The organism is Novispirillum itersonii (genome assembly GCF_014205675.1).
GTDB lineage: Bacteria > Pseudomonadota > Alphaproteobacteria > Rhodospirillales > Rhodospirillaceae > Novispirillum > Novispirillum itersonii_A.
Genome location: NZ_JACIIX010000009.1, coordinates 56,307 through 112,593 on the forward strand (window position 1 = coordinate 56,307; position 56,287 = coordinate 112,593).

The following is a 56,287-nucleotide window of genomic DNA, read 5'->3' on the forward strand; positions in this document are numbered from 1 at the left end:
CGACGTTGACGGCGCGCATATCGCCAGTCTGCTGATGACCTTCTTCTACCGCGAAATGCAGCCGCTGATCGAAGCCGGGCGGCTGTATCTGGCCCTGCCGCCGCTGTACCGGCTGGTGCAGGGCGGCAAAAGCCAGTACGCCCGCGACGATGCCCACAAGGACCAGCTGATGCGCACCGACTTCAGCGGGCGCGGCAAGGTCGATGTCAGCCGCTTCAAAGGGTTGGGCGAAATGCCCCCGGCCCAGCTGAAGGAAACCACCATGAGCCCGGCCACCCGCACCCTGCTGCGGGTGATGCTGCCCAACCGCCGCACCGAGGAGGAGGTGGAGGATTACCACGCCACCGCCAGTCTGGTGGAGCAGCTGATGGGCCGCAAGGCGGAGCTGCGCTTCCAGTACATTCAGGCCCATGCCCAGTTTGTGAAGGATCTGGACATCTGATGGCAGGGGGAACTGTGGACGGTCTTGTGGTCGCCGAAACGGCCCGCCTGCGCCTGCGCCGCCTGACCGAAGGCGACGCCGCCTTCATGCTGCGGCTGCTGAACGAGCCGGGTTTTATCGCCAATATCGGCGATAAGGGGGTGCGGACGCTGGATGACGCCGTGACCAATCTGCGCACCGGCCCGCTGGACTCTTACGCCGTGCATGGCTTTGGCATGTGGCGGATGGAGCGCCGGGCCGATGGCCTGCCGGTGGGCATCTGCGGTCTGCTGCGGCGCAATGGCATGGACGATGTGGAAATCGGCTATGCCCTGCTGGCGGAGTACGAAGGGCAGGGCTACACCAGCGAGGCGGCTCTGGCCTGCCGCGATCTGGCGCTGACGGTGTTCGGCCTGCCGCGCATCGTCGCCATCGTCACCCCCGGGAATATTGGGTCGGAACGGATCCTGCAAAAACTCGGCCTGACCGATCAGGGCCTGCGGGAGGTTTTCCCCGGCAAGCCGCCAGTGGCGTTTTACGCCTGAGGGGAAGACCGGGCGTTCTCCGCCTGAGGGGAAGACCGGGCGTTCTCCGCCTGATGCCAAACAAAAAAACGGAGCGCAGCGACTGGCCCATTGAGGGCCCGCCCGCCCATGCGAACGTGAGGCAAGGGCACGGATGCGGCCGCCCGCTGTCTGAGGGGCTAAACATACAAGCGGGCGGAGGCCCGCCGCCATGGTCTTTCTGTGTCAGGTCATGATGGAGACCTGACGCCCTGCCAGTTTCTGCCAGAGTGGAATGAAGACGGGCTGCCCCCGATGAAGGGGCGGCCCGTTTTGAGTCTCACCGGATTTTCCCGGTGGAAGGGGCTGGTATCAGCATTTATTGATATTGAGAATCATTATTGACTCTGGGGCTGCTCCGGGGCTAGATGGCTGGCGGAAAAAGAGGAGCCAGTTAAGTAAACAATATAATAATATTAATTGATCGTTATGTTAAATATTTGAAATAAAATTCAATAGATGGTGTTCTAATTTATTAATTAACAGGCATTTTATTGATGATGGATAATTAATTTATGAACTCTGTGCAAAATTAAGGATGAAGATCTGATGCCGCCACGCTTTTCTGCATACCGTGATCTGATTGCCCTGTCAGCACCGATTGCCGGAATTCAGTTTGCGCAGGTTGCCCTGACCAGTACGGATCTGCTGATGATGGGGTTGCTGGGGGTGCAGGCGGTGGCCGCCGGTGGGCTGGCCATGCTGCTGTATAACCAGCTGCGGACGATGGGTGTGGGGATGGTGACCGGCGTCGGCAATCTGGTTGCCGCTGCCGCCGGGCGCGGGGAAAAGCGGGCCGGAGCGGCGGCGGGGGATGATCTCGCCCGTGCCGATGTGCAGGCCCTGCTGCGGGCGGCGCTGCTGGTTGCGACGTTGACCGGCGCGGCGGCGGCGCTTCTGCTGGCCGGGCTCAGTCTGCTGCTGCCCCTGCTGGCGCAGACCCCGGAGGTCTCGGTGCAGGCCCGCGCGGTCATGCTGACCCTTGCCCCCGGCCTGCTGCCGATGCTGTGGCTGAATGTGCTGCGGCAGTTTGCGGTGGGGATGCGCCGGGCCGGATCGCTGCTGCGGGTGACGCTGCTGTCCATTGCGGTCAATGGCCTGCTGAATGCGGTTTTTATCTACGGCTGGCTGGGGCTGCCGCAGCTTGGCCTTGCCGGGATCGGGCTGTCGACAACGCTGGTGCAGGTCTGGACGTTTCTGGTGTATCTGCGCACGGTCCGGCGGGATCCGGTGCTGGGGCCATTGGTGGCGCTGGATCTGTGGCGGGCGGACCGGGGAAGGGTGCTTACCATTACCCGGATGGGAACCCCGATCGCCCTGACTTACGGCTCGGAGGCGGCCATCACGTCGATCGCCAGCCTGTTCATGGGCAGCTTCGGGGCGGTGGCGCTGGCGGCCTCCAACATCGTCAACCAGCTGGCCTATATCGTCTATCAGGTCAACATCGGTCTGTCGCAGGGGGCCTCGATTCTGGTCAGCCGCGCCCTTGGCAGGGGGGAGGCGCAGGCCGTGGCCCCGGTTGCCTGGCAGGCTCTCGGCCTCGGGATGGCGATCATGACGGCGGTGGCTCTGCTGTATGCACTGGTCCCGTCGGTGGTGTTGCGGCCCTTTCTGGGGGCGGAAGCCGATCCGGCGGTGACCGCGATGGCGGCAACCCTGCTGTGGTTTGCCGTTGCGCATCAGTATTTCAAGGGGTCGCAGAACATCTGCGTCGGCCTGCTGCGGGGATTGGGCAATACCAAAGCCGGGCTGAACAACACTCTGGTCGGGTACTGGTTGATCGGGGTTCCCGCCATGGCGCTGTGTGCCTATCCCCTCGGGCTGAACGGCTATGGCGTCTGGTCCGGGCTGTGCCTTGGCTTCGGTGCCACCAGCCTGCTGCTGTGGCGGCGCTTTCTTCTCGATCTTCATGGGCTGACCGGCCCGGCCCATGACCGGACCGCATAGAACCCCCCGTTTTTTTTTCTGAAAAGACCCTCCGGACAGGCCTCTCTCCAAAGGAAGCGTATCGACATGATCAGGACCGTAACCCTGCCGGTCATCGGCCTCGCACTCGGGATGCTGCCCGCCCTGATGGCCGGGCCTGCGCAGGCGCAAGACGCCACGGCCCGCACCGTGACCGATGACCGGGGTGTCAGCGTGCAGGTTCCCGCCCGGCCGCAGCGGATTGCCGCCATTTCCTACCTTGCCGCCGATGTGGCGCTGGCGGTCGGGGTGATGCCGGTGGCGACCACATACATGACCGCCGGGCGGGAGCCGGACTATCTGCTCGGCCTGACGGCCGGTATGAAGAAGATCGGCCAGCGGGCCAAACCCAATCTGGAACTTCTGGCCGAAACCGGGCCGGACCTGATCGTCGCCATGCGGCGTTACACGCAGGGCAACGCCGCCCAGCTGGACAAAATCGCCCCGTACCTTGCCTACAACATGGAACTGTACAGCGAGAGCTTCACGGAAGTGGAGCAGCTGGCCACCCTGTTCGGTCAGCCGCAGCGCGGGCAGGAGCTGAATGATGCCTTCCGCCGGCGGCTGGAGGATTACGCCGCCAGAGCCCCGAAGGACCGGCATCCGCGCTTCCAGATCATGTGGGCAGGCAACACGCCGTTCACCTTCCACACCGAGAACATGGCGGCGTGGATCGCCACCCGGCTGGGCGGGGAGAACATCGCCGGGCCGATGGTGCAGGGCGGGCGCTTCGGGATGGAGATGAGTCTGGAGGCGATGCTGGAAAAGGATCCGGAGGTGATCTTTGTCTATGATTCCGGCCCGGAACGCCCGCATCAGGCCAACCCGATCTGGAACCGGCTGTCCGCCGTCAAGGCTGGCCGGGTCCATTATGTCGGCGATGAATGGGTGGAACCGAACGGCCCGGTGGCCCGCGAGCTGATCCTGCGGCAGGCGGCCCACTTCCTGTATCCCGACCTGTTTCCGGCGGTTGATATCAAGGCTGAGGCCGCCACGCTGATCCCTGCCTCGGTCCGGAAGTAGCCGCCGGTGCGACGTTCCCTCACATCCGGCGGGCTGATTGCCGCGCTGCTGCTGGTGTCGGTCCTTCTCGGCGTCTGGGGGCTGCTGCTGGGCAGCCGTCCCCTGCGGCCGGAGGTGCTGCCCGCCGTTCTGCTGCATCCCGACGACAGCCTTGAGGCGGTGCTGGTGTGGACCCTGCGGCTTCCGCGCAGCGTATCAGCCTTTGTCGGCGGGGCCGGGCTGGCGGTCTCCGGCCTGCTGTTGCAGATCCTGACCCGGAATCCGCTGGCCGGGCCGGGGCTGACCGGGGTCACCTCCGGGGCGGTGACGGCGATCCTGCTGTGCTTCCTGCTGTTGCCGGGCGTCTCTTCGGCCTATTACCCGGGGATCGGGCTGGCCGGAGGGCTGGCCGCCGCACTGACCACCGCGTGGATTGCCGGCAGCGGGGCCCGCCCGATGCGGCTGGCCCTGGGCGGCATCAGCGTGGCGTTGTTTCTGGGGGCGGTGACAACCTATCTGATCCTGCTCAGCGGGCCGCAGGCGGCATCGCTGTTCTTCTGGCTGTCGGGGGGATTTCAGGGGGCTTCGTGGCCGAAGCTGCTGTCGATGCTGCCATGGGTGGTGATCGGAACCGGCGGGGCGCTGGCCTGCCTGCGGGCGATTTCCCTGTTTTCCCTCAGCGAGCAGGCAGCGGCCGGAATGGGGCTGTCTCTGGCGTTCTGGAAACCGCTGCTGCTGCTGCTGGCGGTGCTGCCGGTGGCCGGGGTGGCACCGGTGGCCGGGCATGTTGCCTTCGTCGGGCTGGCGTCGCCGCATATCGCCCGGCTGTTGCATCCCCCCGGCCCCGGCTGGCTGATCGGGCTGACCGCCGCGCTGGGCGGGACGCTGGTGGTGGCGGCTGATCTGGTGGCCCGCACCGTGGTGCTGCCGCGGGAGCTTCCGGTCAGCATCGTTGCGGCGCTGATCGGCGGCCCGGTGTTCCTGCATCTGGTCCGCAATCACCGTATCACGTCGAAAGAGGAGGGGTGAGGATGGCCGCGTCACTCTCTGCCCGGCCCCGTTCCGCCGGACTGCTGCTGGCCGGATGTCTGCTGGCGGTCGCCCTGTCGCTGCCGCTGGCGGTTCTGCTGGGGGTTGCCGATGTGCCGCTGGCGGACAGCCTCGCCACCCTGAGCGGGGGCGGCAGTGCCATGGCCCGGTCGATTCTGCTGGAATTCCGTTTGCCCCGGGTGGCCACCGGGGTGCTGGCCGGAATCAATCTGGCGGTGTCAGGCCTGCTCTTGCAGCGCATCACCCGCAATCCGCTGGCGGATCCGTCCATTCTGGGCATCTCGCAGGGGGCGACGCTGGCGGTTGCGGTGTTCCTGCTGGTCACGGTCTACAGCCATGCGCCGGGCGGCAACACCCTGCCGGACCTGCCGGTGGCGTGGCTGCCCGCGGTGGGGCTGGTCGGTGGCCTCTGCGCGGCGGGGCTGGTGCATCTGCTGGCGCTGCGGCATGAGCTGGGGCCGATCCGGGTCACCCTGTGCGGGGTGGCGGTCGGGGCGCTGCTGCATGCCCTGGCAATGGGCGTGATTGCCGGATGGGGATCCACCCGCGTTGAAATCCTGCTGGAATGGCTGGCGGGCAGCCTCTACGCCCGCAGCTGGGACCATGCCCTTTTCCTTGCCCCCTTCACCATGGCCGGTCTGGCGCTGTTGCCGGTGCTGCTGCGGCCGCTGGACCTTCTGGGGCTTGAGGCTGCGGCCGCCCGCTCTTTCGGGCTGTCCTACCGCCGGGCCTTCACCGCCGTGCTCTGTCTGGCCAGCGGTCTGGCCGCCAGCGCGGTGGGGGCGGTCGGCCCGATCGCCTTCGTCGGCCTGCTGGTTCCGCATCTGGCCCGGTTTGTGGTTGCCGGGCACCGTGCCCTGCTGGTGCCGGTGACGGTCATGCTGGGGGCGGTGGTGGTCACGGCGGGGGATCTCGCCGGACGGCTGATCGGCGGGGCCGATGAAATTCCCATCGGTGTCGTCACCGCCCTGCTGGGGGTGCCGGTCCTGATTCTCCTGCTTCGGAAAACTCCGTGAGGGCGCGATGCCGGTTACCTGTTCCAGTCTGTCCGTTGTCTATGGCCGCCGTCAGGCCCTGAGCGATTTCCGTCTGTCGATGGCCCCGGGAGAGATCCGGGGCCTGATCGGCCCGAATGGATCGGGCAAAAGTACCGCCCTGCAAACCGTTGCCGGGCTGATCCGGCCCGCCGCCGGGCAGGTTGAGATTGACGGCACCGCCGTGCACGGTCTGCCCCGCCGGGTGCTGGCACAGAAGCTGGCCTATCTGCCGCAGCATCCGGCCGCCCCCGAGGATATGACGGTTGAACATCTGGTCCGGCAGGGGCGGTTTGCCCATGTCGGCCTGTTCCGCCGCTATGGGCCGGAGGATGAGGAGGCCATCCGTTGGGCGCTGGATGGCACCGGCCTGACCGCGCTGGCCGGGCGCAGCCTGCGTGAACTGTCCGGGGGGGAACGCCAGCGGGCGTGGATCGCGGCGGCGTTGACCCAGCAGGCCAAGGTGCTGCTGCTGGATGAGCCGACCACCTTTCTCGACATCGGCCATCAGGTGGAGGTGTTGGAGCTGGTCCGCCGCCTGAGCCGGGAACAGGGTGTCTCGGTCATTATGGCGATCCACGACATCAATCAGGCGATGGCGGTGTGCGATGCCATTTCCCTGTTGCAGAACGGAGTCCTGAAGTTTGACGGCCCTCCGGCAGCTCTGGCGGAAAGCGGCCTGATCGAGACGGTGTTCCGGGTCAGGGGGCGGTTTGTGACCTTTGCCGAAGGCGGGCCGCCGCACTTTGATCTGTCGCTCGGGGTGATTCCGGCGTAAGGGGCGGCACGGAAACAGGGGGCCACGGCAGCCGCAGGAGGGGGGGCTATCCCACCCATACCCGCTTGCTCTTTGTCATCGGGGCCGGAACCGGTTACAGTTCCGGCCTTTTTGACTCCCCGGTCATTCCCCTTTTTCTGTCGGTGCGTCCCATGTCTGCCCCTGTTGTTGCCCCTGTCGCCGGATCGCGTCTGGCCCCGATGATTGCCCTGCTGTCGGCGATGGTGTCGATCACCGCCGGGGCGTCGTTCGCCAAGGCCCTGTTTCCGCTGGTCGGTCCGGCCGGGACCACCGTGCTGCGTCTGGGGCTGGCGGCGCTGATCCTTGGCGTGGTGCTGCGGGTGTGGCGTACGCCGCTGACCCGCCGCTCGGTCCGCTCCGGCGTGCTGTACGGCCTGTCGATGGGGTTCATGAACCTGCTGCTGTACATGGCGATTGAGCGGATTCCGCTGGGGATCGCGCTGGCGATTGAATTCACCGGGCCGCTGACGGTGGCGGTGCTGTCATCGCGCCGCCGGTCGCATTTTGTCTGGATCGGGCTGGCGCTGGTCGGGCTGGCCCTGCTGCTGCCCAGCGGCAGCAGCCATAACGGGGTGGAGGCCACCGGCCTTGACCCCATCGGCATGCTGATGGCGCTGGGCGCCGGGGTGTGCTGGGGGGCCTATATTCTGCTCGGTCAGCGGGCCGGGGCCGACCACGGTGCCCGCGCTCCGGCGGTGGGGATGATCTGTGCGGCGCTGGCGATTGCCCCGCTGGCGCTGGTGCTGCCGACCGGGGCCGGTCTCGGTGGGGATGGCAGCCTGTGGTCGGTGGCGGCGCTGGCTCTGGCCGTGGCGGTGCTGTCCTCTGCCGTGCCGTTCACGCTGGAAATGTTTGCCCTGCGGCGGCTTCCGGCCCGCAGTTTCAGCGTGCTGACCAGCTGCGAACCGGCGGTGGGGGCGGCCATGGGCTTCCTGCTGCTGGGCGAGGCGCTGTCGCTGGTCTCCTGCGCCGGGATCGGGCTGGTGGTTCTGGCCTCGCTCGGGACCACGTTCGGCGATCCGTCCCCGGTGCCGCCGCCGCCGGAGCGGGCTGACCGGCCCGATGAGGACGAGGATGACGGGGAGCCGCTGCGCGAGGCGGCCTGATTCTCTGACCGGAAAAAAGGGCAGAAAAAAAGGCGACCGTTGCCGGTCGCCTGAAGGTGAGGGTGTGTGCGGATGAAGAACCGGATACCCCCTGCCAGCAAAGCTGACGCAGGACATCCGGGATGGGAGGTGCGATCCGAGACCCCGACATCCTCCACAAAAGGTCGGGGGCGGGATCCGATACCAGCCCCGGCGCGGCGGATGCCGCAGATGCAGGGGGGGGGACCGGATCACTCGTTGCGTTCTGTCCCGTCCAGAAACGCCCGATCACATTGCCATGATTTGGCGGGCAGGGGAAGCCTGCTCTGGCGCGGGTCTCGCATTTCGCGAAGATTACAGTCTCGCTATGTGAAAACTGCAACAGCCTTTCCCGGTTGGGCAGGAAAGGCCGTTGCAGACATGGACCTCCCCCGCCCTGCCAGATGATGGGCATCCGGCAGGGCGGGGCCTGCCGCACGGTGGGCGCGCGGTCAGGGCTGGTCCACGTACCACAGGGACATGCCATACCAGTTGGCATTCCCGTATCCATCGGGCGGGGTACCGTGGTGCAGGGCCAGACCGCTGGCGGCGGCCCGGCTGCGGGCAGCGTCAACGCCGTCGCCGATGAAGGCGGCCCACAGGATATCGCCCTGATTGACGGTCTGAATCTCGTCCCAGCGGGCGATCACGGCATCGGGGTCGTGTTCGCCGTTGGTGCGGAAGTAATCGCGGATTTCGTCTTCCAGCGTGTCGAGGGTGCGGATGTAGCTTTCGATCTCGCCTTTCCAGGTCGCGATCTTTTCCGCGTCGCAGGCATCAAAAAACATGAGACTCCCCTTTGTGTTGCCGTCCTGTGGTGTTTCCCCAGGGTTTTACTGTTTCCCCAAGGTTTTGCGGTTTCCTCAGGGTTTTTGGCGCGGCTCTTGAAGGGTGGCCGCGTTGGCAGAATATGACACGCTTATTGCGTAAAGAAGAGTCAAAAATGTATCGGAAATAATATTGCGTCCGTATCGGGAAAGCCTGATTTAACGCTGTATACCCTAAGGATTTCGCGGTTTAGGCCGGGTTTGCGGTGGTGGAATGTGATGCGTGTTGATGGATTTTATAAAAAATTATGTGTCGTGTTAAACAGTTGGAACGGTTCCGGGTTCCCGGCATGATGGTCGCCCTGTTTTTTGAACGGGCGCCCCGTCCTCCGGATGGGGCCATTATCCTGACGGGAGACCCAGTTCGTGACTTTGCCTACGCTGGAGGATATCCGCGCCGCCGCTGCCCGCATTCATGATGCGGTGGAGCGGACGTGGACGACCGAGTCCCTGACACTTGGCCGTGTCACCGGGGCGCGCATCGTGCTGAAGTTTGAGAACCTGCAATTCACCGCCTCCTTCAAGGAGCGCGGGGCTCTCAACAAGCTGATGTCCCTGACGGCGGAAGAACGAATGCGCGGTGTGATTGCCGTGTCGGCGGGCAACCACGCGCAGGGGGTTGCCTATAACGCCAGCCGCCTCGGCATTCCGGCAACGATCGTGATGCCGAAATCCACCCCGTTCGTGAAGGTGGAGAACACAGCCGTGTTCGGGGCGGAAGTGGTGCTGGAAGGCGCCAATTTCTCCGAGGCCAGCGAGTACGCCGCGCAGTTGCAGAAGGAACGCAATCTGGTGTTCGTTCACCCCTACGACGACCCCTATGTGGTGGCCGGGCAGGGGACGATTGCGCTGGAAATGCTGGAAGATACCCCGCTGCCGCTGGATGTGGTGGTGGTGCCGATCGGCGGCGGCGGCATGATTTCCGGCATGGCGACGGCGATCAAGGCACTGGCCCCGCATATCCGCGTGGTCGGGGTGCAGGCGGCGCTGTATCCGGGCATGGACCGGGTGATCCGGGGCGAACCCCCGGCGGGGGGCGGTGACACCATCGCCGAAGGCATCGCGGTGAAGGAACCCGGGCATCTGACCCGGCAGATCGTTGCGAAAACCGTCGATGAAATCCTGACCGTGGACGAGGACGCGCTGGAAACCGCCATCACCCATCTGCTGTCGATTGAAAAGACGGTGGTGGAAGGGGCCGGGGCGGCAGCACTGGCGGCGGTTCTGGCGCATCCCGACAAGTTCCATGGCAAGACGGTCGGCGTGGTGCTGTCCGGCGGCAACATCGACCAGCGGCTGCTGGCCGGGGTGATCATGCGCCATCAGGTGCGCTCCGGCCGCATGGGCCGCCTGCGCATTGCCCTGATGGACATGCCGGGCCAGCTGGCCAAGGTTACGGCGCTGATCGGCCAGCTGGGCGGCAACATCATTGATGTGTCGCACCAGCGGATTTTCAGCTCGTTGCCCGCCAAGGACACCACGCTGGAGGTGGCGCTGGAAACCATCGACGCCCGCCGCATGGGCCTGCTGATCGATGGCCTGCGCGGGGCCGGGTATGTGGTGGAAGTGCTGGATGGTCCGCTGCGCGGCCAGCCGTAAGGCGGCCATTTAGCTAACCATCCGTACGGTTCTGTTAACAGACCGATGAACAGAACGGCCCCCGGAGGCATCCGGGGGCCGTCTGTCTGTGGTGGGCCGGGTCTTACCGGCTGTCTGTAATGGGCCGGGTCTTACCGGCTGTCTGTAATGGGCCGGGTTTTACCGGCTGGCCGGGGGCCAGACGGTGCTGTAACGGCTGCCGTCGCGGGTTTCCAGTGTCAGGGTCACCGCACCGCTGCCGGCGGCGGGGCGCAGGGTGCCGCGCAGGCGGTACGGTGGGCCGCGCAGGGCCACTGCCTTGCCGCCGTCGCGCTGCACGGTCACGGTCCGGGCGCTGCGGGCAGCGGCGGGGGACAGCACCGCCACCACGCCGGTGGTGCCGTCGGCCTCGGTCTCCAGCCACAGGGTGACGGTGTGCGGCCCCAGCGGCTGGCGGGGCAGGGCGATGCCGTGCGGTACCGCATCGGTCCGGCCACTGGCATAGCTGCCAAGACTCAGCACCGGCACCACCAGCAGCGGCAGCAGCAGCACTCCCGGCAGCCGTCCCCAGCCCCGGTCCCCGGCTTTGGGGCGGGCGGTGCGGTGCAGCCAGACGATGCCGCCACCAAGCAGGCTGGCTGACAGCAGCACGCCGCCAAGGGTCCAGACCGTTTTGGTCAGCGGGCCGCCGAAATTGCCGAAATGCAGCGATCCCATGGCGCGGGCGGTGGTTTGCAGGGCGGTCATGCCCTGCGGGGTGATGGCGGCGGTGATTTCCAGCGTCTGCGGATGCAGATAGAACCGGTGGCCGTATTTGCCGGTCAGGGCGGTGCCCCGGTCGCCGAACAGCACCAGCGCCTGCCCCGGCTGGGTCGGCAGGGTCAGGTAATGCAGCCGGAAGCCGGGAGCGGCGGCCCGCACCGCCGCCAGCGCCGCATCGGCATCGGGCAGCCGGTCCGGGGCATCGCGGGTGGCCACCGGTTTGGGCGGCGGAAAGATCCGCACCCCGTTGGCGGCAAGGACGGCGGCGGTGAAAAACCACAGCCCGGTGATGGCCATCAGCAGGGCAAACCACAGGCCCCACACTCCGCCGACCCGGTGCAGATCCCCCCAGAACACCCGCGCCCCGGCGGTCAGGCGCAGGCGTGGGCGGATCAGGGCGGTCCAGAAGCGGCGGTAGACGAACAGTCCGGTCAGGGTTGCCCCCAGCATCGGCAGGGCCAGTGCCGTCACCGCATACCAGCCGAGGGTGGTGAAATCACCGGGGAACAGCAGCCAGCCATGCAGGGCCAGCAGGGTGCCGGTAAAGCCGGGACCCAGACTGATGCCCTGCACGGCGGCGGTATAGGGGTTGATGAAGGCCCGGGCCTCGGGGGCATCGGGCAGGGAAACGGTGGCTTCATAGGCCAGATGCAGATCCCGCCGCCCGAGGGCGGTGACAATCCCGTCCGGGGTGGCGGCGGCTGCGGCGGCCAGAATGGCATTCAGCGGCTGTTCTGGCCTGTCCTCCGCTGGCCCGGCCAGCACCGCCGGATCCCACAGGCCCTGTACCTCGTAGGCGATGGTCAGCACGGTGCCGGTGACGCAGATCAGCGTCAGCAGAAACCACACCGGCACCGCCAGCCAGCCATGCAGGGTAAACCACGGAATACGGCGCTTGGGGGAGTGTGACATCGGACCTGTGAACGGGTTCGGGGGCGGTCAGGCAGCGGACGGACGCCCGCGCCTGCCGCCTGATGGGCTTAAACATACAAGGGACCAAAAAACCAAGCGGAGCGCAGCGACTGGCCCATTGAGGGCCCGTGCCCGCGTGGGCACGTGAGGCAAGCGGGCGGAGGCCCGCGCCCGCCGTTTGAGGGACCAAACAGACAAAGGCACGGCGCAGCCGGGCCGGACGCCCGCGCCCGCCGCCTGAGGGGCCCTTAAAAAGCCGCCGTTGCGGTCAGCAGGAACGAACGGCCCGGCTGATACAGCGGGGTGACGGTGCTGAATTCCTGCCCGTAGGTGGCGCGGTCGGCGTAAACGGCATCGAACAGGTTCATCACATCGGCGCGCAGGCTGATGTTGCTGTAATCGCCGGGCAGCTGATAGGCGGCATACAGGTTGACCACTTCATAGCCCTTCAGCGGCAGATTGCCGGGGGCGGCCTTGTCGTTATCCAGCACGATGTCAACATCGCCGCCGATGGTGATCCCGGCTTCGCGGAAGACATGTTCCGCCGCCAGCGAGATCACCTTACCCATCGGGGTGGCGATATAGGTGCCGGTGTCGGAATCCGCCGGTTTGCCGTCGATGGTGACGTCGATATCGGCGTAGGAAACCCGGGCGAAACCGGTGTCCCAGCCATAGCGGATCCCGGCCTCATACCCCTGCGACAGCACATCGCGGGTGACGGTGGCGCTGGTGGCGGCAAAGCGGGCGGAGCGCACGTCATCCATTTTCAGCTGGAACACCTGCCAGTCCACGGTGAAGCCGCCGTGGGTCAGCTCCAGCCCGGCGGTGACATTGTCGGACTGCACCGGCTGCGGGGCGCTGGCATAGCCCCATGCCGGGTTGAGGATGAAGTTTTCCGCCAGCGGCACGCCGGACCAGACATGGGCATATCCGGCCTTGGCCTTCAGCAGGCCGGGCACCACGTCCAGCTCGCCGGACAGGTTGGGGCTCAGGCCGGACTGGTCCCACTCCCGCCCGGTGGTGCCGGTAAAGCTCTGCCAGTCGTTGCGCAGGCCGAAGGACAGATGCAGCGGATCGACCGGGTTCAGGCGGGCCTGCGCATACAGGCCGGTGTTGTCGGCCTCCTCATGGGCGGCCATGGTGCGGTCCTTGTATTCGGCGCGGTCCCGGTAAAAGTCGCCGCCGACGGTCAGGGTGCCGAAGCTGAAGGTGAAGGTGTTCTCGACCTTGCCGTTCAGCGAGGTGGTCTCGCCGGTGCCGGGGTAGGAGGTGGCGGCGGTGACGATCGGCAGGGTCACTTCCGTGCCGCTGTGGGCGACCACCACCTTGGGGTTCCACAGGTCGGTCGGGGTGGCATCGGAATAGGTCAGGGTCAGGTTGTCGCGTTCCAGCGTGTACTGGCGTTCCTTCGGTTCCCACGCCGGGCGGCCGGTGATGTTGCCGATGTTGCCACGGTAGGGGCGGTTGCTGCTGTCGCGCACCCGCTCGGCGCTGATTTCCAGCCGGTCGCCGCTGTCGGCCTGAAGGCCGAGCTTGCCAAGGCCGCTCTGCATGTCGGTGGCGCTGCCGCGCACCTTATCGCCGTTGCCGTCACGGAATTTGCCGCCCTTGGCATAGGTGGCGCTGACCAGCACGTCGGCCCAGTCCTGCCGGGCATAGACCCCGGCGTTGTTGGTGGAGACCGCGCCGTTGGTGTTGAAGCTGGTCTTCACCATGCCGCCGACGCCGTTTTCATCGAGGAAGTCGCGGGCGTCCTTGGTTTCATAGGCGATGGCCCCGGCCAGCGCGCCCGGCCCGGCATCGGCGGGGGCGACACCGGAATCCACCCGCGCCACCTTCAGGTAAGACGGATCAATCAGGGTGGTGCCGTTGTGGTGGAACACCTTGTTGTTCTGGCGGCTGCCGTCGATGCTGACCGCCAGATTGGTTTCCTCCACCCCCAGCACATAGACCTTCTCGTTCATCGCGACCGATCCGCCGACCCGCACCCCGGTCTCCCCGGCGAAGACGCGGCGGATATCGCCGGGGTTCTTCCGCTCCAGATCCTCCGGGGTGATGGTGGTGCGGCTGGCTTCCGGCCAGCCGCTGTAACGGTCGTGCTGGCCCTGCACCGCCATCGGCGACAGGGTGGCGGCCCCCGGCACCGCCGTCGGGGCCTGCAACAGGGTGACGGTGTTGGGGCCGGTGTACTGGAAGGTCAGGCCGCTGCCTGCCAGCAGCGCCAGCAACGCCGCATCGGGCGACAGGGTGCCGGACACCGCCGGGGCGGTGCGGTCGCGGGTCAGGTCGGCGGCATACAGCACCTGCACGCCGCTTTGCAGGCCAAAGGTGGTCAGCCCGGCGGCCAGCGGCCCGGCGGGAATGGCAAAGGCGGCGGTTTTCGGCTGGACCTGTCCCGGTTCCTGTTTGGCCTGCGCGGTGGCGGTCTGGGCCTGCGCGGCGGCAGGCAGGCACAGCGCCAGACCGATGGCGGTGGCGGTGATCAGCAGCGGAACGGGGCGGCGGGCAGCGGGAACGGGCACGGCAGGCTTCCTTGCAACATCGTGATAACGGGACGCATTCGCATTGCGTTGATGGTATGACGATGGCAGGCCGGAGGATCCTCACCCCCTGCACCCAAAAAAATCTGAAAAAGTTTATCCCTGCCGCAGCAGCACGACGCCGCCGGGCAGGCGGGTCTGGCGCAGGCCAAGGGTGGCGGTCAGGGCCGCCAGAATGGCGTCGGGGCTGGCGGTGTCAAACACCCCGCTGACCCGCCGCGCCGCCAGATCCGGCCCCAGCAGCAGCACGGTGCCGGGCCGCCAGCGGTTGAGACCGGCAATCACGTCTGCCAGCGCCACGTCCTCGAACACCATATGGCCGTTTTGCCACGCGGTATCGGCGGCGGAGGCCCGGTCCACGGTCATCCCCGCAGCGGAGGCGGTCAGGCGCTGGCCTGCGGTCAGCCGTTGCGGTGGCTGGCCGTCGCGCCGAACCTCCACCGTGCTTTCCTGCACGGCGACAATGGTTGCGTCCTGACGCTGTTCGACGGTGTAGGCGGTGCCGAGGGCGCGGGCGGTCAGCCCGGCGGACGTCACCTCAAACGGGCGGGCGGGGTCGGTGGCCACCACCGCCTGCACCCGGCCCTCCCGCAGCTCCACATGGCGGCGGTCGGGGCTGTAGGTCACCACCGCCCGGCTGCCGGCCTCCAGCACCAGCCGCGATCCATCGGGCAGGGGAACGCTGCGGATCTGCCCGGTGGCGGCGGCATAGCCGACGCCGTCGCCCAGCGGCAGGGGGCCGAACGGCCCGGTCAGCGGCCCGGCGGCAATCCCCAGCGCCAGCGTACAGAGCGCGGCCCCGGCCAGCGCCCGGCGGTGCAGGCGGCGGCGGCGTTGTGCGGGCCGGGGGTCGGGCAGATGCTCCAGATCCTCCCACACCTGATCCAGCCGGGCGTATTCCTGCCGGTGTTCCGGCGCGGCGTCGGCCCAGAGGGCAAAGGCGGCATGGTCATCGCGGCTGGCGTCGCCGGAATGCAGGCGGACAAACCACGCCAGCGCCGCCTCGCGGGGGGATGATGCCAGCACCGCTTTGCGGGGGGATGATAACTGGGACCGGTCAGACACGCTGTCTGCCCCCTTTGTTACGGTATGGCCCGGGGGTGACGGCCTCGCCCCCGGATATCAGGAAACCGGGAGCAGCAGGCCACCCCCGTAAGAGAGAGACGATTGAGACAGCCAAAATCCTCACCCTGCCGTGCATTTTAATCCACCAGCCGGTCGCGGCAATGGGACAGGGCGCGGATAATGTGCTTTTCCACCGCGCTGCGGGAAATGCCCAGCCGGGCGGCGATCTCGGCATGGCTGAGACCGTCGATCCGGTGCAGCAGGAACACCTCGCGGCAGCGCTCCGGCAGGGCGTTAACGGCGTCATTCAGCCGCGCCAGCCGCTGGCGCTGCTCGGCCACTGCCTCGGCGGACGGATGATCGGACGGGTGATCCTCCAGCGTTTCAGCAGGCAGATGGCGGCGGGCGGCGCGGCCTTCCGCCCGCAGATGATCCAGCGCGATGTTTCCGGCGACGCGGTACAGATAGGCGCGGGGGTTGTCCAGATCCGGCACCGTGGTCAGGCCGCTGACCCGCACGAACGTATCCTGCACCACATCCTGCGCCGAGGCAGGGGAGCCCATCCGCCGGGTCAGGCGGCGGGTCAGGTCGTCGTAATGTCTGACCAGCAGGCGCAGCAGCGAGGCGCGGTCTGCCGGGGCCCGGTCGGAGGCGGCCATCAAACGGACCCTTCAGGATGGTGGGCACCGGGAGGGACGGCCCGGCGGAGATCCTTTGTGTACGGCAACTGATAATTATTTGCAATAAGGCGATCGGGGTAGCGATTTTCAACTTTTATTCACAGCCGCTGTGCCGGAAATTCGTTTCCGCTGTCATCGGCACCGGGGCTAGCATGGCTGCACTCCACACCGCACGGGGCCAGACCGGACCATGACCGCCACCTTTGATTTCGAGACCGTCGTTGACCGCCGCAACACCAATGCCATGAAGTGGACGGTCCCGGCCGGTCTGCTGCCGGCGGATGTGTCCGCCGATGACATCCTGCCGATGTGGGTGGCGGATATGGATTTCCGGGTGGCCCCGGCGATTATCAGTGCCTTGCAGGCACAGGTCGATCATGGGGTGTTCGGCTATGCCAACGGGGCCGATCCGGCCTATGTCGCCGCCGTCACCGGCTGGCAGGCCCGGCGCTTTGGCTGGCAGGTGCCCGCCGACTGGGTGATGCCGGTGGCCAGCGTCGTCGCTGCCCTGAAGATGGTGATCCAGACCGTCACCCGCCCCGGCGACAGCGTGCTGATCCAGACCCCGGTCTATCACCACTTCCATGCTGATCCGCTGAGCAACGGGCGGTCGCTGGCCTATGCGCCGCTGACGCTGGACGGCGACCGCTACCGCTTTGATCCGGTGGCGTTTGAACAGGCGATCCGCCCGGACACCCGGCTGTTCATCCTGTCGCATCCGCATAATCCGACGGGGAATGTGTGGTCGGAAAGTGACCTGCGGGCGATGGGGGAAATCTGCCTGCGCCATGGCGTGTTCGTGATCGCCGACGAAATCCACGCCGATTTCGTGCTGGCCGACGGGATGAAGCACATCCCCTTCGCGTCGCTGGATCCGCGCTTTGCCGCCAACAGCGTCACCTGCACCTCGGCCAGCAAGACCTTCAACCTCGCCGGATTGCAGTGTGGCACGGTGTTTGTCAGCGATCCGGTGCTGCGGCGGGAGCTGAAGCGCACGCTGGAACGCAACACCACCACCTCGCCCAATCAGATGGGGATGGTGGCCACCGCCGCCGCCTACACCGGTGGCGAAGGCTGGGCCGATGCCATGCTGGCCACTGTGCGGGACAATCAGGCCTTTTTCGCCGAAGCGGTCAACAGCCGCTGCGGCGGGCTGCGGGCGCTGCCGATGGACTCCCTCTATCTGGCATGGATGGACTGCCGGGGCACCGGCCTGTCGGTGACGGATCTGGATGCCGCCCTGTTCCGCGCCGGGCTGTGGCTGGACCGTGGACCGAAGTTCGGCAGTGATGCGCATGGCTTTGTCCGCGTCAACCTCGGCTGCCCGCGCAGCGTGGTGGAAGAGGCGGTGCGGCGGCTGGAAAAGGCCTTCCCGAAAGGGTAAGGGGCCACCCAGAGCCACTTGTGGGCGGTGATCGTTCTTGAGGATCATACCCGTTGCGGGTATGATCCTCCGATGTCCATGGCCCATATTCTTAAACGGAAGGACTTTTCCCGCTGGCAGGCGGGGGAGCAGCTTCCTGACGCGGTTCTCTGTCATGCCGTCATGGAGATGGAGAAAGGGCTGATTGATGCCGATCTGGGCGGCCATCTTTACAAAAAACGGGTTGCCCGGCCCGGGGCTGGAAAAAGCGGTGGCTACCGTACGCTCCTCTCGGCAAAAATCGGCAACCGTTACGTGTTTCTCTATGGCTTTGCCAAAAGTGACCGGGCGAATATTACGCAGGATGAGAAGAAGGCCCTTCAGATCGCCGGAAGGGTGTTTTTGGAGTTGTCTGCCGAAGCGCTGCTGAAGGCCGTGCAGGCCGGGGTGTTGCAGGAGGTGCGCTGTGAGTGATCTGATTGACTCCCTCCGGGATGATCTGGCGGCACTGCATGAAATCGGTGTCGTCAGCAAGGTGACCCTGCGGGAATTTGATGCGGCCTGTCCGCCACGGGTCCGGCCTTTCAGCGCGGCGAATATCCGGGATCTGCGCCAGAGGCTGAATGTCAGTCAGTCCGTGCTGGCGCTGCATCTGCATACGTCGGCCTCGACGGTGCGCAAGTGGGAGCAGGGGGAAACCCACCCGAGCGGCCCGGCACTCAAGCTGCTGAACATTATCGCCGACAAAGGGTTGCAGGTTCTCCTCTGAGTCTGCTTCTGTCCCGGAGCTCTGCCTTTTGGCAGGCACAGAGGAGACCGGACCATGCGCCATTCAACATCGCTGTCGCGGCTGGAGATTTTTGTGCGGGCGGCGGAGCTGGGCAGCCTGTCGAAGGCGGCGCGGGTGCTGGGGGTGACGCCGTCGGCGGTCAGCAAAGGGCTGGCCCAGCTGGAGGCGGAACTGGGCGCAACCCTGCTGAAGCGGACAACCAGGCGGCTGTCGCTGACCGAGGTCGGGGCGGTGATGCTGGACCGGGCCTCGGCGATTTTGCGGGATACCGATGCGGCGATTACGGCGGCCATGCAGTTCCGGCGGCCCGGCGGGGTGCTGCGGGTCACCTGCTCGGTGGCGTTCGGCTGTACGCAGGTGTCGCGGCTGCTGCGGGATTTTTCCGAGGCCTATCCCGATATTGACGTGGTGCTGACGCTGGAGGACCGCTGTGTCGATCTGTCGCAGGAAGATTTCGATGTCGCCCTGCGGATTACGGCGCGGCAGGACTGGACCGACCCGGCGCGGAAGCTGGTGCCGATCCGCTGGGTGTACTGTGCGTCGCCGGGGTATCTGGACCAGCATCCGGCGGTGACGGTGCCGCAGGACCTGACGCACCACGCCTGCCTGCTGTACCCGGAAATGACCGGCGGTGCCGACTGGGGCTTTGTGCGGGAGGGGCAGGGGGATGCGCCGCCGCTGACGGTGGCGGTGCGCGGGCGGGTGGTGTCCAATTCCAGTCTGGCACTGGCGGAAATGGCGCTGGACGGCTGCGGCATCGCCTGTCTGCCGGATTACGTCGCCGGGCCGCATCTGGCCGGCGGGCGGCTGCGGCGGGTGCTGCCGCAGTACCGGGCGCGGACCGAACACACCCTGTATGCCATGTATTACCGCAGCCGCTTCAGCAATCCGGCGGTGCGGGTGTTCATCGACTTCATGGCGGAGCGTCTGGGGCCGGGGGCCCCATGGTCGGCGGCGGGGTAAGGCTGGTCGGCGCCACCCCCAGCATCTGCCGGAAGGTGCGGCTGAGGTGGGCCTGATCGGCGAAATTGGCGGCCTGTGCCGCCTGCGCCCAGCTTTCGCCCCCCAGCGCCATGGACAGCGCTTTTTGCAGCCGCAGCCACAGCAGGTAGCGCCGGAACGGCATGCCCATTTCAGCGACAAACAGGTGGCGGAACCGGCCGGGGGACAGGTGGACGGTGGCCGCCGCCTCGCCAAGGGGAATGCTGCGGTCGGTGCGGTCTTTCAGCAGGGAGACCGCCCGCAGGATGCGCGGATCGGTCGGCGGCGTGTGGTGCAGCGGGTCCCCGGCCAGCGCCCACAGCGCCGCCTTGCCCCGGTCGGCCAGCACGTCGGCGGGGGTGCTGTCAAAGTCCGCCGGGCTGAACAGGGCCCGCACCGGATCGGCGCTGGCGGCAGGCACCGGGCTGATACATCCGGCCGGGAAGCGGGCGAGAAGCTGCCGCCCGAGGTTGGATTCCGGTTCGCAGAACAGCAGGATGGTGCCGCTGCCGACGGCTTCGAAGCAGTGGGGGATATGGGCAGGAATAAAGGCGGCCTGATAGTCGGTCCACGCCTCTTCTTCGTGGGACCGCAGGCGGATACCGCCGGACAGGCTGAGGCAGATCTGAATGGCGTGGTGGGCATGCCGGGCAGCGGGCACGCGGGAGACCCCGGCCCACAGGTTACCCCCCGGCCACATGACGATCTGGCCGATTCCGAAGATCTTCATGCCGGGATCTTCTGGCTCTCGGGCAGAAAGCCCCCGGATTGCGGGGTGAGGAAGGTCGGGGCAATCCCGAACATCTGCCGGAAGGTGCGGCTGAGGTGGGCCTGATCGGCAAAATTGGCGGCCTGTGCCGCCTGCGCCCAGCTTTCGCCATCCAGCGCGACAGACAGCGCCCTCTGAAGCCGCAGCCACAGCAGATAGCGGCGGAACGGCGTGCCGATTTCCTCGACGAACAGGTGACGAAACCGCCCGGGGGACAGGTGGACGGTGGCGGCGATCTCCTCAAGGGAGATGGACTGATCGGTCCGTTCCTTCAGGGTGGCGGTGGCCCGCAGGATCCGGGGATCAGCCAGCGGCAGCCCGCGCGGCCCGCTTTCCCCCGCCACCAGCCGCAGGGCGGCCAGGCTGCGGGCGGTCAGGTCATCGGTATCGGCGGTGATGAAATCGGTGGGGCAGAACAGATCCCGCAGGCGTTCCGTCAGCCCCGGCGGCAACGGGCAGATGCCGGTGGCGGGGAAGCAGGCGGCGATCCGGTGGCCGTACAGGGTTTCCGGTTCGCACAGCAGCAGCACCACATCACTGCCGACCGCGTCAAGGGCATGGGGCTGGCGGGATGGCACAACCGCCGCCTGACAGGATATCCACGCGGCATCGGTGGATGTGCGCATGCGCAGTGTGCCGCGCAGGCTAAAGCAGACCTCAACCGCGTGATGGGCGTGCAGGGTGGTGGCCTGATGGGGGCGGCCGATCCACAGATTGCCGCCCGGCCAGACGATGACCTGCCCCAGACCGGGGATTCTCATGGTGTGTGATCCTTTCCTCCCGCCCTCCGACCGGCGCTCCCACCCCTGACTGTTACACAGCGTTTTTTGCTCCGGCAAGGGGAAGTCCGGGCTTTTTGGTCGGATATCCGCAAGTCAGCCCTTTCGTTCAAGCCGCCGTGGCGGCAGGGCGGTAAGTCTGGTCGCAATCCGGTACAGGCCGGATGTGTCAGGAGGAGAATGCACCATGACATATGGTCCCAGCCGACAGCCGTTTCTATTTGCCGGGGTTCTGGCGGTGGCCCTGTCGATGCTGCCCGGAGCGCGGGCGGAGGAGCCGGGACCCGGCGCGGGTTTCCCCCGGACCCTGCTCAGTGATCGTGGTCTGTATGCGGTGACGGTACGGCCGGAGGTCAGCCCGCCGCCCCTTGATCGGCTGCACCGCTGGGACGTGGTTGTCACCGATCCGTCCGGTGCTCCGGCGGACGGGCTGGCCATCGCGGTCAGCGGCGGCATGCCCGCCCATCACCACGGTCTGCCGACCCACCCGATGATGACGGCAGAGACAGACGGGGGCCGATACCGGCTCGACGGCCTGAAGTTTACCATGTCGGGGCGGTGGATGATCCGGCTGACGCTGGATGGTGCCGGGGGCAGCGATACCGTCAGCATTCCCTTCGATCTGTGACGGGGGCGGTGATGCGGAAGCGTTCCCTGCGCCGCCAGCGCCCCCCAGGGGTGCTCTGGCTGATTGCCGGGGTGGCGGTGGCCCTGACGTTCCTAATTGTCGAGCTGCCCGGTGTGGCATCCTCTCCCCCTCCGGCGGACTGGACCGAGCAGGATCTTCTGGTGGTGCGGTCGCTGTCGCTGTCGGCGTTGCCGCCGCTGCCGGCGGACCGCTCCAACCGGGTGGCGGACAGTGCGGAGGCGGCCCGTCTGGGGCAGGCGCTGTTCAATGATCCGCGCCTGAGTGGGGATGGCAGCATTGCCTGTGCCACCTGCCACCGCCCGGAACGGCAGTTTCAGGATGACCGGGCCACAGCCCGGGGGATTGGGGAAACCAACCGTCGCACCATGCCGCTGGCCGGGGTTGCCTATGCGCCGTTCCTGTTCTGGGACGGGCGGGCGGACAGCCTGTGGGCGCAGGCGCTGGGGCCGCTGGAAAATGCGGCGGAACACGGCGGAGACCGCACTTCCTCCGCCCGGGTGATCGCAACGTGGTACCGGGCACCGTATGAACGCCTGTTCGGCCCGCTGCCGGATCTGTCACGCCTGCCGCAGCGGGCCGGGCCGATGGCTGATCCGGCGGCGGCGGCGGGCTGGGCGGCCATGTCGGCGCTGGAGCGGGATGCGGTCACCACGGTGTTCGTCAACATCGGCAAGGCAATTGCCGCCTACGAACGCACCCTGATGCCGGTGGAAACCCGGTTTGACCGCGCGGTCACCCGGCTGCTGGCCGGGCAGGACAGCGGCCTGACGGCGGACGAACGCGATGGCCTGCGGCTGTTCATCGGCAAGGCCGGGTGTATGGACTGCCATAACGGCCCGCTGCTGACCGACCGGCATTTTCACAACACCGGCGTTGCGCCGGGACCGGGGGAGAGTGGGAAGGGGGAGAGCGGGGAGCAGGATCGCCGGGCCGGGGCGCGTCTGGTGCGGTCCAGCCCGTTCAACTGCGTCAGCCCCTACAGTGATGCCGGGGCGGAAACCTGTGGCGAGCTGCGGTTTCTCGCCCTCGATCAGCCCGATCAGGTGGGGGCGTTCAAAACACCGTCCCTGCGCGGGGTGGCGGACCGGCCGCCGTACATGCGGGCCGGGCAGATCGCCACCCTGCACGATGTGCTTGCCCATTATCTGGCGGCCCCCCCGGCGGCCTATGGCCGCAGTGAACTGCGCCCCCTGCTGCTGACGGCGCGGGAGGTGGAGCAGATCACCGCCTTTCTCAAAACCCTTGGCACCGACTGAGGGATCATCCGCCACGGCGGACAACAGTACGGGAGGCATCATGACTATCGGACCAAACACCTCAGGCCGCAGCAGACCGGTGACAATCCTCGGTATGACCGAGAGCATTTCCCGGATGGAAGGAGACACGCTTTTGGCTTCAAACGACATCTGTAATTCCGCCTACAACACCCGCAAAGCGGTGACGGCCATCCGTCAGCGGCTTCAGGCGCTGTGTGGCGGCGGGACCGACAATATTGAGGCGCTGGAGCGCAGTATTGCTGGATTGCAGGACGAGCTGGGGCAGCTGCGCGGCGAGGTCTCCGGGCAGATTGACCGGCTGAGCACCCTGATTGTCCAGATTGACGAGGCGGAGCGCCTTCTGATTTCCGCCTGCCGGTCCGTGGCGACCATCGCCTGATGGGCTCCTCCTGCCCGGAGACGGCAGGCATAGACGGCAGGCATGGACGGCAGGCACGGGTGGCACCCCCAAAGGAAAACGGACATGACTGAAGTGAAAAAACGCGGTGGCGGGTCGATCCGGCGTCATATCCTGCTGCCCTTTCTGGCGGTGATGGCGGCGGGGCAGGGACTGGTGATCTGGTATGCCTCGGTCTCGCAGGAGGAGGCCGCCCGCAACCGGGCCGCCGAATACCTCAGCAGCCGGGCGGCGCAGGAAGCCGAAACCATGGATGACCTGATCGTCCGGGCGGCGGCCCTGTCCCGCGCCGGGGCGCAGACGGCGGCAGCCCTGTTGCAGGCCTCCGGCGGCTTTGACCGGGCCCTGAACGGCGAGATCCTGCGGCGGAATCTGACGGATAATCCGGCCTTTATCGGTGTCTACACCGGCTTTGAACCGGCCTTTGACGGGCAGGACGCCAGATATGCCGGAACGGAACTGGGCGATGCCGATGGCCGCTATCTGCTGTATGCCACCCGCGATGCGGTGCGGGAACCGACTCTGACCATTCTGCCGATGACCGGCGATCCGTCGGAGGAAAGCTGGTACGGCCAGCCGATGCAGGAACGCCGCACCGTGCTGACCCCGCCGTATCTGTACGAGGTGCTGGGGATTCCCACCCTGATGGTGACGGTGGCCACCCCGGTGATCAACCGCATCATGGTGGCGGTGGGGGTGTCCACCGTGGATATCCCCCTGACCTCGATCCAGAAGCAGGCGGCGGCGGTCCGGCTGTATGACAGCGGCTATGTGGCGGTGGTCTCGCATGATGGCCAGTGGGTGGCCTTCCCCGATGAAAAGCTGATCGGGAAAGTGGTGGAGCCGCAGGCGCTGCGCGATCTGGTCCTGCATCCCCCGGGTTCAAGGGGGGCGCTGCACCGTATGCCCGATCCGGTGACCGGGGTCCCCAGCCTGATCAGCACCGCCACCTTCGGCATTGAGGGTGTCGAGGAACGCTGGACCCTGCTGGCCTTTGTGCCGGAGGCCGAGGTGATGGCAGCGGTGACGGAGGCCAGCCGCACCATGCTGGGCGTTGGGCTGCTGGCATCGCTGGTGGCTGCCGGGCTGGCGGTGCTGGTGGCTCAGCGGATTTCCCGCCCGGTGTCGCGCCTGACCGGGGCGATGCGCGATCTGGCGGACGGGCGGCTTGCGGCACCGTTGCCGGAGATCACCTCACCGCAGGAGCTGGTGGTGATGGCCGAGGCGATGGCGGTGTTCCGCACCAATATGGAGCGCAACCGGGTTCTGGAAGCGGAACGCGAGACTGCGGTGCAGGAACAGGTGCAGCGGGCGCAGGCCATGCAGGGCCTGACCGACGGTTTCCGCGCCGGTGTTGCTGATCTTCTGGGATCGGTGGAGGAGACGGTGCAGCTGCTGGACCGGACGGCCCGGGGGATGACGGTGATTGCGGCTTCGGCCAGCGGGCAGGCCCGGCTGGTCTCCGGTGCGGCCGGGGTGTCGTGCAGCACGGTCAGTCAGGTGGCGGCGGCGGCGGAACAGCTGACGGCCTCCATTCAGGAGATCGGCGGTCACGTGGAGGAATCAGCCCGGATTTCGGCACAGGCGGTCTCGGCCTCCGGTGACAGCGTTATGCTGATCCGCAGTCTGGCCGGGTTTGCCAGCCAGATCGGGGATGTGGTCAGCCTGATTTCCGATATTGCCGCCCAGACCAACCTGCTGGCGCTGAATGCCACCATCGAGGCGGCCCGGGCCGGGGAAAGCGGCAAGGGGTTTGCCGTGGTTGCCAATGAGGTTAAGGCGCTGGCCGGGCAGACCAGCCGCGCCACCGGCGAAATTTCCGCCCGCATCAGCGAAATCCAGCAGGCGACGGAGCGGGCGGTACAGGCCAATGACAGCATCGCCGGGATTATCCGGCGGATGGATGAGATTGCCACCACCATCGCCGGGGCGGTGGAGGAGCAGGGGGCGGCCACGCAGGAAATCGCCCGCAATGTTCAGGAGGCCGCCGCCGCCAGTGGCGAGGTTGCCGAGAGCATTGCCGAGGTGCAGGGCGGGGCGGAGCGGACCGGAACGGTGGCGGATGAGGTTTTGCAGGCGGCGGCGGTGATGGCGGACCGCTCCGGTGCCCTGCGGCGGGAGGTTGAACAGTTCCTCAGCCGGATCTCTGCCCTGTAGGGGCGGGGGCGGTCTTTGAGGAAAAAAGGGTCCGTGTTGATTGTCTGAGGTGCTCCCCGGCCTGTGCCGGATACGGACGGAGCCAACTTGAACAGGGGGCAGCCGACAGGCTGTTCCCTGTCTTTTTCAGCGGCGCTTTTCCATACGGAGATCCCCCTCCGGGCTGACCGGACCGGCAGCGGCCCAGCCGAGATGACGGTAAAATCCGGCGGCGCGGCTGGTGGCGGCGGTTTCCAGCCACAGGTGGGAATGGGTGCGGAACAGGGCCTCTTCGGCGGTTTCCACCAGCAGGCGGCCCAGTCCCCGGCCTTCGGCCTGCGGGGCGACAAAGGCGGCAAACAGGCAGCCGTCTTCCGCATCAATCATGCTGAAACCGGCGACGGTGCCATCCACCTCGGCTACCCACAGGCAGGCCTGCGCCTCCAGCATCGACCGCAGACTGTCCGGGGTGATGCCCAGTTCCGTCAGCTGCGACAGGGACAGGTGGTTTTCCCGTACACTGGTGCGGATGGTGAAAATGGCGGGGATATCGTCTGGCCGGGCCAGTCTGATCCGGGGCATGGCCGGTTCTTTCAGAAAAGAGGATGGGATCTGAAGGCATAACGGGCGCGGACCGGTGTCCACGCCCGTCAGAGGCCGGAAAGAGGCGCGGGAACGGGAACAGGCCGGGGATCAGCCCTTCCGGACCTCCTCAAGAAACTGGTCAACTTCCTGATGCAGGCGCACCGACTGACGGCCCAGCTCGCTGGCGGCGGCCAGCATCTGGGTGGCGGCGGAGCCGGTTTCGGCAGCGGCCTGACTGACGCCGTCGATGGTTTCCGACACCGCATGGGTGGCCTGCGCCGCCTGCTCGACATTGCGGGCGATTTCGCGGGTGGCGGCGGCCTGTTCCTCCACCGCGGCGGCGATGCCGCTGGCGATGGCGTTGATCTTCTGCACCGTGGTGGTGATGCTGCCGATGGCGGCGGCGGCATCGCGGCTTTCTGCCTGCACCGAGGCAATCTGGCGGGCGATGTCCTCGGTCGCCCGGGCGGTCTGGGTGGCCAGCGCCTTCACCTGGTTGGCGACCACGGCGAAGCCCTTGCCCGCTTCCCCGGCCCGGGCTGCCTCGACGGTGGCATTCAGCGACAGCAGGTTGGTCTGGGCGGCGATGTCGGAGATCAGCCGCACCACCTGACCGATCCGCTCGGCGGCTTCGGTCAGTTTCTGCACCTTTTCGTTGGCGGTTTCCGCTTCGCTGACGGCAGCGGCGGTGGCGGTGGCGGACTCTTCCACCTGCCGCCCGATTTCGGTGATGGAGGCGCTGAGTTCCTCGGCGGCGGCGGCGACCGTCTCGACATTAACGGTGGCATGACGGGCGCTGTCGGAAACCTCGGTGGCGCGGTGGCTGGTCTGCTCGGCGGTGGTGTTCAGGGTTTCGGCGGAGGCCTGCATCTCGGTGGAGGCCGAGGACACCGCCTCGATCACGCTGCCGACATTGCTCTGGAACACCCGTGCCAGTTTTTCCATCTCGGCATGCTGCTGCTCGTGGCTGAGGGCACGGCTGGAGGCGCGTTCCTCCGACAGCATCCGGATGCGGATGGCATTGTCCTTGAAGTGCTGGACGGCGCGGGCCATGCGGCCGATTTCGTCACGGTGCAGCAGGGCCGGGATCTCGGTCTCCAGATGGCCTTCGGCCAGCCGGTCGGAGGCATGGGTCAGTGCCCGCACCGGACGGATGATGCTGCGGATCATCAGCAGGGTCAGGGCGACCACCGCCAGTGTCAGAACGGTGACGGCGGTGGCGATCAGCACCAGTTGCCGCTTGTTGGCGGCGGCGCGGGCGGCGGCATCGGCCAGCAGGTCCTGCGACAGGCGGTCTTCCACCGTCTTCTGAAGGTTGATTTTCTTGGTGATGGTGTCAAACCACACCGGACCGGCCACCCCCTGGGTGTTGCCGGTGAAGGGGCTGGCCAGCGCGATGCCGCGCAGGCGGTTCACCTCCTCGACATCGGGGCCTTTGACGGTTTCGGCCAGAAAGGCTTTTTCGGCCGGGGTGGCGTATTGGGCAAAGGTTTGCAGGAAGGTTTCCTGCCGGGCGATCAGGCCGACGAAGGTGCTGTACAGGGTCTGGTCAAAGGCCCCGGCCCCAAACCCGGCGGAGCCGATCGCCCGTTCCAGACCGGTGCGTTCCTTGGCCTGCAAAAACGCGGTATAGGCAAAGATCCGGCGGCTGATCCCGGCGTCACCGCTGATGGCGGCCATCTGTTCAATGGTGCCCAGAAACTGACCGATCAGTCCGGAATAGAAGGCGGCAACCTGCGGGGCGGGCAGGGCCAGCTTATCGACATCGCCCCGGCGGGCGACCAGTTGGTCCAGCGTGGCACGGGCGGCATCCAGCTTGCCGAGGAAGTCCGGGCCATAGGCGGCGGCGGGGAAGGCCGACAGGCTCTGGCGCAGGGTGGCGATTTTTCCGTCGCTGGCGGTGCGCTGGGCCTTCATGGCGTCGCCGAAAGCTGTGCCTTTGGCCCCGGTGAAGCCGACGGAGGTTCCGCGTTCCTTTTGCAGTTCATGCACGGCGGCGCTGATATCCGGGGCCAGGGAGGCCAGCGTGACGACGGCCTCCATATCGCGGTTGGCGGTCAGGGCATCGGCGATGCGCAGTCCGCCCAGCAGAATCAGCCCCAGCAGCGGCACCAGCGCCAGCACCGCCATCCGCAGGCTGACGGTCATCTGTGACAGCCGCTGCAACAGGGCGGATCCCCGGCGGCCCGGCGCGGCAATCCCCCGCCCCAGCAGGAAGCGGCTGAAATCGGCGTCTTCGTCGAGAAAATGCTTATGGAACCAGAAATACAGGGTATGGCGGACCTGAAGCGGTGTCAGGGTCGGGTCGTTGTCGCGCAGGCGGCGGATCAGGGTGGAGATCTCTTCCAGCGAGCGGGCATGGACGGCGGCATGCTCTTCGGTCCTGGGGTAGCCGAAGCGGCGCATCTCCCCTTCTTCTTCGCTGTAATGGCTGCGGGCGGCGCTGTTGATGCTGTCGAGCAGGGTCAGCAGATCTGCCGCCGGGGCATCGGCTTCGACAGCGGCATACAGGGCATCCAGCCGGGCGAGCAGGGTATGGTGCCCTTCATCAAGAACGGGCACCCCAACATCAAAATTGTCGCTCCACTGGACTTGTTCCATCCGTCATCTCCCACAGGTTGCGTCTCTGCCGAATACTGCGCTGATGGTTTAATCCATACGGTTTAGGTTGAAAACCCTGCTACAGCATCACGGTAGCCCCCTTTGCACCCCGGAAACACTATAAAGTGAAGGTATTTGTCTGTATAGGAATGTTTTAGCGGTATTGAGTCCTCGTCGTTCAACCCTGCGTGGTTAGCCGGGTCCGGCGGGCTGCCACCAAGGTTTTTATGGACGTTTGCGGTGCAAGGGGGCAAAGTGCCGGAAATTCAGGGCCGGGGGCGACTCCCCCGGATGGGTGCGACATGCATGCAACAGACGGCGTCATTCTGCGGGAAGCAACACTGGTCGATGCGGATGCAATCGGCCTGCTCCACCGCATCAGCCTCCAGGCTGGCGTGGAATACGGGGTGCCGCCGTCGGCCCTGCTGCTGAGTGCCGCCGACCGGGGCAAGGAATGGCGGGAATGGCTGCGCGCCAAGGGCATTGGCCGGGCTGCCGGGGTGGTGGTGGTGGCGGATTCCCTGCACGGATCCATCGGCTTTGCCTGCGCCTGCCCGCCGGTGCCGCGCCGGAAAAGCGGCCCGTCGCCGGACTGGGAGATGCCCTATCTGACCGTCATGAACGCCCACCACGCCCAGAAAGTCGGCACCCGGCTGCTGCGCCGGGTGGGGGAACTGGCGGCGGCGGCGGGGGCACGGTCGCTGCTGCTGCGCAGCCCGGCTGAGGCCCGCTGGAATCCCTTTTATGAAACCTGCGGCGGTTCTCCTGAAGGGGTGGAGGATCTGCCGTATCTCGGGGTGTCGCTGCCGGTGGTGCGCTACCGGTTTGTGCTGGCGGACGGGGCAGTGCAGCCCGCCCCCCGCCGCGCCGCGTCGCCGGAGCCACTGCCCGTGCCCCCGGTGGATCCCCTGCCGGAGTGACGGTTCCGGCCTGACCGTCTGCGGGTTGGCAATCCGGGGTGTCCCGTCCTATGTTGGGGGCACGGAGTACCATCTTGATGGCATAAGGACCGGACGATGTCGGATTTTGACTATGATCTGATCACCCTCGGGGCCGGGTCGGGGGGCGTGCGCGCGTCCCGTCTGGCCGGGGGCTATGGCGCCAAAGTCGCCGTGATCGAGGAAAGCCGCATCGGCGGCACCTGTGTGATGCGCGGCTGTGTGCCGAAAAAGCTGCTGATTTACGGTGCCCATGTCGCCGAGGATCTGGAAGACGCCAAGGGCTACGGCTGGAGTGTCGGCGAGGTGCGGTTTGACTGGCCGACCCTGATCGCCAACAAAAACCGCGAGCTGGACCGGCTGGAAGGCATCTACCGCAACATCCTGCGCAACAATAAGGTGGAGCTGATCGAGGGCCGGGGCCGGGTGATTGACCCGCACACGGTCGAGGTCAACGGCCGCCGCCTGACGACGAAGCGCATTCTGGTGGCGGTCGGCGGCTGGCCGATGCTGCCGCAGATCCCGGGCATCAGCCATGCCATCACCTCCAACGAGGCGCTGGACCTGCCGCAACTGCCGAAGGACATCGTGATCGTCGGCGGCGGCTTCATCGCCGTCGAATTCGCCGGGATCTTCCGGGCGCTGGGCGCCAGTGTCACCATCGTCATCCGCGCCGATACCATTCTGCGCGGTTTCGATCAGGATATCCGGGCCGATCTGGCGGTGGAGCTGGAGCGCAAGGGCATCCGCATCCGCCGCCGCACCGAGGTGCAGTCGATTGAGAAGCAGGGCGATGGCCGTTTGTCGGTGCTGCTGACCACCGGCGAGACCGAAACCTGTGATCAGGTGATGTATGCCACCGGCCGGGTGCCCAACACCAAGGGGCTGGGGCTGGAAGAGGCCGGGGTGGCGCTGGATCCGCGCAGTGGCGCGGTGAAGGTTGATGCCTATTCCCGCACCAACGTGCCCAGCATCTGGGCGGTGGGGGATGTGACCGACCGCATCAACCTGACCCCGGTGGCGATCCGCGAAGGGGCCTGTTTCGCCGAGACCGAGTTCAACAACACCCCGATGTCGCCGGACCATGACGCCGTGCCGTCCGCCGTGTTCAGCCAGCCGCCGGTCGGCACCGTCGGCCTGACCGAAGAGGCCGCCCGCGCCCGGGGCAAGGTGGATGTTTACGTCACCCGCTTCCGCCCGATGAAGTACACCCTGTCGGGCCGCGAGGAAAAGACGATGATGAAGCTGATCGTTGACCGCGCCACGCAGGTGGTGATCGGTGCGCATATGGTTGGCCCCGATGCGCCGGAGATCATTCAGGGCATCGGTATTGCGGTGAAGGCGAAGCTGACCAAGAAGGACTTTGACAGCACGGTCGGCATTCACCCGACGGCGGCGGAGGAGTTCGTCACCCTGCGCACCCCGCTGCCGGACCCCGAAGAGGCGTAACCGCCCGGACCGGACGGCACAGGCCCGGACCCCGTGAGGAGGTCCGGGCCTTATTTATTTTAGGGATATAATCATGTCGTTCAGGAAAAGAAAAACCATAATAATTAGACATGAATAATAAATCATTTAATCGTTCGTATTAATCTGATTATTGATTGTCTCCCGATTTGATGAACAATGTTCTTTGTCGGGGTCATAACGGGACTCATCAGAAGCCTGAGGCACGGCGAGCGCCATGGGACGGCCGCCCCGTCCGGACTGCCATCGGCGGCCGCAGACAGCGTGTCTGCGGCCGGGGCGGTCCGGCTCTTTGGAACCGCGTCAGGACCGGCCCCGCTTTCCGGGTGCCGGGAGATGCCGCAGCAATCAGCGTTCCTGCCAGACCGGCAGAGTGTGGGGGCACAAGATGAAAATCCGTACCAGATCCAAGGTGTTGTCCGTCGTTATCGTGGTGGCGCTGCTGTCGTTGTGCGTCACCTGGGGGCTGTATGGCCGGGCGGAGGAGAAAATCCAGCAGACTGCCCAGAACCGCTATGACTCCTATCTGCTGGCGGTGGAGCTGCGGCAGAGTTCCGATGATCTGACCCGGCTGGTCCGCACCTATGTGGTGACCGGAGAGGCGGCGTATGAGGACCAGTATTTCGCGGTTCTGGATATCCGCAACGGCAAGAAACCCCGTCCGCAGGCCTATAACCGGATCTACTGGGACTTTGTGGCGGCGGATGGCAAGGCCCCGCGCCCGGACGGGGCGGCAGTGGCCCTACAGGACCTGATGCGGCAGGCCGGTTTTACCGAGCAGGAGTTCGCCAAACTGAAGGAAGCGCAGGCCAATTCCGATGGTCTGGTGAATCTGGAGGTGGAGGCGATGAACGCCGTGAAGGGGATCTTCAAGGACCCCGCCGGGGCCTATACCCAGCGGGCGGAGCCGAACCGCACACTGGCGGTGCAGCTGGTGCATTCAAAGCAGTATCACCTCTATAAGGCCCAGATCATGAAGCCGGTGGACGAGTTCTTCCAGCTTCTACAGGCCCGGACCGATGCCGAGCTGTACGCCGCCCAGCGGATGGGGGCGTTGTATCAGGCGCTGATGCTGGCCTCGATCATCACCGTGGTGCTGGGGGTGCTCTGGCTGGTGGTGTCGCTGTGGCGGGATATTCTGACCCCGCTGCTGCTGCTGCGGGACCGGATGCTGGCGCTGGCGGCAAACCGGACGGAGGACGGCGACCGTCTGGCCCGCCGGTTTGGCAGCCGCAGTGACGAAATTGGGGAAATGGCGCGCAGTGTTCAGGTCTTTCAGGACAATGCCCGCCAGATGGACCTGATGCGGCAGGCGCAGACAGAGGATCATCAGGCCCGGATCCGGCAGTCGGAACAGGTGGAACGCCTGACCGCCCGCTTTGAACAGGGGGTCAGCACGGTTCTCGACGGGGTTGTCGGTGCCAGCAGCCGCTTTGAGGAGACGGCCTCGGTGCTGGCCGCCAACGCGGAGGAAACATCCCAGCAGGTGGCGCGGGTTGTGGTGGCCACCGAGGAAACCTCCGCCGCTGTCCGGACGGCGGCGGAGGCAGCGGAACTGCTGTCGGTTTCCGTGCGCGGTATCGGCGAACAGGTCACCGGCGTCAGCACGCTGGCGCATGCTGCTTCGGAAGATGCGGACCTGACCAATGCCACGGTGCAGGAACTGTCGGAAACCACGGTGCGGATCGGCCATGTGGTCGGCCTGATCAACGAGATTGCCAGCCAGACCAACCTTCTGGCCCTGAATGCCACCATCGAGGCGGCCCGGGCCGGGGAGGCTGGCAAGGGCTTTGCCGTTGTTGCCAACGAGGTGAAAAACCTGGCGCATCAGACGGCGCGGGCAACCGGGGAAATCAGCCAGCAGATCAAAGCGGTGCAGGTGCAGACCCGGAATGTGGTGGTAGCCATCGGCGGGATTGTGACCCGGATTGACGAGATCAACGGGATTTATCAGACCATCACGGCAGCGGTCGAGGAGCAGGCGGCGGCCTCGGCCCAGATCAGGGATGCGGTGACCACCGTGGCCCGTGGGGCGTCGATGGTCTCCGACGGCATCAATGCGGTGCGGGCGGTGTCGCAGGTGACCGGCGATGCATCGCAGCAGATGCTGACCTCGGCCCATGATCTGGGGGCGGAGTCTGACCGCCTGCGGGAGGAGGTGGGGGCCTTTCTGGCCGCGGTCCGCCCGGCGGCGGACGCGCCGCGGTAACTCCGGAGGACAAGAGGCCGGGGGACAGGGGAATAAAGAAAAGGCCGGGGCATCTCTGCTCCGGCCTTGTCCGTTTCCGGTATGCTACCGTCGGTGCTTACGCCCCGGCTTTAGCCTGTGCCGCCTTCAGGGCTGCGGCATCTTCTTCTTCCAGCGTCCACGCCGCCGGATCAACCCCCATATCGGTGAACTTGCCGGCATCGAACACCGGCTCCGCCACACCGGCGGCAATCTGGCGGTCAAAGTCCTTCATCAGGCGGATGGCGGGCTTGAACAGCAGGGCCAGTGCCAGCAGGTTGCACAGGGCGAGGAAGCCCATGGTCACGTCGGCAAAGGCGAACACGGTGCCGAGGTCGGTGGTGGCCCCCCAGCCGCACAGCACGATCACCAGAACCCGGTAACCGATCACCGCACCGGGGATCTTTTCAGCCAGAACCTTCAGGCTGTTTTCACCGAGGTAGCTGTTGTAGATGATGGTGGTGAACCCGAACAGCAGCAGCGCGACGCTGACCGCCATCCGGCCCCATTCGCCGACATGCCCGGCCAGCGAAGCCTGGGTCAGGGCGACGCCGCCGATCTCCGCCGACATGCCCGGCTGGTACACCGTGCCCAGCAGGATGATAAACGCGGTGCAGGAGCAGATGATGATGGTGTCAATGAACACCGAAAACGCCTGCACAATGCCCTGACTGGCCGGATGCTGCACATAGGCCACCGCCGCCACGTTCGGGGCGCTGCCCAGACCGGCTTCGTTGGAGAACAGGCCACGCTTGACGCCCATCAGCATTGCCGCGCCGATGCCGCCGCCGACCGCCTGTTCCAGCCCGAAAGCACTTTTAACGATCAGCATCAGCACGCCGGGCAGCTGGGTGATGTTCATGCCGAGAACCGCGAGAGCCAGCAGGATGTAGCCGACCGCCATCACCGGCACCATCACTTCCGACACCTGCGCGATGCGCTTGACGCCGCCGAAGATGATCGCGCCGATCACCACCGCCAGCGCGGCCCCGAAAGCCTCGACCGGGATTCCGAAGGCATCCTGCATTGATGTGGCGACGGAATAGGACTGCACGGCGGAGAAGCCGAAGCCGAAGGTCACCAGCAGCAGGGCGGCGTAGACGAAGGCCAGCCACTGCCACTTCCTCCCCAGACCCCGGGCGATATAATGGGCGGGGCCGCCGGTGAAGGTGCCATCCGGATTGGCCTGCTTGTAGGCCTGCGCCAGCGTGCATTCCACATAGCTGGTGGCCATGCCGAGCAGGCCGACCACCCACATCCAGAACACCGCACCGGGGCCACCGATGGTGATGGCCACCGCCACCCCGGCGATATTGCCGCCACCGACACGCCCGGCCACCGACAGGATCAGCGCCTGAAACGACGACAGGTGGCCGTGCTTATCACGGCCAAAGGCCTGATTGGCCGACAGGATGGCGAACATCCGCCCGAAATAGCGGAACTGTACAAAGCGGGTGCCGATGGTCAGCCACAGGCCGAGGCCGATCAGCGCGGCGATCAGGACCTTGCTCCACAGCAGGTCATTCAGGAACTCTAACATCTGGCGTTTGCACTCCGTCGCAGCCGGTGCCCGGGTGGGGCGTGGCTTCGGGTTGGTCTCTGAGCATGCTGCCTTCATCAGGGCAGCTTATGGGTGTCAGGTCATTTATGTATGGGGAGCGCCTTATAGCGGCGCTTTCCTCCACTGAAAAGCCTTGACGGTGGCTTTTTTCGCCTGACAGCTGATTTCAACAGGAGAATGCGGCGAACTCAATTTGCCGGAATGGTGTGAATTGGTACAGAATAGCGCAGTTTGCGCGAAAAACTGCACCAGCCCCCGGGGATGCACAGACGATGGACAGCGATTTTGCCCTGAATTTGCGGCTGTTGTGTGGCTATCACCGCTCGATTGCCGAGGTCTGCCGCCGGCTGGAGGTCAACCGCCCGCAGTTCAACCGCTGGCTGGCCGGGCAGTACCGGCCCAGCCGTCACCACTTCCGGCGGATCTGCGATTTCTTCGGGGTGGAGGAGCATGAGATCCTGCTGCCCGCCGCCACCTTTGCCGAACTGGTGCAGATCCGGGCCCGGCAGTGGCAGCGGGCGGAGCAGAGCCCGCGCCCGGAGGCCCCGCATCTGGCCCGGCTGGCCCACACCGGGGCGGATGGGATGGAGCGCTTCCTCGGCAGTTATCTGGAAACCTATCTGTCGATGGCCTATCCGGGGAAAATTCTGCGGACACTGGTGACTTTGGTCCGTCGCGACGGCGGCATTTATTACCAGCGGACCGAACGGGTGCGCGAGGCCCCGGGGCAAAAGCCGCTGCATGGCCTGTACCTTGGGGTGGCGCACATGCTGGCCGACCGCATTTTCCTGAATGATTACGAGACCCTGACCGGACTGGAGATCACCCAGACCGTTCTGATTCCCACCTTCCGCAACCGGGTGGTGCGGTTGCATGGGTTACGGCTGGGGGCGGCGGGGCGGTGGGACCGGCAACCGGTCTGCGCCCGGGTGGTGTATGATTTTCTGGGCCGGGATGTGGATCTGCGGCGGGCACTGCGGCAGTGCGGACTGTACGATTGTGACTGTTTAGACATATCGGATGACGTCCGGCAGGCGATCCGGAATGAGGTGGCGCCGGGGGACTGGCACCTGAAAGCGCGCGGATAGCCGGAAGATCTTTGAGCGGATGCAAAATGGTCTTCAACCGTTAGTGCAATTTGTTTCCCTGAATACGATAGGCCCTTCCGCTTGTTTGGAAAAAGTGCCAATAATTTTATCCAGTCGGGGGCGTCGGATCCGTCCGTGCCCGGCCGCCGCACGCGGGGCTTACGCATGTGCGGCAATTCTGACGTATCGCATCCTGCCCGCTCCGGCATTCTCCGGAATACTGCGGGCAGGACTCTCGGGGAAGAGAACCATCATGTTCGTTCGTCTTGTCGCCGCTGCCGTTGTCATGGCCGGTTTCTCCACTGCGGCTCTGGCTGGCGGTAAGCAGGATTTCACGCTGGTCAACAAGACCGGCTATGCGATTGAAGAAGTGTATGTGTCCCCGTCCGCCTCGGATGACTGGCAGGAAGACGTGCTGGGCCAGGACGTTCTGGACAACGGCAAGAAGGTCCACATCAAGTTTTCCCGTGGCACCCAGTCCTGCAAGTGGGACCTGAAGGTGGTCTACACCGATAAGGAAACCGCCGAGTGGGAAAAGTTTGACCTGTGCACCACCTCGACCATCACCATCCACTACGACCGCGCCTCCGGCGAAACCTCGGCTGAATACGAATAAGCCGCAGGGGTCTGCCCCGCCTGCGGGCGGGGGGATGACAGGATAAAAACAGGCCGGGGCGGCAGGGCTCCGGCCTGTTTTCTTTTGGGGGGAGTTGTCTGTCCGCCTCTCTGTTTACGCCTCGTGGCGGGCGGTCCACAGTTCCCATGCGAAGCGGGCGCGGACCCCGATGTCGAGGGCGGGGCGCGGCGGAATCGCCTGCGGCTGGCCGAGGCTGAGCAGGTCGCCGATCAGCGGGTTATCCTGCCCGCAGGCCAGATCCGCCGCCAGCAGGCCGCCGATGGTGCCCTTGGTGACCCCGGCCCCGTTGTGGCAGACGGCGGCGGTGATGTGCGGGGCGACGGCGCCAAAGCCGGGGGCTCCGTTCTGCGACACACAGATCATGCCGGACCACGTGGTGTCGAAGGTGATCTCCGGCAGCATCGGAAAGCGGCGGGCGAGAAGGGCGCGGTGGCGGGCAGCGACGCGGGCGCGGTGCCCGGCATTACGCTGGAAGGCCGGGCTGTATTCCACGGTCTGGCGCACCAGCAGGCGGCGGTCGTTGGTCAGGCGCAGGGTGGCCCCGGCAAAGGCATGGGCCGGGGTCAGGCCCCACGGGGCCGGGCGGCCGAGGGCATCGTATTCGGCCTCCGTCAGCGGGCGGGTCAGGCTGCCGTAGGTGGAAAACGGCAGCAGGCGGTTGCGGAAAAAGCCGAACTGCGGGGCCAGTCCGTTGACCGCCAGAATCATCCGCGCCGCCCGCACCGTGCCGTGCGGGGTGGTCAGGGTGACCGGGCTGCCAAGGTCGGCCCCGGTCACCGGCGAGCCTTCATACAGGGTGACGGACGCGGGCAGGCTGTCGGCCAGCCCGCGCACCAGCGCCGCCGGGTTCAGCAGCACCGTGCCGGGGGTGTAAAGGGCGGCGGCAAAGCTGGCGGTGCCGAGGCGGGCCGCCAGCGCCGGGCCTTCCAGCCATTCATAGGGCTCTTCCAGCCGTTCCAGCTCCTGCCGGGTCGGTTCCAGAACGCCCCGGACCCCGTGCGGGCTGGCGGCAGCGTGGTACTTGCCGCTGTCGGACCAGTCGCAGGCGATGCCGTGGCGGGTGGTCAGGTCGCGCAGATGGGCGATGCTGGCCCGGGCCAGCCGACGGTAGGCGTGGGACTGGGCCAGTTCCTCCACCGAGCTGGTGATGTTGTGCGGCAGGTCGATGGCAAAACCGGAATTGCGCCCGGACGAGCCGTCGGCCACCGTCTGCGCCTCCAGCACCACCACATGGTCCTGCGGGCGCAGCTCCGCCAGCCGCCGGGCGGCGGCCAGCCCGGTGTATCCGGCCCCGACCACCACCCAGTCGGCGGTGATATCGCCGCGCAATGCCGGGCGCGGGGCGCGGGGCGGCAGCAGGGCATTCCAGCCGTTGCAGGAATCATCGGACGGCAGACGGCGGATGCGGCGCATGGGGAAGGCTCCGGCAGGCAGGGCAGGGGGCTTTGTCAAAGCCCATTTTCTGCCGGGGTGCAAGGGGCAGAATACCGTGCCCCTTCCTCCGGGCGCAGGGTCAGCACCCGCACCCCGTCGGCGGTGACGGCGACGGTGTGTTCAAACTGGGCGGATAGCTTGCCGTCGCGGGTGCGTACCGCCCAGCCGTCTTCCGGCGGCAGCACCCGGGCGCTGCCCTGTGTCAGCATCGGTTCGATGGTGAAGACCATCCCCGGCTCCAGCCGGGGGCCGCTGCCGGGCCGCCCGAAATGCAGGATGTGGGGTTCCTCGTGCATCTGTTCGCCGATGCCGTGGCCGCAGTATTCGCGCACCACGCCATAGCCGTGCAGGCGGGCATGGCGCTGGATCGCGTTGCCGATATCGCCGACTGTGGCACCGGGGCGGACGGCGCGGATGCCCTGCCACAGCGCATCCTGCGTTACCTTCACCAGCCGCCGCGCCGCCGGGCTGACGGTGCCGATGCAGTAGGTTTTGCTGGAATCGGCGATCCAGCCGTTCTTTTCCAGCGTGATGTCGAGGTTGACGATATCGCCGTCCAGCAGGATGTCATCAGCGGCGGGAACGCCGTGGCAAACCACCTCGTTGCGGGAGGCATTCAGGGCATAGGCAAACCCGTATTGCCCCTTGCTGGCCGGACGGGCCTGAAGGGTCCGGGTGATGTGGTCCTCCACCAGATCATTGACCCACAGGGTTGATTTTCCGGTCAGGTCCAGCCCGTCGAGCAGGGTGAACACTCCGGCCAGCAGCCGTCCGGCCACGGCCATCGCCTCGATCTGTTCCGGGGTTTTCAGGATGATGCCGCTCATGGGGCCGCTCATGGGGTGGTCCCGCCGGACAGCAGCGGCACCACCCCGGCGGGCAGGGCGGCGGCCTCCATCTGGCGGCGGATGATCTCGGGGAAGGTCAGGGTCGGGTTGGCTTCCGCCAGCATGCCGATCTTGATCCAGTATTCGGCCTGCGCGTTGATCGACCGGCACATCACACCACTGGCGCGGCGCAGGTCTTCATGCAGGGTGTCATCAATCTTGACGATGCCCATCGGGGTCTCCGGGGAAATATGATGTGTATATGAACCGTATACGGACCGTATCGTTGGGGGATGGTTTTGGCAAGGCGTTTGATCTGCGGCAAGGCCCGGGGGGCCTTTACCGGCCAGACTGGGGCCTTATCTGAAAGGGCACCGACGCAGAAAGGACAACGCTGATGCGCAGACACATGATGATGGCACTGGTGGCGGCTGGTGTCCTGATGCCGGTGGCCCCGGCGATGGCCGGAGAGATGACCCTGTACAAAAACCCGCAGTGTGGCTGCTGTGAAGGGCATGCCGCCTATCTGGAACAACAGGGATACCGGGTGAAGGTGGTGACCACCGATGCGCTGGCCAGGGTCAAAACCATGGCCGGGGTGCCGCCGCAGCTGGAAAGCTGTCACACCATCATGGTGGATGGCTATGTGGTGGAAGGGCACGTGCCGGTCTCAGCGATTAAAAAGCTGCTGACGGAAAAGCCTGCGGTGCGCGGCATTGCCCTTGCCGGAATGCCGCAGGGATCGCCGGGCATGAGCGGGGAGAAGGACGGCCCGTTCGTGGTCGAAAGCTTCGGGGGTGGTCAGACGGCGGTGTTTGCGGTCGAATGACCGGCCGGGCCGGACTTTTGGCTTAGTTTGGCTGGTGCTGGCCGGTTTTCCGGCTTTCTATTCATGGTTTCACATGTGTGTTGATTTCTATGGTCCGGGCGCCCCTGAGGAGGGGCGCCTTTTGTTTTTATACGGTCAGGCAGGCCGCCGGACGCATGATTTAAATTATTTATAGGAGAATATTTATTTACTGATACCTCCATGCGTGTACTCTTTATGCGGGCTGGCAACCTTGGTATACACCCAAAAAGGGTGAGTGATGAGGTCATCGACGCATGGATCCGATTATTGCTTTTCTGAATAAGATTATCGCCGCCCAGCTTCCTGCGATCACGCAGGCGGCACAGAACGGCATCCGCAGCGCCGGGCTGGATCCGATGGGGTCGGTGGTGTCCGGGCATGAAACGTTGGGCAGCATCGACCTTGGCATCGGCTCGGCCTCCGTCGGGGCGGACTATTCCGTTAATAATCTGGCCGGTCTGTCGTCGATTGTCGTCGACACGCTGGCGATCACCTCCGGCGGCACGGACCCCAATGACCCCAGCGCCGTCAGCGGAACGGTGGTGCTGGACGCGCATCTGGGGCAAACCCTGACGGCCCGGGTCGGCGGCGGGCTGGATGCATCGCTGCTGTTCATCCACAAAAGCGTCGGGGTGTCCGGTACGGCTGCCGTCAGCGGTGTCACCGCCACCGGCACCGGTACTTTCAGTGCAAAGATTTCCGGCTCTCAGCTGTGCCTGACCCGGGTGTCGCTGTCCTCGCTGTCGCTGAACTATGGCGGTGCCAGCATTGATATTGACGGGCTGGGGTTCTTCAACAGTTTCCTCAGCCCGCTGGAGGATCTGGTGCTGGATGCCCTGAAGGGCACCATCCGTGGCGGCATCGCCGACGCGGTGCGCCCGGTGCTGAACGACCAGATCGGCGGCCTTCTGCCGCTGTGTGCGGATATGTCCTGATGGCGGGCTGCCACCGGCAGCGGGCGCGGCTCCGGTTCCGGTGCATCCTGCTGTGGTGACGCTTGTTATCGAGACAGAAGAGACCCTGACGTCCTCCGTCGGACTGGCCGGTGGCACCCTGCCGGTCCGGCGGGAGGACGGGGCGGTACAGTTGCCGCTGGTCCTGCCCCGGCAGGAGAAGGCCCGGTGGTGCTGGGCGGCCATCGGGGCCGGGCTGGCCCGGTTTCTGTCCGGGCGGGAGATCTCCCAGAGCACCCTTGCCACCCTGACCGATGATCCGGGAGCCCCCAGATCACCGCCCGGATCACCGCCCGGATCACCGGAAAAATCACTGCACGGGCTACCGCCCGTTTCCCTGTCCGAGGCAGACACCGGACAGGATGGGACCGCGGACGGATGCAACCGCCCCCTTGACCGGGTGCTGGACCATCTGGGCCTGCTGGCCCACTGGAGCCCCGGAAAACCCCGCTTTGAACGGTTGATGTTTGAGATCAACCGGGGCCTGCCGGTGCCTCTGCGCATCGAATGGTTCGGCGGAGACGCCCATTTCGTTCTGGTCACCGGCTATCACCCCGGTGACCGCAGTCTGCTGATTGATGATTCCCTGCACGGTCCGTCACGCTGCCCCTATGACCGGTTCCCGCGGGAGTACCGGCAGGGCGGCGTGTGGACAGACACCATCTGGACCCGCATTCACGGAGACCCCTCCCATGGCCACCTTTGATGTTGCCGTCGGTGCCACCGGCACCGGCATAAACACCATTCTCAGCAGTCTTTACGCCAGTCCGGCGGCTCAGACGGCGCTCTTCAACGGTTCCGAGACCGAAACCATCGACCCGATCGGCCCGGTGACGGCAACCTGGGCGATTCAGGCCGCCCCGACCGTGTCCTTCACGCCGCCGACGGCGGAGCAGTGGGCGGCGGCCTACCCGACCGCCAAGGGGCCGCTGCCGACCGGCAATGTGCTGACACTGGTGGTGTCAGCGGCAACGCTGGGGGCCACCTATGGCGGCCAGACCCTGTCCGGCACGTCGTGGATCAATGTTTACGCCACCTTTACCCTGACCGGCGGCACCCTGTCGGTCGCGGCGCAGGCGGTGGCCTTTGATACCACGCAGATGTCAAAGTTCGATCAGGCGGTGGTCGGCAACCTGCTGGTGCCCGCCATCCTTCAGTTTGCCAATTCGGCGCTGTCGGCGATTGCCATCCCCCAGATCCCCGAGGTGGTCGGGGTGACCCTGCAAACCCCGGTGGCGGAAATCATCAATGGCGGGCTGGTGATCGCGGCGGCGATGCAGTCTTCGGCGGCGGTTGATCTGACCGGCTATACCGCCCCGACCGATGACCTCTACGCGCTGGTCGGCCTGACCGTGATCAACACCGTCATTGCCAGTCAGGTGACGGATTACGCCTTTAATGTGGAGGAAAGCAGCGGGAATTCCGACTGGAACGCGCAGGCCAGCATCAAGGGCACGGTCAACAGCATCGTCGCGTCCATCTCCGGGACGGATCTTCAGGCGGCGGCCTCGCTGTCCGGTCTGGCGGGCAGCGCCGGGGTCGGCGGCACCGGCACCGGCATCGTCAAGACCCTGCTGTGCCCGATCGGCACCGCCATCGACGCCATCGCCAATCCGGATAACTGGGACAAGCTGTCGGCCAGTGTCTCCATCACCTATTCCCCGTCGCCGCTGACGATGACCATCGGGCTGGCGGCGGTGACCGAGAATGGCACCCAGTCGCTTCAGGTGACGCCGGGCAGCCTGAAGGACACCACGGTGACGGTGTCCCCGACGTGGTCGGGGGACATTATCGGCACGACCCTGGCCACCGCCTGCTCGGGGGCGGTTGACCTGATCACCGCCATGTCCAAGGGCGATCTGCTGGACGACATTCTTGACCCCGGCAACCGGCATATTTCGGTGGTCGATATCCCGACGATGTCGGTTTCCATCGACGGCATCAAGGTGTCGCTGACCATCGCCGACGGCGCGGTCGCCACGCCCTTTGGCAGCAGCTACGTCTCCCAGTCTTTCTCGGTCACCATTGGCTGACAGGAACCACGACCATGACTTCCTCCTCCTCTCTGCATGATGGTGCCTTCCCCAAGGCGGTTGCCGCTGAAATCAGCGGGGTGGCGGCACTGGCCCTGCGCGATCAGCCGGACCTGCCGCTGGTGTTCAATGTGCCGATGCCGGAGGGCTTTGCCTATCCGGCGGGCGATATCGGCCTGTCTTTCCACGACCTGACCCTTGCCGTGGCACAGGATGCCACGGTGGTCTGCATCCCGGCGGATCTTCCGGGCGAACACGGGGTGACGGTCGCGCTGCCGCCGCTGCGCCTGACGGGTACCTACCGCCTGAACACCCGCCCGACGGCGGCCCATGATCTGGACACCGGCGGCACCATGCTGCCACTGTCGGCGCTGAAGGGATCGCGCCCGGCCGGGGCGGTGCCGCCCACCCCGACTCCCCCGTCCCCGCCGGTGCTGACGCCGGAACAGGCCGACGAGATGATGCAGCAGGCCCGCGACCAGAAGCCGAAACTGCGGGAAACTCTCAACGGTCAGCAGCTGCTGAACACCTACGGCGACCATAACGAAACCTTCAATATGGTCTTCAATGGCATCCCGTCGCTGCGCGCCCTGTGGTCGGAAGGCGGGGCCACCACCGAAATGATGCTGCACACCCACAGCGCCCTGAAAACCGGGGACGTCGTCAACCCCGGTGATGGTACGACCTTCGGCACGCAGAAGGTGACCTACAACGGCAATGCCTTCGCGCAGCGCCTGAACGTCATCACCGCCTCGGTGATGATGGAAGGCAATCCCTTTGATCCCAATTTCCAGATTGATCCTGACAGCCCTTATACGCAGGCGGCGCTGTCAACGCTGACCTTCCAGTCGGCGGTGGCGCTGACCGGGAACGCGCCGGATGGCGGACAGTCGGCGAATGGGGCGGCGCATACCGCCCTGAAGGGGGGAGAGATCTATAATCAGATCGGCAGTGATATCATCCAGCCGGCCCCGGCAACGGTGGACCAGCTGGAAAACATTCTGGCGCAGGGGCTGGCCAATGGCCCGGGGGCTGCCGGTGCGGCGGCGCAGGCCCGGGAGAACAACTGGCATGTCCTGAGCGAGGCTGACCGCTCCGTCGTCCGCCGCATGGCGTTTCTGGCCCTGAATGACCGGGCACAGGCGGCGGAAGATGCCGGGGCCGTCCTGTGGTCCGGTGCCGTCAACGGCACGCTGACCGGGGCGGTGGCGCAGGTGCGGATCGGGGCGGATGGTGCCCGGGCCGAGGTGACACTGCCGGCGTTCGCGATTGATCTGGATGACAGCGGCTGGACCGGACCGGGGGCCGATGCCATCCGTGCCCGTCTGCGCGACCTGTATTTCGTCCGCCGGATGCTGCACGACGGGGTGACGCTGGCCCTGTCGCGGATGCTGGAGCGGGCGGCGCGGAAGGGGCAGCCGGATGCCTGAACGGACCCCGACCGGGACAGCCGGACCGGTTTCCGCCGGGCCTGAGCTGTATGAGATTGACCGGCTGGACCGGGGCGGGCCGTACTTTGATGGCGCTGGACAGCGGAACCCGCTGGACAGCGCCGCCGAAGGGCTGCTGGCCGCCGACCTGCCCCGGTTTCAGAACTGTCTGGAAACCGCCCTGCTGCCGCAGCGCCCGTACCTGACCGAAACCGAACTGGGCATCTACCGGCGCGGCAAGAAGATCCGCCCGCTGCTGCTGATGCTGGCGGCCCGGCTGATCACCGGGGCGGCGGGGCCGGGGCCGGATCCTGCGGCTGTGCCGCTTTCTGATCCTGCGGCGGGGCCGCTGTCGGATAAAGTGATCAAGGCATCGGTGTCGCTGGAGATGCTACACGTTGCCTCGCTGATTCACGATGACATCATTGATGATGCGCTGCTGCGGCGGGGGTTGCAGTCGGTCAATGCCTCCCGTGGCACCAACACCGCCATTCTGGTCGGGGATCTTCAGTTCCTTCAGGCGATCCGCACCTTTCTGGGGGCGATTGAGACCGAGCGGGAAATGGGGCTGGTCAGCACGGTGCTGGATTCCGCCTTTGATATCTGCACCGGGGAGCTGGACGAAATCGCCACCGATCCGGGGTGGGATATCCCGCGTCTGGAGCAGCGTTATTACGATGTGATCGAACGCAAGACGGCGGTGATGTTCGGTCTGGCCTGCGAAACCGGGGTGGCGCTGGCCGGGGGCCGCTCCGCCGATGCCCGGCGGCTGGGGTTTTATGGCCGCCGGATCGGCCGGTCCTTCCAGATCATGGATGACATCCTTGATTTCCTTCAGGACGGATCGAAGGCCGGAAAGCGCCCCGGTATTGACCTGAAAATGCGCCGTCTGACCCTGCCGATCCTGTACGCCATGCAGGATCTGGGGCCAGACCATCCGCTGACCCGCTACGTCCGCCGGGAGACCGACGCTCTGGGCGATCTGGATGCGGCGATTGATGTCATCAAGGGCACTGATGCCCTTCAGCGCTCCTACGGGCGGGCCCGGCAGGAGGCGCTGGATGCGCTGACCTATCTGGTGCCGTTTGAGCGCAACGCGGCCTTCGATCATCTGGAGGCTCTGGCCACCTACATCGTTGACCGCCGGTTCTGACCCGTCCGGATGGGGGCAGCGCCCCCCATCCACCCGTCTTCCGGCCTTTAGTCCCAAAGTCCACCGGCAGGGTCCCTGACCGCTGCTGAAGAAAGGATTCGTCCCATGGGTCTGCTGAACTTCATTCTCCAGACGGTGGTCGGCCCGGCCAATACCCCGGGCAGCCGCCTGTTTCTGCCCGATCAGCTGGCCGGGCTGCCCGGCAGCAACAGTTCCGGCAGGCTGTTACCGGTGCAGGTGGACACTATTCCCGTCGGGGCCATCAGCGATCCGGCTGGCGCGAACATCGGCCAGGCCATTGCCGGGCAATGGTTCTACTCCCTGCCGACGGAATACGGCAGCACCATGCATCCGATCGTTGATCCGTCAACCCCGGATCCGGTGCTGACTCTGGGCGACGGCACCGCGGCCTCGGTGACGGTGGCCGGGCTGAACAATGCCTACATCCAGTCGGTGCGGCAGGTTGCGGCACCGGTGGCGGCGACGGATCCCTACCGCTTCAGCGTTACGCTGACGATGAACACCTATCCCGACAGCGGCAGTGATCCGATCCCCCCGTTGCAGGTCAGCGGGCCTTATACCCTGGCGCAGAAGTATGACACCGCCGCCCTTGGGTCCAACACCCCCAACGGGGTGGCCTCCTATGATCTTGATGGCGGCGGGACGGTCTCTGTCGTGGTGTCGAATGTGCAGATCACCGTTGATCTGGCGGTGTCGGCCCAGACCGCCAACGGCGTGACCACCGGCCTTCAGGCCACGGTCTCCGGGATCACCGTCGGAGGCATCCCCGGGGCGGACGGCAAGGCGACCTCCCTGCAACTGGGTGTCAAGGCGCTGACCATGGATGCGTCGGTGTCGAAAATCCTGCTCGGGGTGTGGCGGCAGCAGGCGGTGGAGGCCCTGACCAGCGCCGATGCCGAGGCCGCCATTCAGGCGACCATCAACGCCCAGCTGGCCGGGCCGGATGTGCTGTCCACCCTGTCGCAGCAGATCACCGAAAATCTGGGCTCGGTGCTGGATGGGCTGATGGGGCCGGTGACCGGGCCGCTGCCGGTCAGCCAGAACGACGGCGGCCAGAGTCTGGTTGACCAGTACCTGTTCGACCGTGCCCTGTATGCTTTCAACAGCCCGTCCAGCCAGTGGTTTCTGCCGACGGTGCTGTGTTCCCTCAGCGATCCGCAGCTGAACCCCTATGCGGCGGGAACGGTCTCGCTGCCGGACTTCGGAATCCTCGGCCAGCCGGTGACGGCGGTGGCCCTGACCGATCTGGTGGTCAGCGGCCTGCCGAATGTGGATGCCCCGGCGCAGACCACCACGTTCTTCCCCAACGGGGCCACCATCGTTGCCAATGTTCCGGCCTATGCGCCGCCGCCGGCCGGGGTGACGCAGGCGGGGCTGGTGCTGACATCGGGCTGGACCATGGCATTGGATGGCACTCCACTGACAGGGACGGCCCAGATCACCGTGCAGGCCGCCACCCTGACCATGAATGTGACCGGCACCGGGGACAGCAGTCAGGATCTGGTGCTGACGGTCAACGCCCTGACACTGGGGGTGCCACAGCTGAGCGGGGTTAATATCGTGATCACCGTGCCGTCGTCCTTCGGGGGCTTCATCAACACGGCGGTCAATACCGATGGCACCAAACAGGCGATCCTGAACGAGGTCAACAGCCAGCTGAACGGGGTGTTGGGGCAGCTCAGCCAGGCGGTGACCGGTTACGTGCAGCAGGCGATCCGGCAGCATCTTCAGACCGCGCTGGCATAACCGGTCAGCCGGAAGGGGAGGAGATCAGGCCTCGGCTTCGGCGTCCGTCAGGGAAGAGGCCGGGGCCGGGGCCGGGGCGGTCAGGCGCAGCAGCAGGCCGGTGCCACTGGCGATAACCGCCAGCCCGATCACTCCCGGCCATCCGGCCAGCGCCAGCACCTGCGTGCCAAGGACGGACCCGATCGCCATGCCGCTGAACATCACGGTGAACAGCACGGCATTCAGGCGGCCCCGGGCGGCGGGGTCAAGGCTGTACACCAGAGTCTGGTGCGACACCAGAGTCTGGTGCGACACCAGACTGGACTGGAACCCAAGATCAAAGGTGACGGTGGCAAAGGCGATCACCGCCAGCTGGGCCGCCATCGGCAGGGCTTCCGCCGTGCCCATGGCCACGAAGGATGCCATCACCAGCCCGGCGGCCAGCCGGGTGACGCGCTGCGCCCCGATGCGGTCCGACAGCGCCCCGGCCATGCGGGCGGCAATCGCCCCGGCGGCCCCGGCCAGCCCGAAGGCCCCGGCAACATCGCTGCCCAGCCCGTGCCGCTGGTGCAGCATCAGCGCCAGCGTTGACCAGAAGGCGGAAAAGGCGACCGACAGCACGGCGGTGGTCAGGGCCGCCCGGCGCAGGGGCGGATGGGTCTTCCACAACCCGCCGAGGGACAGCAGCAGCCCCGGATAGGACAGGGTGGACTGGGCCGCAAAGCGCGGCAGCATCCGCCACAGCACCCCGGCCATTGCCAGCAGCAGGGCGGCGGCGATCAGGTAGATCGCCCGCCAGCCGAAATGTTCCCCGACCACGCCGGAGACGGTGCGCGACAGCAGGATCCCGGCGGTCAGGCCGGTCATCACCGTGCCGATGGTGCGGCCCTGCTGCCCGGCCGGGGCAAGGATGGAGGCGGCGGGGACAATATCCTGTGCCAGCGTGGCGGTGACGCCGATCAGGAAGCTGGTCAGCAGCAGGGTGTTCAGGCCGGGGGCCAGACTGCACAGCCCCAGCATCAGCGCCAGTGCCAGCGCCTTGACGACAATCAGGGTGCGGCGGTCGTACCGGTCGCCCAGCGGCAGCAGCAGAAAGATTCCGGCGGCATAGCCGATCTGGGTCAGGGTCGGGATCAGGCCGCTTTGCGGCACGGTCAGGTGCAGGTCATCGGTGATGCGCTGCAACACCGGCTGGGCGTAGTAGAGGGAGGCAACGGCAAACCCGGCCCCGGCGGCCATGGTCAGGATCAGGGGCCGGGACGGAGCGGGCGTGGCGGAAGAAGGGATGGTCATGGCGGGAAGTCCTTGAGCAGGGGGAGCAGGCTGGTTGGGGGGAACAGCGCCGGGGTTTGAGAAGCAAAACAAACAGAGGGCCGAAGGCCCGACTGGCCCATTGAGGGCCCGTGCCCGCGTGGGCACGTAAGGCAAGCGGGCGGAGGCCCGCGCCCGCCGATTGAGGGACCAAACAAACAGAGGGCCAACGGCCCGACTGGCCCATTGAGGGCCCGCGCGACCATTCGCGCGTGAGGCAAGGGGGCGGATGCCCCCGCCCGCCGTTTGAGGGGCCAAACATACAAGGGCCAACGGCCCGACGATCTGTTTACGTCTGTCGGGCCTGTCCCGGTAGCGGCCCGCGTGGTACAACTGTCATACGCATGGCGTATGAAGGGGAGCGTTATGGACGCCGCAGACCGTATAAGCCTGCTGCAAACCTTTATCCGGATTGTTGAAAGCGGCAGCCTGTCGGCGGCGGCGCGGCAGTTGCGCACCACCCAGCCGACGGTCAGCCGCCGCCTGAAAGCACTGGAAACCCTGCTGGGGGTGGAGCTGCTGAAGCGCACCACCCACGCCATGAAACTGACCGACGACGGCGAACGCTGTTACCGCCACGCCAGAGCGGTCAGCGATGGCTGGTCGGCCCTGCGCGATGACCTCAGCGGCGGCGAGGAAGAACCGCAGGGTCTGCTGCGGGTGCGCGCCCCGCATGCTTTCGGGCAGGACCAGCTGATCGGCCCGCTGACGGATCTGCTGTTCCGCCACACCGGGCTGTCGGTGGACTGGGTGCTGAATGACCGCAGCCCCAATTTTATGGCCGATAACATCGACTGCGCGGTGCTGGTGGGGGAAACCACTGATCCGGCCTCGGTGGTGGTGCCGATCGGGCAGGTGCCGCGCATTGTGGTGGCGGCCCCGGATCTGCTGGCCCGCCATGGCGCGATGACCGGGCCGGAGGATCTGGCGGCGTTGCCGTGGCTGGCGCTGAGCACGTTTTACCGGGCCGAGGTGGCGCTGCACCGCTGCGGCGGGGAGGAAACCCGGCGCTTTGCCATTCAGCCCCGGTTTGCCAGCGACAGCCTGTATGCGGTGCATCGGGTGGCGCTGACCGGGCTGGGGGCGGCGGTGGTGTCGCGCTGGGCGGTGCTGGATGATCTGGCCGCCGGGCGGCTGGTGCATCTGGCCCCGGACTGGCAGGCGGATCCGCTGCCGGTGCATCTGGTCTATCCCTACGCCAGCTATTACCCGGCGCGGCTGCGGGCGTTCCTCAGGATGATCCGGCAGGAGATGCCGAAGCTGCTGTAGGCGGCGGGCCATCGTCGGCGGCGGCCTGATCCCGCAGCCAGCCGATGAAATGGCGGACTTTGGGCCGCGAGGGGCGGTCGGTCTGCACCGCATAGCGGTAACCGCTGGGCCGGAACCCCAGCGGGGCCACCAGCCGCCCGGCACGCACATCCGCCGCCACCAGATGCCACGGGGCGACGGCAACGCCCAGCCCGGTCAGGGCGGCTTCCAGCGTCAGGTGCAGATGGTCGAACATGCGGGTTGCCGCCATCGCCGGTGTGTCCGCCGCGTCCAGCAGGCGGAACCATTCCTGCCACACCTGCGGGCGGGTGCGGCTTTCCAGCCGGGGCAGCGCCCACAGGGCGGGGCCGCTGGCGGCGGCGGCAAGGCCGGGGGCCAGCACCACGCCAAGCTGTTCGTCAAACAGCGGGGTGCAGCCTTCCGGCACGGCGGTGCCGGGCGGCAGGACGGTGATCCGGGCATCCACCGCCTGCCGCGGGCTGCGGTCATCGGTCGCCAGCCGCACATCATAGCGCGGATGCAGGGTGCTGAACCCATGCAGGCGCGGGATCAGCCAGCGCATGGCGAAGGTGCTCAGGCAGGCGACATCCAACAGGGTGTCATCGCCCTTGGCGATGATGCGGATGGCGTCTTCAATCTGGTCGAAGGCGGCGGTCAGGGCGGTGCCGAACACCCGGCCTTCCGCCGTCAGGCGCGGACGGTTGCGCGGCCCTTCAAACAGGTCGGTGCCGAGCAGCGCTTCCAGATGGCTGACATGGCGGCTGACCGCCCCGTGGGTGACCGCCAGTTCCTCGGCGGCGGCGGTCAGGCGGCCATGGCGGGCGGCGGCCTCGAAGGCGCGCAGGGCGGCGACGGGCAGGGGTCTGCGGTGTTTCATGTGAGTCAGGATCACAAACAGGCGGCGAAGCTGTCAATAGGGATGACGGCGGTTTTCAGGTTTACTGTCCGGGCACTGAAACCGCTTTTGGAAAGACTGAGATGCCCTTTATCCGTACTGCCGTCCCCGCCGCCACCGACCCGCAGCGCACCGAAGCCATTGTGATGGGAATTCACGATGCGCTGGTGTCGGCGATTGGCATGCCGGAGGATGAACTGTTCAACATGGTCAGCCCCTATGCGCCGGGGCAGTTTTTCTGTGACCGCCGCTTCAACGGCATTGCCCGCTCTGAGAACGTGGTGGTGGTGGAAATCACGATGCGCCGGGGCCGCAGCGATGCGATGAAGCGGGCACTGTACGCCGCCATTGCCGCCAATCTGGAAGCGCGGGCGGCCGTCTCGCCGAAGGATGTGTTCATCTTCATGCATGAAAACGACTATTCCGACTGGAGCGTCGGCAACGGCGTGTTTGCCATGGGGCTGGTGCAGCAGCGCGGCACCGACTGAGGATGATCCCCGGGGCGGGCCTTGACGGGTGTGGGGGCTCCGGTTATGGTATGGTCATTCCATAACCGGAGTCAGCCCGATGGCCCGCCCCCGTGCGTTTGATGAGGATCAGGTTCTGGAGGCGGTGATGGAGACCTTCTGGCGCAAGGGCTACGAAGGGACATCAGCGCAGGATCTGGTGGAGGCGACCGGCTTGGGGCGGGGCAGCCTGTATGCGGCCTATGCCAGCAAGGATGGCCTGTTTGCGCAGGCGCTGCTGCGGTATCGCCGGCGCACGCAGGCGCGGGTGGACCGGCTGGCCCGGCCCGGCCCGGTGCTGGACCGGCTGCGGGAGCTGCTGGTGGATGTGCTTGATGCTGATCTGGCCGCCCCGCAGCAGCGCGGCTGTCTGGCCACCAACAGCGCGATTGAACGGGCCGGAGCCGATCCGGCGGTGGCGGAGATGGTGCGGTATAATTTTACCCTGCTGCATCAGGGGATCGAGGCGACCCTGCGGCGCGGACAGGCAACCGGGGAGCTGCGGGCCGGGTTTGATCCGGCGGTGCAGGCGCTGCTGATGCTAACCACCGTGCAGGGCCTGCGGGTGCTGGTCCGCACCGCCCGCCCCGGCGACCGGGAACGCTTTCTGGCGGTGATTGAACAGGTGCTGGCCCCGCTGCGCTGAGGCGGCGGGGGGACTGGCCGGGCAACCGGCCCTTTTTTGTGGTCAATTCTGGAATGATTGTTCCAATATTCTGAGGGAGATCCCGAGATGACAGAGATCCTTTTCTCCGGCCCGGTGGCGGTGCTGGGCACCGGTATTATCGGTGCGGCGATGGCCCGCGTTCTCGCCCGCAGCGGTGCAGCGGTGCGGGCGCGGAACCGCACTCCTGACAAGCTGGCCGGACTGGCGGCGGACGGGGTGACGGTCTGCGCCGATGCGGCGGCGGCGGTGCAGGGGGCGGCGGTGATCGTGACCGCGCTGACCGATGGCCCGGCGACACAGGCGGTGCTGGATCTGGCCCGCCCGGGGCTGATCCCGGGGCAGGTGTGGGCGCAGACCGGCACCGTCGGCCCGCAGGCGACGGACGCTCTGGCGGTGCAGGCGGATGCGTTGGGATTGGTATTCTACGACGCCCCGGTGCTGGGCACCCGCCAGCCCGCCGAACAGGGGACGCTGACCGTTCTGGCGGCCGGGCCGGAGCGGGGCCGCGCCGTGGTGGAGCCGGTGTTCGACGCCATCGGCCAGCGTACCCTGTGGGTGGCGGATCAGCCCGGGGCCGCCAGCCGCCTGAAGCTGGCGCTGAATGCCTATGTGTTCGCCCTGCCCCATGGCACGGCGGAAACCCTGCGGATTGCCGGGGCGCTGGGGGTGGATCCGGCGCTGGTGATGGAGGCGGTGCGCGGCGGCCCGCTGGACAGCGGCTATTTTCAGGGCAAGGGGGCGGCGATGCTGGCCGGGGATTTCACCACCAGCTTCACCGTCGACAACGGGGCCAAGGATACCCGGCTGGTGCTGGAAGCGCTGGCGGGAACCGGCCTGCGGGCCGATCTGGCAGAGGCCGGGCTGGCGCGGTTCCTGCGGGCCTCCGCCGCCGGGCATGGCAGCGATGACATTGCTGCAACGGTTGTGGCCTGACGGTCGGCGGAGGAAGGGGATAGGGTGAGGGGTCTGTCATACCGGAGACTCCCCATGTCCAAACCCGTTGTTCTGCTGGCCTGTGATTTTTCCGCCCGGTTCAAGGCCCTGCTGGCCGAGCGCTATACGCTGATCGGCCCGCTGGCCCGCTCCGCCGCCGATGCCCTGCCGCCGGGGGCGGAGCAGGCCGCCGCCCTGATCACCAAGGGCGGACTGCCCACCGATGCGGCCCTGCTGGCGGCGCTGCCGGGGCTGGGGATCATCTCTTTCTTCGGTACCGGTTATGAAGGGGTGGATCTGACAGCGGCGGCGGCGCAGGGGGTGACCGTCACCCACAGCCCCGGGGCCAATGCTGCCAGCGTCGCCGATTTTGCCATGGGGCTGGTGCTGGCGTCGGCCCGGCAGATTGTCGCCGCCGACCGCTTTGTGCGGGAAGGGCGCTGGGGCGGCAACAGTCTGGTCAGTATGCCTGCGGTGCCGGGCCTGACCGGCACCCGGCTGGGACTCTACGGGTATGGTGCAATCGGCGAGAAGGTGGCGGCCCGCGCGGCGGCCTTTGATATGGAAATCGCCTATCACAGCCGCAGCCCGAAGGCCGGGGTGCCGTATCTGTATAAGGACAGTCCGCTGGCGCTGGCGGACTGGGCGGATATTTTTGTGGTGGCGGTGCGCGCCGATGCCAGCAACCGCCACACGGTCAACCGGGCGCTGCTGGCGGCGCTGGGGCCGCAGGGCCATGTGATCAATGTGGCGCGGGGATCCATGGTGGACTCTGAAGCGCTGGCGGAGGCGCTGGAGCAGGGCACCATCGCCGGGGCGGCGCTGGATGTGGTGGACGGCGAACCGCAGGTGCCGGACTGCCTGCTGAAGGCCCCCAACCTGATCCTGACCCCGCATATTGCCTACGCCAGCACCAGCGCCCGCGATGCGCAGGAAGACAGGGTGCTGGCCAATCTGGTGGCGTTTTTCGCCGGGCAGCCGGTGCCCAACCCGGTTCCGGTCTGAGTTCCGGCGGCACAGCCGGGGGGAGGTTTCCAACCCCCGGTCTGTGCGCTAGGGTAGGGGGCTTTGTTTTCAGGAGGCCCCCGTGATCCTCGCGTCGCTGACCCTCAGCAATTTCCGGCGCTTCCCGTCGCTGCGGATGGAGTTCCATCCGCAGATGACGGTGATTGTCGCCAAAAACGGCCTTGGCAAAACCTCGGTGCTGGATGGGGTAGCGATTGCGCTGGGGCCGTTCGTCGGGGCCTTTGATTTTGGCCGCGCCCCGCAGATTGACCGTCACGATGCCCGCTTCCGCCGCCGCAAGGATGGGCCGGAGGTGATGCCGCAGTACCCGGTGGAGGTGACCGCCAGCTTCAGCGATCCGGCCCTGACGGTGACGCGGGCGCTGACCGGGCCGAAAAGCCGCACCACGGTGAAGGAGGCGCAGGCACTGGCGGCCCTGGGGGAAGACCTGCAACAGCAGGTGCGGGCGGGGAGCGATGTGGTGCTGCCTCTGGTTGCCGGATACGGCACCGCCCGCCTGTGGAAGACCCAGAAAGCCCCCGACCGGAAGCGGCTGGTCAGCGAAGACCGCACCGTGGGCTACGAGGATTGCTTCAGCTCCACCTCCAATTACGCGCAGTGTCAGGCGTGGATGACCCGGGCCACCATGGCGATGCAGCAGGAACGGATGACCGGCGACGGCGCGGTGTGGGCCGACCGGCTGGCGGCGGTGGAGGATGCGGTGGATGCGGTGCTGGCGCAGGAAGGCTGGTCGCGTTTCCACTACAGTTTTTCCTACGAAGAACTGGTGATGTTCAGCCCGGCCACCGGCACCATGCCGGTGACGCTGCTGTCCGACGGGGTGCGGGCGATGGTGGCGCTGGTGGCGGACATCGCCTTCCGCTGCGTGCGGCTGAACGGCTTCCTCGGGCGGCGGGCGGTGACGGAAACACCGGGCATCGTGCTGATTGACGAGGTGGACCTGCACCTGCACCCGGCGTGGCAGCAACAGGTGCTGTCGGCGTTGCGGCGGGCCTTTCCCCGGATCCAGTTCATCGTCTCCACCCACAGTCCGCAGGTTCTCAGCAGTGTGCAGGCCGACTGTATCCGTCTGCTGACCGAAGAGTACGACAGCGACAGCGGCGACTGGAGCAGCACGGTGCGGCAGGGCTTCGCCCAGACGCTGGGGGTGGCCAGTTCCGACATCCTCACCGCCATCATGGGGGTCGATCCGATCCCGCCGGTGCCGGAGGCCGAGGATGTCGCCCGCTATGCGGCGCTGATCCGGCAGGACCTGCACAGGGGCGAGGAAGGCCGCGATCTGCGGGCCAGACTGATCGGTCACTTCGGCGAAAACCACCCGGTGGTGCAGGACTGTGACCGCTGGATCCGGTTGCAGACTTTTAAGAACCGCCGCCCCGCGCAAGGGCCGGAGGGGGCGGACTGATGCGGTCGCTGACCCGTGGCCCGGCCCCGGCCTGTCTGGCCGACTACCGCCCCGGCCACCACCGTTGGGATCATGTGTCCTCCGCTGATAAAAAGCGGATCTGGCGGGAGCTGGACCGTATGCAGCAGGGCCGCTGCGCCTACTGCGAGCGGGATCTGGAAAGCGGCAAACGCCACATCGAACATTTCCGCGCCCGCAGCATGGCCCCGGAGCTGACCTTCGCGTGGGAGAACCTGTTCGGATCCTGCCAGTCGCAGGGATCGTGCGGGCATTATAAGGATGCCGAGGGCAAACCGTATGAGCCGGAAGACCTGATCAAACCGGATGCGGAAGACCCGGAACACTTTCTGGTGTTTGACTTTCACGGTGGCGTCAGCCCGCGCCACGGCCTGCCAGACGCCGAGCACCGCCGGGCGCGGGAAACCATCCGGGTGCTGAATCTGGATGGCGGGGTGCGGGCGGCGCGGCGCAGCCTGCTGCAACAGTACGCGGCCCTGATGGATGACATCCTCCGCCACGGCTTCCCGGAGCCGGAGGTGGACCTGCTGCTGGATGAGGTGCTGCGCCAGTCAGAAGACGGACCGTTCCCGACCGCCGTCCGGCAGGTGCTGCGGGGGGAGTAGGGGAATACGAAATCCCGCTGTTCCTGTGGCCGCTTACCAGCGCTGTTCGGTTCCCAGCCACAGGGCATAGCTTTTCCACGGAGCGGCTTCGGCGAAGCGGTCATAGGTTTTGCGGGCACCGGGATTGTCTTCCGGGACCAGCCAGCGCAGATGCACCCAGCCGCGCTGTCGTCCGATAGCGGCGACGGCCTCGACCATCTGTTGGGCCAACCGGTGTCCCCGGGCCTCCGGCGCGACATAAAGGTCGTCCAGTTGCCCGGCCCGCCGCCCGGAGATCGCTTCCGGCAGATCAAAGAAAACAGCAAAGGCCACCAGTGCCCCGCCCCGGAAGCCGCCGATCACGGTCAGCACCGGATCGGACAGCAGTCTTTGCGCCGCCTGCGGATCGGGCCGGGCGGCGGCGGTCATCTCGGCCTGATAGGCCGATAACCGGAAACAGAAGGCATCTTGGTCCGCATCGGACAGCGGGCGGATGATCAGGGTGTCGGTCATGTCCTGGCGGGACCCTCCACGGGCGCGGTTGCTGCAAGAGGATAGCTGTCCTGCCGTTCCGGGGGGGAAGAGAGAACAACGCAGGGCAAAGGCGGCCTGTCTTCACCGCTTCGCGCCTATCCCCGTACCTCTTTGGGAGAGCTGCCATATTTTTTGCGGAAGGCGAC

53 protein-coding genes (2 of these 53 only partly in view) are annotated in these 56,287 nt (G+C 66.4%); 36 read left to right on the forward strand and 17 right to left on the reverse strand.

Going from position 1 to position 56,287, the window contains the following annotated elements:
* The 8 genes from parE to FHS48_RS12440 form a co-directional block, all read left to right on the forward strand.
* On the forward strand, positions 1-442 hold the end of the coding sequence (parE, locus tag FHS48_RS12405; protein WP_184263884.1) for a DNA topoisomerase IV subunit B. The gene continues 1,544 nt to the left of window position 1, outside the view; 442 of the gene's 1,986 nt are visible here — the last part of the coding sequence; its start codon lies beyond the left edge, outside the window; its stop codon occupies positions 440-442.
* Positions 442-966, forward strand: coding sequence for a GNAT family N-acetyltransferase (locus FHS48_RS12410; RefSeq protein WP_184263885.1), 525 nt, complete (start codon positions 442-444; stop codon positions 964-966). The genes parE and FHS48_RS12410 overlap by 1 nt, the downstream gene beginning before the upstream one ends.
* Positions 967-1,533: 567 nt before the next feature.
* Positions 1,534-2,931: an MATE family efflux transporter gene (locus tag FHS48_RS12415; protein ID WP_184263886.1), complete on the forward strand. Its 1,398-nt coding sequence runs from the start codon at positions 1,534-1,536 to the stop codon at positions 2,929-2,931.
* Between the two features lie 66 nt (positions 2,932-2,997).
* Positions 2,998-3,972, forward strand: a complete 975-nt coding sequence (locus FHS48_RS12420; protein WP_184263887.1) for an ABC transporter substrate-binding protein — start codon at positions 2,998-3,000, stop codon at positions 3,970-3,972.
* A gap of 6 nt (positions 3,973-3,978) precedes the next feature.
* Positions 3,979-4,980, forward strand: coding sequence for a FecCD family ABC transporter permease (locus FHS48_RS12425; RefSeq protein ID WP_311769136.1), 1,002 nt, complete (start codon positions 3,979-3,981; stop codon positions 4,978-4,980).
* A 2-nt stretch (positions 4,981-4,982) separates the two neighbouring features.
* Entirely contained in the window at positions 4,983-6,017 is a 1,035-nt protein-coding gene (locus FHS48_RS12430) for a FecCD family ABC transporter permease (protein WP_184263888.1), read from the forward strand.
* A gap of 7 nt (positions 6,018-6,024) precedes the next feature.
* Complete coding sequence (locus FHS48_RS12435; protein WP_184263889.1) at positions 6,025-6,813, forward strand: ABC transporter ATP-binding protein; 789 nt, start codon at positions 6,025-6,027, stop codon at positions 6,811-6,813.
* Positions 6,814-6,965: 152 nt separating this feature from the next.
* On the forward strand, positions 6,966-7,940 hold the full coding sequence (locus FHS48_RS12440) for an EamA family transporter (protein WP_184263890.1): 975 nt from the start codon (positions 6,966-6,968) through the stop codon (positions 7,938-7,940).
* Positions 7,941-8,410: 470 nt separating this feature from the next.
* Here the strand turns inward: FHS48_RS12440 and FHS48_RS12445 are convergent, their stop codons facing one another.
* Entirely contained in the window at positions 8,411-8,746 is a 336-nt protein-coding gene (locus tag FHS48_RS12445; protein WP_184263891.1) for a hypothetical protein, read from the reverse strand.
* A 405-nt stretch (positions 8,747-9,151) separates the two neighbouring features.
* On the opposite strand from FHS48_RS12445, the gene FHS48_RS12450 reads away from it, so the two are divergent.
* Positions 9,152-10,384: a threonine ammonia-lyase gene (locus FHS48_RS12450; RefSeq protein WP_184263892.1), complete on the forward strand. Its 1,233-nt coding sequence runs from the start codon at positions 9,152-9,154 to the stop codon at positions 10,382-10,384.
* A gap of 159 nt (positions 10,385-10,543) precedes the next feature.
* Here FHS48_RS12450 and FHS48_RS12455 read toward each other — a convergent pair whose 3' ends face one another.
* The 4 genes from FHS48_RS12455 to FHS48_RS12470 form a co-directional block, all read right to left on the reverse strand.
* A complete protein-coding gene (locus FHS48_RS12455; RefSeq protein ID WP_184263893.1) occupies positions 10,544-12,037 on the reverse strand; it encodes a PepSY-associated TM helix domain-containing protein in 1,494 nt (497 codons plus the stop codon).
* A 248-nt stretch (positions 12,038-12,285) separates the two neighbouring features.
* Positions 12,286-14,559, reverse strand: a complete 2,274-nt coding sequence (locus tag FHS48_RS12460; protein ID WP_311769137.1) for a TonB-dependent receptor — start codon at positions 14,557-14,559, stop codon at positions 12,286-12,288.
* Between the two features lie 114 nt (positions 14,560-14,673).
* Positions 14,674-15,642, reverse strand: a complete 969-nt coding sequence (locus FHS48_RS12465) for a FecR family protein (protein WP_184263894.1) — start codon at positions 15,640-15,642, stop codon at positions 14,674-14,676.
* Between the two features lie 137 nt (positions 15,643-15,779).
* Positions 15,780-16,301: an RNA polymerase sigma factor gene (locus tag FHS48_RS12470; protein WP_184263895.1), complete on the reverse strand. Its 522-nt coding sequence runs from the start codon at positions 16,299-16,301 to the stop codon at positions 15,780-15,782.
* A 211-nt stretch (positions 16,302-16,512) separates the two neighbouring features.
* Here FHS48_RS12470 and FHS48_RS12475 point away from each other — a divergent pair, with 211 nt between their 5' ends.
* From FHS48_RS12475 to FHS48_RS12490, 4 genes are all read left to right on the forward strand, one after another.
* A complete protein-coding gene (locus FHS48_RS12475) occupies positions 16,513-17,706 on the forward strand; it encodes a MalY/PatB family protein (RefSeq protein WP_184263896.1) in 1,194 nt (397 codons plus the stop codon).
* Between the two features lie 78 nt (positions 17,707-17,784).
* Complete coding sequence (locus tag FHS48_RS12480; protein WP_184263897.1) at positions 17,785-18,159, forward strand: type II toxin-antitoxin system RelE/ParE family toxin; 375 nt, start codon at positions 17,785-17,787, stop codon at positions 18,157-18,159.
* On the forward strand, positions 18,152-18,454 hold the full coding sequence (locus FHS48_RS12485; protein WP_184263898.1) for a helix-turn-helix domain-containing protein: 303 nt from the start codon (positions 18,152-18,154) through the stop codon (positions 18,452-18,454). Before FHS48_RS12480 ends, FHS48_RS12485 begins: the two co-directional genes overlap by 8 nt.
* Before the next feature lie 54 nt (positions 18,455-18,508).
* Positions 18,509-19,438, forward strand: a complete 930-nt coding sequence (locus FHS48_RS12490; protein ID WP_184263899.1) for a LysR family transcriptional regulator — start codon at positions 18,509-18,511, stop codon at positions 19,436-19,438.
* Here the strand turns inward: FHS48_RS12490 and FHS48_RS12495 are convergent.
* Complete coding sequence (locus FHS48_RS12495; protein ID WP_184263900.1) at positions 19,389-20,186, reverse strand: helix-turn-helix transcriptional regulator; 798 nt, start codon at positions 20,184-20,186, stop codon at positions 19,389-19,391. The genes FHS48_RS12490 and FHS48_RS12495 overlap by 50 nt on opposite strands.
* Positions 20,183-20,986 carry a helix-turn-helix transcriptional regulator gene (locus FHS48_RS12500; RefSeq protein WP_184263901.1) on the reverse strand — a complete coding sequence of 268 codons (804 nt, stop codon included), beginning with the start codon at positions 20,984-20,986 and terminating at the stop codon, positions 20,183-20,185. Before FHS48_RS12500 ends, FHS48_RS12495 begins: the two co-directional genes overlap by 4 nt.
* Positions 20,987-21,191: 205 nt before the next feature.
* On the opposite strand from FHS48_RS12500, the gene FHS48_RS12505 reads away from it, so the two are divergent.
* From FHS48_RS12505 to FHS48_RS12520, 4 genes are all read left to right on the forward strand, one after another.
* Positions 21,192-21,632 (forward strand): FixH family protein, encoded by a 441-nt coding sequence (locus tag FHS48_RS12505; protein ID WP_184263902.1) that lies wholly within the window; start codon positions 21,192-21,194, stop codon positions 21,630-21,632.
* A gap of 11 nt (positions 21,633-21,643) precedes the next feature.
* A complete protein-coding gene (locus FHS48_RS12510) occupies positions 21,644-22,909 on the forward strand; it encodes a cytochrome-c peroxidase (RefSeq protein ID WP_184263903.1) in 1,266 nt (421 codons plus the stop codon).
* 133 nt (positions 22,910-23,042) lie between these two features.
* Positions 23,043-23,309 (forward strand): hypothetical protein, encoded by a 267-nt coding sequence (locus tag FHS48_RS12515; protein WP_184263904.1) that lies wholly within the window; start codon positions 23,043-23,045, stop codon positions 23,307-23,309.
* 84 nt (positions 23,310-23,393) lie between these two features.
* Positions 23,394-25,484, forward strand: coding sequence for a methyl-accepting chemotaxis protein (locus FHS48_RS12520; protein WP_184263905.1), 2,091 nt, complete (start codon positions 23,394-23,396; stop codon positions 25,482-25,484).
* A gap of 126 nt (positions 25,485-25,610) precedes the next feature.
* Here FHS48_RS12520 and FHS48_RS12525 read toward each other — a convergent pair whose 3' ends face one another.
* A complete protein-coding gene (locus FHS48_RS12525) occupies positions 25,611-26,045 on the reverse strand; it encodes a GNAT family N-acetyltransferase (RefSeq protein WP_184263906.1) in 435 nt (144 codons plus the stop codon).
* Positions 26,046-26,156: 111 nt separating this feature from the next.
* Complete coding sequence (locus tag FHS48_RS12530) at positions 26,157-28,649, reverse strand: nitrate- and nitrite sensing domain-containing protein (RefSeq protein WP_184263907.1); 2,493 nt, start codon at positions 28,647-28,649, stop codon at positions 26,157-26,159.
* Between the two features lie 302 nt (positions 28,650-28,951).
* On the opposite strand from FHS48_RS12530, the gene FHS48_RS12535 reads away from it, so the two are divergent.
* From FHS48_RS12535 to FHS48_RS12545, 3 genes are all read left to right on the forward strand, one after another.
* Positions 28,952-29,569 carry a GNAT family N-acetyltransferase gene (locus tag FHS48_RS12535; RefSeq protein ID WP_184263908.1) on the forward strand — a complete coding sequence of 206 codons (618 nt, stop codon included), beginning with the start codon at positions 28,952-28,954 and terminating at the stop codon, positions 29,567-29,569.
* Between the two features lie 96 nt (positions 29,570-29,665).
* On the forward strand, positions 29,666-31,036 hold the full coding sequence (gene gor / locus FHS48_RS12540; RefSeq protein ID WP_184263909.1) for a glutathione-disulfide reductase: 1,371 nt from the start codon (positions 29,666-29,668) through the stop codon (positions 31,034-31,036).
* A gap of 406 nt (positions 31,037-31,442) precedes the next feature.
* Positions 31,443-33,263 carry a methyl-accepting chemotaxis protein gene (locus FHS48_RS12545; RefSeq protein WP_184263910.1) on the forward strand — a complete coding sequence of 607 codons (1,821 nt, stop codon included), beginning with the start codon at positions 31,443-31,445 and terminating at the stop codon, positions 33,261-33,263.
* 97 nt (positions 33,264-33,360) lie between these two features.
* Here FHS48_RS12545 and FHS48_RS12550 read toward each other — a convergent pair whose 3' ends face one another.
* A complete protein-coding gene (locus tag FHS48_RS12550) occupies positions 33,361-34,821 on the reverse strand; it encodes an alanine/glycine:cation symporter family protein (protein WP_184263911.1) in 1,461 nt (486 codons plus the stop codon).
* Between the two features lie 293 nt (positions 34,822-35,114).
* Here FHS48_RS12550 and FHS48_RS12555 point away from each other — a divergent pair, with 293 nt between their 5' ends.
* Complete coding sequence (locus FHS48_RS12555) at positions 35,115-35,930, forward strand: helix-turn-helix transcriptional regulator (RefSeq protein WP_184263912.1); 816 nt, start codon at positions 35,115-35,117, stop codon at positions 35,928-35,930.
* Positions 35,931-36,183: 253 nt separating this feature from the next.
* Positions 36,184-36,546 carry a hypothetical protein gene (locus tag FHS48_RS12560; RefSeq protein ID WP_184263913.1) on the forward strand — a complete coding sequence of 121 codons (363 nt, stop codon included), beginning with the start codon at positions 36,184-36,186 and terminating at the stop codon, positions 36,544-36,546.
* Positions 36,547-36,660: 114 nt separating this feature from the next.
* On the opposite strand, the gene FHS48_RS12565 is transcribed toward FHS48_RS12560, so the two are convergent.
* Genes FHS48_RS12565 through FHS48_RS12575 form a run of 3 tightly spaced genes read right to left on the reverse strand, consistent with a single transcriptional unit; the run spans position 36,661 to position 39,061 of the window.
* Complete coding sequence (locus FHS48_RS12565) at positions 36,661-37,980, reverse strand: NAD(P)/FAD-dependent oxidoreductase (RefSeq protein WP_184263914.1); 1,320 nt, start codon at positions 37,978-37,980, stop codon at positions 36,661-36,663.
* Positions 37,981-38,015: 35 nt separating this feature from the next.
* A complete protein-coding gene (gene map, locus FHS48_RS12570; RefSeq protein ID WP_260402460.1) occupies positions 38,016-38,840 on the reverse strand; it encodes a type I methionyl aminopeptidase in 825 nt (274 codons plus the stop codon).
* Complete coding sequence (locus FHS48_RS12575; RefSeq protein WP_184263915.1) at positions 38,837-39,061, reverse strand: ParD-like family protein; 225 nt, start codon at positions 39,059-39,061, stop codon at positions 38,837-38,839. The genes map and FHS48_RS12575 overlap by 4 nt, the downstream gene beginning before the upstream one ends.
* A 164-nt stretch (positions 39,062-39,225) precedes the next feature.
* Between FHS48_RS12575 and FHS48_RS12580 the strand changes: the two genes are divergently transcribed.
* The 7 genes from FHS48_RS12580 (at position 39,226) to FHS48_RS12610 (ending at position 47,014) form a co-directional block, all read left to right on the forward strand.
* A complete protein-coding gene (locus tag FHS48_RS12580; protein WP_184263916.1) occupies positions 39,226-39,657 on the forward strand; it encodes a DUF411 domain-containing protein in 432 nt (143 codons plus the stop codon).
* 275 nt (positions 39,658-39,932) lie between these two features.
* The gene (locus tag FHS48_RS12585) at positions 39,933-40,613 is read left to right on the forward strand and encodes a hypothetical protein (RefSeq protein ID WP_184263917.1); all 681 of its coding nucleotides are present in this window, start codon (positions 39,933-39,935) and stop codon (positions 40,611-40,613) included.
* Between the two features lie 52 nt (positions 40,614-40,665).
* A complete protein-coding gene (locus FHS48_RS12590; RefSeq protein WP_184263918.1) occupies positions 40,666-41,337 on the forward strand; it encodes a papain-like cysteine protease family protein in 672 nt (223 codons plus the stop codon).
* On the forward strand, positions 41,324-42,664 hold the full coding sequence (locus tag FHS48_RS12595; protein WP_184263919.1) for a hypothetical protein: 1,341 nt from the start codon (positions 41,324-41,326) through the stop codon (positions 42,662-42,664). Before FHS48_RS12590 ends, FHS48_RS12595 begins: the two co-directional genes overlap by 14 nt.
* Before the next feature lie 14 nt (positions 42,665-42,678).
* On the forward strand, positions 42,679-44,094 hold the full coding sequence (locus FHS48_RS12600; RefSeq protein ID WP_184263920.1) for a hypothetical protein: 1,416 nt from the start codon (positions 42,679-42,681) through the stop codon (positions 44,092-44,094).
* Positions 44,087-45,247, forward strand: coding sequence for a polyprenyl synthetase family protein (locus FHS48_RS12605; protein ID WP_184263921.1), 1,161 nt, complete (start codon positions 44,087-44,089; stop codon positions 45,245-45,247). The genes FHS48_RS12600 and FHS48_RS12605 overlap by 8 nt, the downstream gene beginning before the upstream one ends.
* A gap of 105 nt (positions 45,248-45,352) precedes the next feature.
* Complete coding sequence (locus FHS48_RS12610) at positions 45,353-47,014, forward strand: hypothetical protein (protein WP_184263922.1); 1,662 nt, start codon at positions 45,353-45,355, stop codon at positions 47,012-47,014.
* 24 nt (positions 47,015-47,038) lie between these two features.
* On the opposite strand, the gene FHS48_RS12615 is transcribed toward FHS48_RS12610, so the two are convergent.
* Positions 47,039-48,286, reverse strand: coding sequence for an MFS transporter (locus FHS48_RS12615; protein WP_184263923.1), 1,248 nt, complete (start codon positions 48,284-48,286; stop codon positions 47,039-47,041).
* Between the two features lie 384 nt (positions 48,287-48,670).
* On the opposite strand from FHS48_RS12615, the gene FHS48_RS12620 reads away from it, so the two are divergent.
* Entirely contained in the window at positions 48,671-49,573 is a 903-nt protein-coding gene (locus tag FHS48_RS12620; protein WP_221443497.1) for a LysR family transcriptional regulator, read from the forward strand.
* Here FHS48_RS12620 and FHS48_RS12625 read toward each other — a convergent pair.
* Positions 49,536-50,450: a LysR substrate-binding domain-containing protein gene (locus tag FHS48_RS12625; protein ID WP_184263925.1), complete on the reverse strand. Its 915-nt coding sequence runs from the start codon at positions 50,448-50,450 to the stop codon at positions 49,536-49,538. The two genes, FHS48_RS12620 and FHS48_RS12625, sit on opposite strands and share 38 nt — an antisense overlap.
* A 101-nt stretch (positions 50,451-50,551) precedes the next feature.
* Between FHS48_RS12625 and FHS48_RS12630 the strand changes: the two genes are divergently transcribed.
* The 6 genes from FHS48_RS12630 to ptuB all read left to right on the forward strand — a co-directional run bounded on the left by FHS48_RS12630 (position 50,552) and on the right by ptuB (position 55,628).
* The gene (locus FHS48_RS12630) at positions 50,552-50,956 is read left to right on the forward strand and encodes a tautomerase family protein (RefSeq protein ID WP_184263926.1); all 405 of its coding nucleotides are present in this window, start codon (positions 50,552-50,554) and stop codon (positions 50,954-50,956) included.
* Between the two features lie 79 nt (positions 50,957-51,035).
* Positions 51,036-51,620, forward strand: coding sequence for a TetR/AcrR family transcriptional regulator (locus FHS48_RS12635; RefSeq protein ID WP_184263927.1), 585 nt, complete (start codon positions 51,036-51,038; stop codon positions 51,618-51,620).
* Positions 51,621-51,707: 87 nt separating this feature from the next.
* The gene (locus FHS48_RS12640) at positions 51,708-52,574 is read left to right on the forward strand and encodes an NAD(P)-dependent oxidoreductase (RefSeq protein WP_184263928.1); all 867 of its coding nucleotides are present in this window, start codon (positions 51,708-51,710) and stop codon (positions 52,572-52,574) included.
* Positions 52,575-52,628: 54 nt separating this feature from the next.
* The gene (locus FHS48_RS12645; RefSeq protein WP_184263929.1) at positions 52,629-53,579 is read left to right on the forward strand and encodes an NAD(P)-dependent oxidoreductase; all 951 of its coding nucleotides are present in this window, start codon (positions 52,629-52,631) and stop codon (positions 53,577-53,579) included.
* Between the two features lie 82 nt (positions 53,580-53,661).
* Entirely contained in the window at positions 53,662-55,005 is a 1,344-nt protein-coding gene (locus FHS48_RS12650; protein WP_184263930.1) for an AAA family ATPase, read from the forward strand.
* On the forward strand, positions 55,005-55,628 hold the full coding sequence (gene ptuB / locus FHS48_RS12655; RefSeq protein WP_184263931.1) for a retron Ec78 anti-phage system effector HNH endonuclease PtuB: 624 nt from the start codon (positions 55,005-55,007) through the stop codon (positions 55,626-55,628). The genes FHS48_RS12650 and ptuB overlap by 1 nt, the downstream gene beginning before the upstream one ends.
* Positions 55,629-55,661: 33 nt before the next feature.
* Here ptuB and FHS48_RS12660 read toward each other — a convergent pair whose 3' ends face one another.
* A complete protein-coding gene (locus tag FHS48_RS12660; protein WP_184263932.1) occupies positions 55,662-56,120 on the reverse strand; it encodes a GNAT family N-acetyltransferase in 459 nt (152 codons plus the stop codon).
* 116 nt (positions 56,121-56,236) lie between these two features.
* A protein-coding gene (locus FHS48_RS12665; protein ID WP_184263933.1) for a helix-turn-helix domain-containing protein crosses the window boundary here: on the reverse strand, positions 56,237-56,287 show its end. 789 nt of this gene lie beyond the right edge of the window; the window shows 51 of its 840 coding nt (coding positions 790-840); its start codon lies off the right edge, out of view; its stop codon occupies positions 56,237-56,239.

What these genes read in the sequence shown, in the direction of transcription:
- FHS48_RS12410 (WP_184263885.1), top strand. Translation starts at nt 442, where the DNA reads ATGGCAGGGGGAACTGTGGACGGTCTTGTGGTCGCCGAAACGGCCCGC.
- FHS48_RS12415 (WP_184263886.1), top strand. Translation starts at nt 1,534, where the DNA reads ATGCCGCCACGCTTTTCTGCATACCGTGATCTGATTGCCCTGTCAGCA.
- FHS48_RS12420 (WP_184263887.1), top strand. Translation starts at nt 2,998, where the DNA reads ATGATCAGGACCGTAACCCTGCCGGTCATCGGCCTCGCACTCGGGATG.
- FHS48_RS12430 (WP_184263888.1), top strand. Translation starts at nt 4,983, where the DNA reads ATGGCCGCGTCACTCTCTGCCCGGCCCCGTTCCGCCGGACTGCTGCTG.
- FHS48_RS12435 (WP_184263889.1), top strand. Translation starts at nt 6,025, where the DNA reads ATGCCGGTTACCTGTTCCAGTCTGTCCGTTGTCTATGGCCGCCGTCAG.
- FHS48_RS12440 (WP_184263890.1), top strand. Translation starts at nt 6,966, where the DNA reads ATGTCTGCCCCTGTTGTTGCCCCTGTCGCCGGATCGCGTCTGGCCCCG.
- FHS48_RS12445 (WP_184263891.1), bottom strand. Translation starts at nt 8,746, where the DNA reads ATGTTTTTTGATGCCTGCGACGCGGAAAAGATCGCGACCTGGAAAGGC.
- FHS48_RS12455 (WP_184263893.1), bottom strand. Translation starts at nt 12,037, where the DNA reads ATGTCACACTCCCCCAAGCGCCGTATTCCGTGGTTTACCCTGCATGGC.
- FHS48_RS12470 (WP_184263895.1), bottom strand. Translation starts at nt 16,301, where the DNA reads ATGGCCGCCTCCGACCGGGCCCCGGCAGACCGCGCCTCGCTGCTGCGC.
- FHS48_RS12475 (WP_184263896.1), top strand. Translation starts at nt 16,513, where the DNA reads ATGACCGCCACCTTTGATTTCGAGACCGTCGTTGACCGCCGCAACACC.
- FHS48_RS12480 (WP_184263897.1), top strand. Translation starts at nt 17,785, where the DNA reads ATGGCCCATATTCTTAAACGGAAGGACTTTTCCCGCTGGCAGGCGGGG.
- FHS48_RS12490 (WP_184263899.1), top strand. Translation starts at nt 18,509, where the DNA reads ATGCGCCATTCAACATCGCTGTCGCGGCTGGAGATTTTTGTGCGGGCG.
- FHS48_RS12495 (WP_184263900.1), bottom strand. Translation starts at nt 20,186, where the DNA reads ATGAAGATCTTCGGAATCGGCCAGATCGTCATGTGGCCGGGGGGTAAC.
- FHS48_RS12500 (WP_184263901.1), bottom strand. Translation starts at nt 20,986, where the DNA reads ATGAGAATCCCCGGTCTGGGGCAGGTCATCGTCTGGCCGGGCGGCAAT.
- FHS48_RS12505 (WP_184263902.1), top strand. Translation starts at nt 21,192, where the DNA reads ATGACATATGGTCCCAGCCGACAGCCGTTTCTATTTGCCGGGGTTCTG.
- FHS48_RS12510 (WP_184263903.1), top strand. Translation starts at nt 21,644, where the DNA reads ATGCGGAAGCGTTCCCTGCGCCGCCAGCGCCCCCCAGGGGTGCTCTGG.
- FHS48_RS12520 (WP_184263905.1), top strand. Translation starts at nt 23,394, where the DNA reads ATGACTGAAGTGAAAAAACGCGGTGGCGGGTCGATCCGGCGTCATATC.
- FHS48_RS12525 (WP_184263906.1), bottom strand. Translation starts at nt 26,045, where the DNA reads ATGCCCCGGATCAGACTGGCCCGGCCAGACGATATCCCCGCCATTTTC.
- FHS48_RS12530 (WP_184263907.1), bottom strand. Translation starts at nt 28,649, where the DNA reads ATGGAACAAGTCCAGTGGAGCGACAATTTTGATGTTGGGGTGCCCGTT.
- FHS48_RS12535 (WP_184263908.1), top strand. Translation starts at nt 28,952, where the DNA reads ATGCATGCAACAGACGGCGTCATTCTGCGGGAAGCAACACTGGTCGAT.
- gor (WP_184263909.1), top strand. Translation starts at nt 29,666, where the DNA reads ATGTCGGATTTTGACTATGATCTGATCACCCTCGGGGCCGGGTCGGGG.
- FHS48_RS12545 (WP_184263910.1), top strand. Translation starts at nt 31,443, where the DNA reads ATGAAAATCCGTACCAGATCCAAGGTGTTGTCCGTCGTTATCGTGGTG.
- FHS48_RS12550 (WP_184263911.1), bottom strand. Translation starts at nt 34,821, where the DNA reads ATGTTAGAGTTCCTGAATGACCTGCTGTGGAGCAAGGTCCTGATCGCC.
- FHS48_RS12555 (WP_184263912.1), top strand. Translation starts at nt 35,115, where the DNA reads ATGGACAGCGATTTTGCCCTGAATTTGCGGCTGTTGTGTGGCTATCAC.
- FHS48_RS12560 (WP_184263913.1), top strand. Translation starts at nt 36,184, where the DNA reads ATGTTCGTTCGTCTTGTCGCCGCTGCCGTTGTCATGGCCGGTTTCTCC.
- FHS48_RS12565 (WP_184263914.1), bottom strand. Translation starts at nt 37,980, where the DNA reads ATGCGCCGCATCCGCCGTCTGCCGTCCGATGATTCCTGCAACGGCTGG.
- map (WP_260402460.1), bottom strand. Translation starts at nt 38,840, where the DNA reads ATGAGCGGCCCCATGAGCGGCATCATCCTGAAAACCCCGGAACAGATC.
- FHS48_RS12575 (WP_184263915.1), bottom strand. Translation starts at nt 39,061, where the DNA reads ATGGGCATCGTCAAGATTGATGACACCCTGCATGAAGACCTGCGCCGC.
- FHS48_RS12580 (WP_184263916.1), top strand. Translation starts at nt 39,226, where the DNA reads ATGCGCAGACACATGATGATGGCACTGGTGGCGGCTGGTGTCCTGATG.
- FHS48_RS12585 (WP_184263917.1), top strand. Translation starts at nt 39,933, where the DNA reads ATGGATCCGATTATTGCTTTTCTGAATAAGATTATCGCCGCCCAGCTT.
- FHS48_RS12595 (WP_184263919.1), top strand. Translation starts at nt 41,324, where the DNA reads ATGGCCACCTTTGATGTTGCCGTCGGTGCCACCGGCACCGGCATAAAC.
- FHS48_RS12600 (WP_184263920.1), top strand. Translation starts at nt 42,679, where the DNA reads ATGACTTCCTCCTCCTCTCTGCATGATGGTGCCTTCCCCAAGGCGGTT.
- FHS48_RS12605 (WP_184263921.1), top strand. Translation starts at nt 44,087, where the DNA reads ATGCCTGAACGGACCCCGACCGGGACAGCCGGACCGGTTTCCGCCGGG.
- FHS48_RS12610 (WP_184263922.1), top strand. Translation starts at nt 45,353, where the DNA reads ATGGGTCTGCTGAACTTCATTCTCCAGACGGTGGTCGGCCCGGCCAAT.
- FHS48_RS12615 (WP_184263923.1), bottom strand. Translation starts at nt 48,286, where the DNA reads ATGACCATCCCTTCTTCCGCCACGCCCGCTCCGTCCCGGCCCCTGATC.
- FHS48_RS12620 (WP_221443497.1), top strand. Translation starts at nt 48,671, where the DNA reads ATGGACGCCGCAGACCGTATAAGCCTGCTGCAAACCTTTATCCGGATT.
- FHS48_RS12625 (WP_184263925.1), bottom strand. Translation starts at nt 50,450, where the DNA reads ATGAAACACCGCAGACCCCTGCCCGTCGCCGCCCTGCGCGCCTTCGAG.
- FHS48_RS12630 (WP_184263926.1), top strand. Translation starts at nt 50,552, where the DNA reads ATGCCCTTTATCCGTACTGCCGTCCCCGCCGCCACCGACCCGCAGCGC.
- FHS48_RS12635 (WP_184263927.1), top strand. Translation starts at nt 51,036, where the DNA reads ATGGCCCGCCCCCGTGCGTTTGATGAGGATCAGGTTCTGGAGGCGGTG.
- FHS48_RS12640 (WP_184263928.1), top strand. Translation starts at nt 51,708, where the DNA reads ATGACAGAGATCCTTTTCTCCGGCCCGGTGGCGGTGCTGGGCACCGGT.
- FHS48_RS12645 (WP_184263929.1), top strand. Translation starts at nt 52,629, where the DNA reads ATGTCCAAACCCGTTGTTCTGCTGGCCTGTGATTTTTCCGCCCGGTTC.
- ptuB (WP_184263931.1), top strand. Translation starts at nt 55,005, where the DNA reads ATGCGGTCGCTGACCCGTGGCCCGGCCCCGGCCTGTCTGGCCGACTAC.
- FHS48_RS12660 (WP_184263932.1), bottom strand. Translation starts at nt 56,120, where the DNA reads ATGACCGACACCCTGATCATCCGCCCGCTGTCCGATGCGGACCAAGAT.